This window comes from Pseudomonas sp. TE12508, from assembly GCF_056279485.1.
Window position 1 is genome coordinate 1 of record NZ_JBWCCN010000016.1, and the last position, 54,852, is coordinate 54,852.

Genomic DNA, 54,852 nt, shown 5'->3' on the forward strand with positions numbered 1-54,852 from the left:
ATGGTAGTGTGGGGTTTCCCCATGTGAGAGTAGGTCATCGTCAAGATTAAATTCCGAAACCCCTATCTGCGTATGCAGGTAGGGGTTTTGTTTTGTCCGCAGGAAAATCTCGCTTGTAGGGTTTCTATGCAACAGCCCGGGGCATGGATATCATGCGGGCCTCATTGTGAGGCGAGACTTGCATGCTGACGTTGTTAAAGCTTCTTAAGGATGGTCGATTCCATTCGGGCCAAGCCCTGGGTGCTGCCTTGGGCGTCAGTCGTAGCGCTGTATGGAAGCAGCTTCAGCACCTGGAAGCTGAACTCGGTTTATCCATTCACAAAGTGCGCGGTCGCGGCTATCAACTAGCTGCGCCATTGACACTGCTTGATCCTGCGGAAATAAGCGCGCAGGCGCCTTCTTGTGAGTGGCCCATTCTAGTCTTCGACTCAATTGACTCCACCAACGCTGAAGCCTTGCGCGCTATCGAACGTGGCCAGCCTGCGCCATTTCTGGTGCTCGCTGAGCGGCAAACGGCCGGTCGTGGACGGCGTGGGCGCAAATGGGTCAGCCCGTTCGCGGAAAACATCTATTACAGTCTGGTGCTGCGTATTGATGGTGGGATGCGGCAGCTGGAGGGCTTGAGTCTTGTTGTCGGGCTTGCCGTAATGCAGGCCTTGCGAGAGCTTGGTGTCTCGGGTGTGGGGTTGAAGTGGCCGAATGATGTTCTGGTGGGTCAGCAAAAGATTGCTGGAATACTGCTCGAGTTGGTGGGGGATCCTGCTGATGTGTGTCACGTGGTGATCGGTGTCGGAATAAATGTGAACATGCAGATGACCGATGAGGTTGATCAGCAATGGACGTCCATGCGCCTCGAGTCGGGTAAGGCAGTTGATCGCAATCACCTGGTTGCGGGGTTAGGGTTGATGCTCCAGGCCTATTTAAATCGCCACCAGGCCGGCGGGTTCTCGGCTATCCAGGCGGAGTGGGAGCAAAATCATCTATGGCAGGGGCGGGCGGTATCGTTGATTGCCGGTGTGAGTCAGATAGATGGGGAGGTGCTGGGTATCGATAGTCAGGGTGCCTTGCGCTTGAAGGTGAATGGTGTGGAGAAGGTCTTTAGTGGTGGCGAGCTCAGCCTGAGGTTGCGTGATGATTCTTGAGCTCGATTGTGGAAACAGTTTCATCAAATGGCGTGTGCTCGGCGAGGATGTCCGGCGGGTGATTGGTGAGGGGGTCGTTGATACAGATCTCGCATTGCTGGAGAGCTTGAGAGGGCTCAAGGGGCTCGCTCTCATGCATTGTCGTTTGGTTAGTGTCAGAACTGCCGAAGAAACCAGTGCACTGATTTCTCTGTTGACCGAGGCTTTTGGTGTTTCCGTCGTGTGCGCGGCACCGGCTCGGGAGATGTCCGGGGTTCGAAATGGCTATGAGGAGTTCGAGCGGCTAGGGCTTGATCGCTGGCTTGCAGTGCTCGGAGGATTTCATCTGGCTTCGGGTGCTTGTCTGGTGCTCGACTTTGGTACGGCTGTTACGGCTGACTTTATTGCAGGAGATGGTGAGCATCTCGGTGGATTCATCTGTCCGGGGATGCCTTTGATGCGCAACCAGCTGCGTACCCATACCCGTAGAATTCGCTATGGAGATCTTGCTGCCGAGCGCGCTTTGGAGAGTCTTGTTCCTGGGCGCACAACCGTCGAGGCGGTCGAGCGAGGTTGTTTGCTAATGTTGAGAGGGTTTGTCCTGACTCAGCTAGAGTTGGCGCGCAGCTATTGGGGAGAAGATTTCGCACTCTTCCTGACAGGAGGGGATGCTGATCTGGTCTCCGAGATTGTGCCCGAGGCCAGGGTGGTTCCAGACCTGGTATTTGTAGGTTTGGCGATGGCGTGTCCCTTGTCCTGAGGTTTTTATGCGTTGGTTGTTCCTGCTGTTGCTTGTTCTCAATGTGTTCTATTACGTCTGGCACCAACAGGAGGCTCCGCTTCGCGCGAAGGATGTAACCCCCTTGAGTTTGTATCGCGGCTCGCAGCAGGATATTCGTTTGTTGAGCGAGGCGACGGATACGGCTCGAGACAAAGGAAAATCCACGCTGGCGGATAGCAGTTGTCTCTATCTGGGAGGTTCTGCTCGACAGGACGTCGCCCAGGTAATCGAGCGTCGATTGAGTGACATGGATATCAAGTTTCAGTCCTTGCCGAAGGATCTCCCCGAATATGCTGGTTACTGGGTGCGCATAGCCCCGGAAAGCCGGCGTTTGCTGGGTGACTCGCAGTTGCAAAACCTTTCTAAAGAATTCAATGAGTTAAAACATAAAATAATGCCGTGCGAGGGGGTTGCACCCGTCGAATAGTTTGCATAGAATGGCGCCCGCTTCGCAGTGAAGACCTTTAGCGGTCAGCAGTGTGAAGCGAGGTCAACGCAGCTAACCTCAGGTTTTTAATGAGAAAATGCTTGACAGAAGGCTGGCATGATATAGAATGCCGGCTCGCTTAGGAGGGGTTCCCGAGCGGCCAAAGGGATCAGACTGTAAATCTGACGTCTACGACTTCGAAGGTTCGAATCCTTCCCCCTCCACCATTTTTAGCGAGAGCTGCAAGCTCCGCGGGTATAGTTTAGTGGTAGAACCTCAGCCTTCCAAGCTGATGATGCGGGTTCGATTCCCGCTACCCGCTCCAAGTTTGCAGGTCCTGCAAAGTGTTACGCTCTTGTAGCTCAGTTGGTAGAGCACACCCTTGGTAAGGGTGAGGTCAGCGGTTCAAATCCGCTCAAGAGCTCCATATAACAAGGCAGATATGAAAATATCTGCCTTTGTTTTAATGGCTGATAGTACTTGCTTAATTCTTCTGCTAGGGGTGATTTCGATGGCTAAGGAAAAGTTCGAACGTAACAAGCCGCACGTCAACGTTGGCACCATTGGTCACGTAGACCATGGCAAGACGACCTTGACCGCCGCTCTGACCCGTGTCTGCTCCGAAGTGTTCGGTTCGGCAAAGGTTGACTTCGACAAGATCGATAGCGCCCCAGAAGAAAAAGCTCGTGGTATCACCATTAATACTGCTCACGTTGAGTACGATTCGGCTGTGCGTCACTACGCGCATGTTGACTGTCCAGGTCACGCCGACTACGTAAAAAACATGATCACCGGTGCTGCGCAGATGGATGGTGCGATTCTGGTTTGCTCGGCCGCTGATGGTCCGATGCCGCAAACCCGTGAGCATATCCTGTTGTCCCGTCAGGTTGGCGTTCCGTACATCGTTGTCTTCCTGAACAAGGCTGACATGGTTGACGATGCTGAGTTGCTGGAACTGGTTGAGATGGAAGTGCGCGATCTGCTGAGCACTTACGATTTCCCAGGTGATGACACTCCGATCATCATTGGTTCGGCGCTGATGGCGCTGAATGGTCAAGACGACAACGAGATGGGTACTACTGCCGTCAAGAAGTTGGTCGAGACTCTGGATAGCTATATTCCGCAGCCTGAGCGTGCTATCGATAAGCCGTTCCTGATGCCGATCGAGGATGTGTTCTCGATCTCCGGTCGCGGTACTGTTGTGACTGGTCGTGTTGAGCGTGGCATTGTCCGCATTCAGGAAGAAGTTGAGATTGTTGGTCTTCGTGACACTGTCAAAACTACTTGCACTGGTGTTGAAATGTTCCGCAAGCTGCTCGACGAAGGTCGTGCAGGTGAGAACTGCGGCGTTTTGCTGCGTGGTACCAAGCGTGATGATGTTGAGCGTGGCCAGGTTCTGGTCAAGCCCGGCACTGTCAAGCCGCATACCAAGTTCACTGCTGAGGTTTACGTTCTGAGCAAGGAAGAAGGCGGTCGTCACACTCCGTTCTTCAAGGGCTACCGTCCACAGTTCTACTTCCGTACAACTGATGTGACTGGTAACTGTGAGCTGCCAGAAGGTGTTGAAATGGTGATGCCGGGTGATAACGTTCAAATGACCGTTACCCTGATCAAAACCATCGCGATGGAAGATGGTCTGCGTTTCGCTATCCGTGAGGGCGGTCGTACCGTCGGCGCTGGTGTCGTAGCAAAAGTCATCGAGTAAGTTGTTGTAATGTCTTTTTCGGGCCGGCATAATGGTCGGCCTGATTTTGTTTTAGGTCAGTAGCTCAATTGGCAGAGCGACGGTCTCCAAAACCGTAGGTTGGGGGTTCGATTCCCTCCTGACCTGCCAGATTCACTTGGTGTGTCTGGCTTTCTTTTCACAGGATCTTCATAGATGACTCCTAAAGCTGAAGCTCAAGGCTCTCGCTTCGATCTGCTCAAGTGGCTAGTAGTAGTCGCTTTGGTGGTTGTTGGCGTTGTTGGCAATCAGTATTACTCTGCTTCGCCGATCCTGTACCGCGTACTTGCTTTGCTTGTCATTGCTGTTGTAGCTGCCTTTGTAGGCCTGCAGACAGTCAAGGGCAAGTCTTTCTTTGTACTGGTTAAGGAAGCTCGCACCGAGATTCGTAAAGTCGTATGGCCAACTCGCCAAGAAACCACGCAGACCACACTGATTGTTGTGGCTGTTGTCCTGGTTATGGCGTTGCTGTTGTGGGGGCTTGATTCCCTGCTCGGCTGGCTTGTTTCCTTGATTGTCGGCTAAGGGTGTCCCGTGGCTAAGCGTTGGTACGTTGTGCATGCTTACTCCGGTTACGAGAAGCATGTCATGCGCTCGTTGGTAGAGCGCGTAAAGCTGGCTGGCATGGAAGATGGCTTTGGCGAAATTCTGGTTCCCACTGAAGAAGTGGTTGAAATGCGTAATGGCCAGAAACGCAAAAGCGAGCGCAAGTTCTTCCCAGGTTATGTGCTGGTCCAGATGGACATGAACGAGGGTACTTGGCACTTGGTCAAGGATACTCCTCGGGTGATGGGTTTCATTGGCGGTACTGCTGATAAGCCTGCGCCGATCACTGATAAAGAGGCAGAAGCGATTCTGCGTCGCGTTGCTGATGGTAGCGACAAGCCGAAGCCGAAGACGTTGTTCGAGCCGGGTGAGTCGGTACGCGTCAATGACGGGCCGTTTGCTGATTTTACTGGCACGGTTGAAGAAGTTAACTACGAGAAGAGCCGGATCCAAGTGGCAGTGCTCATTTTCGGTCGCTCTACTCCGGTAGAGCTAGAGTTCAGCCAGGTCGAAAAGGTCTAGCTGAGCAAGCATCCCAACCCCGCAGCCCTAGGCTGTGGGGTTTTGTCGTCACTGGGATAAACGCGCAAGTAACCGGGGAGCCTTACGAGGCGTTCGAACCCGTAATTGGAGTGCCTCATGGCCAAGAAGATTACCGCTTACATCAAGCTGCAAGTGAAGGCCGCTCAGGCTAACCCAAGTCCACCTGTTGGTCCTGCTCTGGGTCAGCACGGCGTGAACATCATGGAATTCTGCAAGGCTTTCAACGCCCGTACTCAGGGTATTGAGCCAGGTCTGCCGACTCCAGTGATCATCACTGTCTACAGCGACCGTAGCTTCACTTTCGAAACCAAATCCACACCTGCTTCGGTTCTGCTGAAGAAGGCTGCTGGTCTGACTAGCGGTTCCGCTCGTCCGAACACCGTTAAGGTTGGCACCGTGACCCGTGCTCAGCTGGAAGAAATCGCGAAAACCAAAAACGCGGATCTGACTGCAGCTGATATGGAAGCAGCCGTGCGTACTATCGCCGGTTCTGCTCGTAGCATGGGCCTTAACGTGGAGGGTGTGTAATGGCTAAGTTGACCAAGCGTCAAAAGGCTATCGCCGGCAAAATCGAAGCAGGCAAGTCCTACAACTTTGTAGACGCTGCTGCTTTGCTGGCTGAGCTGTCGACTGTCAAGTTCAGCGAGTCGTTCGACGTTGCTGTGAACCTGGGTGTTGACCCGCGTAAATCCGACCAGGTCGTTCGTAGCGCTACCGTGCTGCCACACGGCACTGGCAAGACTGTTCGCGTTGCTGTGTTCACCCAGGGTCCAGCTGCCGAGGCTGCTCTGGCTGCCGGCGCTGACCGTGTAGGTATGGACGACCTGGCTGCCGAAATGAAAGGCGGCGACCTGAACTATGACGTAGTTATCGCATCCCCGGATGCCATGCGCGTTGTTGGTCAGTTGGGTCAGATCCTGGGCCCACGCGGCCTGATGCCTAACCCTAAAGTCGGCACTGTAACTCCAGACGTAGCTACCGCGGTTAAAAACGCAAAAGCTGGTCAGGTTCGTTATCGCACCGACAAAAACGGCATCATCCACACCTCCGTTGGCAAAGTCGGCTTCGATGCTGTCAAGCTGAAGGAAAACGTTGAAGCCCTGATCGCTGATCTGAAGCGTATCAAGCCAGCTTCCTCGAAAGGTATTTACGTCAAGCGCGTTACCCTGAGCACCACCATGGGTCCAGGTCTGGTCATCGACCAAGGCTCGCTCGACGCGTAAGACACAGGTTGGCGCAAGCGATTGCGCCAATTGAAAGATTGGGGTCCCTGCCTGGCGGGGGCTATCCAAGACCGTAGGCGACGCAAGTCTTAAACCACAAGCCTACGCAGATGGTGCTCCCGGTTCCTTACCGAATCAGACACCAAAACGACATCCGGCTTCGGTTGGATGAAACGGTAACAAGCAGGAGTTAAACCCGTGGCAATTAAACTCGAAGACAAGAAGGCCATCGTCGCTGAAGTCAACGAGGCTGCCAATGTTGCCCTGTCTGCTGTTGTGGCTGATGCCCGCGGCGTGACAGTTGGCGCTATGACCGGACTCCGTAAAGAGGCTCGTGAAGCTGGCGTTTATGTACGTGTTGTACGTAACACCCTGCTCAAGCGCGCCGTTGCTGGCACTCAATATGACGTGCTCAACGACGTGTTCACCGGCCCGACCTTGATTGCATTTTCGAAAGAACATCCGGGCGCTGCTGCTCGTATCTTCAAAGAATTCGCAAAAGGTCAGGATAAGTTCGAGATCAAGGCAGCTGCGTTCGAGGGCAAGTTCCTCGCAGCTAATCAGATCGACGTACTGGCAAGTCTGCCGACCCGTGACGAAGCAATTTCTCAGCTGATGAGCGTGATTCAAGGCGCAACCAGCAAATTGGCTCGTACTCTGGCGGCCCTTCGCGACCAGAAAGAAGCTGCTGCAGCCTAAGGCTGAGCGACTCCTTTCAGCGTTTATTGTTTATTTCGATGGCCGCGTAGGCTGTCACCCCAATACAGGAATTTATAGTCATGTCTCTGACTAACGACCAAATCATCGAAGCAATCGGCGAAAAATCCGTTCTGGAAATCGTTGAGCTGATCAAGGCCATGGAAGAGAAGTTCGGCGTTTCCGCTGCCGCTGCTTCCGCTGGTCCAGCTGCTGTTGCTGCCGTTGTTGAAGAACAAACTGAATTCAACGTCATGCTGACCGAAGCTGGCGAGAAGAAAGTTAACGTGATCAAGGCAGTACGTGAACTGACCGGTCTGGGCCTGAAAGAAGCCAAGGCTGTAGTTGACGGCGCTCCTGCCATGGTTCTGGAAGCTGTTTCGAAAGACGCAGCTGACAAAGCCAAAGCAACTCTGGAAGAAGCAGGCGCTAAAGTCGAGCTGAAGTAAGCATCGACTTTGCACCTCCAGCCCGAGCGTTAAGCGAAAGGCTGATGGCTGGTGGCTCTTGCCACCGGCCTTTTTCCGTTATTGGCAGCCGACTGGGTCGGTGCTGATAACGAGCTGTAACCACCCGATGCGGTGGCGCAAACCATGGGGTTTGCACGATTTTCTGGCTGCTCCCGTCGGGAGGGGCCAAACAAGCAGGTGACCAAGCTGGGGAACGCTGATGGCTTACTCATATACTGAGAAAAAACGTATCCGCAAGGACTTTAGCAAGTTGCCGGACGTCATGGATGTGCCGTACCTCCTGGCCATCCAGCTGGATTCGTATCGTGAATTCTTGCAAGCGGGAGCGACTAAAGATCAGTTCCGCGACGTGGGCCTGCATGCGGCCTTCAAATCCGTTTTCCCGATCATCAGCTACTCCGGCAATGCTGCGCTGGAGTACGTCGGTTATCGCCTGGGCGAACCGGCATTTGATGTCAAAGAATGCGTATTGCGCGGTGTAACTTACGCCGTACCTTTGCGGGTAAAAGTGCGCCTGATCATTTTCGACAAAGAATCGTCGAACAAAGCGATCAAGGACATCAAAGAGCAAGAAGTCTACATGGGTGAAATCCCCCTGATGACTGAAAACGGTACCTTCGTAATCAACGGTACCGAGCGTGTAATCGTTTCCCAGCTGCACCGTTCCCCGGGCGTGTTCTTCGACCACGACCGTGGCAAGACGCACAGCTCCGGCAAACTGCTGTACTCCGCGCGCATCATTCCTTACCGCGGTTCGTGGCTGGACTTCGAGTTCGACCCGAAAGACTGCGTGTTCGTGCGTATCGACCGTCGTCGCAAGCTGCCTGCATCGGTACTGCTGCGCGCGCTGGGCTATACCACTGAAGAAGTGCTGGACGCGTTCTACACCACCAACGTCTTCCACGTGCAAGGTGAAAACCTCAGCCTGGAACTGGTGCCTCAGCGCCTGCGTGGTGAAATTGCTGTCCTGGATATCCTGGATGACAAAGGCAAGGTTATTGTCGAGCAAGGTCGTCGTATCACTGCTCGCCACATCAACCAGCTGGAAAAAGCAGGGATCAAAGAGCTGCAAGTGCCTCTGGACTACGTCCTGGGTCGCACTACCGCCAAGGTCATCGTGCATCCGGCAACCGGCGAAATCCTGGCAGAGTGCAACACCGAGCTGAACACCGAGATCCTGGCAAAAATCGCCAAGGCTCAGGTTGTTCGCATCGAAACTCTGTACACCAACGATATCGACTGCGGTCCGTTCGTCTCCGACACTCTGAAGATCGACTCCACCAGCAACCAATTGGAAGCGCTGGTCGAGATCTATCGCATGATGCGTCCTGGCGAGCCGCCAACCAAAGACGCTGCCGAAACCCTGTTCAACAACCTGTTCTTCAGCCCTGAGCGCTATGACCTGTCTGCGGTCGGCCGGATGAAGTTCAACCGTCGTATCGGTCGTACCGAGATCGAAGGTTCGGGCGTGTTGTGCAAAGAAGACATCGTCGCGGTACTGAAGACTCTGGTCGACATCCGTAACGGTAAAGGCATCGTCGATGACATCGACCACCTGGGTAACCGTCGTGTTCGCTGCGTAGGCGAAATGGCCGAGAACCAGTTCCGCGTTGGCCTGGTACGTGTTGAGCGTGCGGTCAAAGAGCGTCTGTCGATGGCTGAAAGCGAAGGCCTGATGCCGCAAGACCTGATCAACGCCAAGCCAGTGGCTGCGGCGGTGAAAGAGTTCTTCGGTTCCAGCCAGCTTTCCCAGTTCATGGACCAGAACAACCCGCTGTCCGAGATCACCCACAAGCGTCGTGTTTCTGCACTCGGCCCTGGCGGTTTGACTCGTGAGCGTGCTGGCTTTGAAGTGCGTGACGTACACCCGACTCACTACGGTCGTGTATGCCCGATTGAAACGCCGGAAGGTCCGAACATCGGTCTGATCAACTCCTTGGCTGCCTATGCGCGCACCAACCAGTACGGCTTCCTCGAGAGCCCGTACCGTGTGGTGAAAGACGCTCTGGTCACCGACGAGATCGTGTTCCTGTCCGCCATCGAAGAAGCTGATCACGTGATCGCTCAGGCTTCGGCCACGATGAACGACAAGAAAGTCCTGATCGACGAGCTGGTAGCTGTTCGTCACTTGAACGAGTTCACCGTCAAGGCGCCGGAAGACGTCACTTTGATGGACGTATCGCCGAAGCAGGTGGTTTCGGTTGCAGCGTCGCTGATCCCGTTCCTCGAGCACGACGACGCCAACCGTGCGTTGATGGGTTCGAACATGCAGCGTCAAGCTGTACCAACCCTGCGCGCTGACAAGCCGCTGGTCGGTACCGGCATGGAGCGTAACGTAGCCCGTGACTCCGGCGTTTGCGTCGTGGCTCGTCGTGGCGGCGTGATCGACTCCGTCGACGCCAGCCGTATTGTGGTTCGTGTTGCTGATGATGAAGTTGAAACCGGCGAAGCTGGTGTCGACATCTACAACCTGACCAAGTACACCCGCTCCAACCAGAACACCTGCATCAACCAGCGTCCGCTGGTGAGCAAGGGTGATCGGGTTCAGCGCAGCGACATCATGGCCGACGGTCCGTCCACCGACATGGGTGAACTGGCTCTGGGTCAGAACATGCGTATCGCGTTCATGGCATGGAACGGCTTCAACTTCGAAGACTCCATCTGCCTGTCCGAGCGTGTTGTTCAGGAAGACCGTTTCACCACGATCCACATTCAGGAACTGACCTGTGTGGCACGTGACACCAAGCTTGGGCCAGAGGAAATCACTGCAGACATCCCGAACGTGGGTGAAGCTGCACTGAACAAGCTGGACGAAGCCGGTATCGTTTACGTAGGTGCTGAAGTTGGCGCAGGCGACATCCTGGTTGGTAAGGTCACTCCGAAAGGCGAGACCCAACTGACTCCGGAAGAAAAACTGCTGCGTGCCATCTTCGGTGAAAAAGCCAGCGACGTTAAAGACACTTCCCTGCGTGTGCCTACCGGCACCAAAGGTACTGTCATCGACGTACAGGTCTTCACCCGTGACGGCGTTGAGCGTGATGCTCGTGCACTGTCGATCGAGAAGACTCAACTCGACGAGATCCGCAAGGATCTGAACGAAGAGTTCCGTATTGTTGAAGGCGCCACTTTCGAACGTCTGCGTTCCGCTCTGGTCGGCCACAAAGCCGAAGGCGGCGCCGGTCTGAAGAAAGGTCAGGAAATCACCGACGAAGTTCTCGACGGTCTTGAGCATGGTCAGTGGTTCAAACTGCGCATGGCTGAAGATGCTCTGAACGAGCAGCTCGAGAAGGCTCAGGCCTACATCGTTGATCGCCGCCGTCTGCTGGACGACAAGTTCGAAGACAAGAAGCGCAAACTGCAGCAGGGCGATGACCTGGCTCCAGGCGTGCTGAAAATCGTCAAGGTTTACCTGGCAATCCGTCGTCGCATCCAGCCGGGCGACAAGATGGCCGGTCGTCACGGTAACAAGGGTGTGGTCTCCGTGATCATGCCGGTTGAAGACATGCCGCACGATGCCAATGGCACCCCGGTCGACGTCGTCCTCAACCCGTTGGGCGTACCTTCGCGTATGAACGTTGGTCAGATCCTTGAAACCCACCTGGGCCTCGCGGCCAAAGGTCTGGGCGAGAAGATCAACCGGATGGTCGAAGAGCAGCGTAAAGTTGCTGAACTTCGCACCTTCCTGGACGAGATCTACAACCAGATCGGCGGTCGTAACGAAGATCTGGATAGCTTCTCCGACCAGGAAATCCTGGATCTGGCGAAGAACCTGCGTGGCGGCGTACCAATGGCCACTCCAGTGTTCGACGGTGCCAAGGAAAGCGAAATCAAGGCCATGCTGAAACTGGCAGACCTGCCAGAAAGCGGCCAGATGCAGCTGACCGACGGCCGTACCGGCAACAAGTTCGAGCGCCCGGTTACTGTTGGCTACATGTACATGCTGAAGCTGAACCACTTGGTAGACGACAAGATGCACGCTCGTTCTACCGGTTCGTACAGCCTGGTTACCCAGCAGCCGCTGGGTGGTAAGGCACAGTTCGGTGGTCAGCGTTTCGGGGAGATGGAGGTCTGGGCACTGGAAGCATACGGTGCTGCTTACACTCTGCAAGAAATGCTCACAGTGAAGTCGGACGATGTGAACGGTCGGACCAAGATGTACAAAAACATCGTGGACGGCGATCACCGTATGGAGCCGGGCATGCCCGAGTCCTTCAACGTGTTGATCAAAGAAATTCGTTCCCTCGGCATCGATATCGATCTGGAAACCGAATAACACGTGACGCGAATCGAGAGCGGGGCAGGATTGCCCGCTCTCTGCTCCGCCAGGAGGAAAGGCCTTGAAAGACCTACTGAATTTGCTGAAAAACCAGGGTCAAGTCGAAGAGTTCGACGCCATCCGTATTGGATTGGCATCGCCTGAGATGATCCGTTCGTGGTCGTTCGGTGAAGTTAAAAAGCCGGAAACCATCAACTACCGTACGTTCAAACCTGAACGTGACGGCCTGTTCTGCGCCAAGATCTTTGGCCCGGTAAAGGATTACGAGTGCCTGTGCGGTAAGTACAAGCGCTTGAAGCACCGTGGTGTGATCTGCGAGAAGTGCGGCGTTGAAGTCGCGCTGGCAAAAGTTCGTCGTGAGCGCATGGCGCACATCGAACTGGCCTCGCCAGTTGCCCACATCTGGTTCCTGAAATCGCTGCCGTCCCGTATCGGCTTGCTGATGGACATGACCCTGCGTGATATCGAACGTGTTCTCTACTTCGAGAGCTATGTCGTTATCGATCCAGGCATGACCACCCTTGAAAAGGGTCAGCTGCTCAACGACGAGCAGTACTTCGAAGCGCTGGAAGAGTTCGGCGACGATTTCGATGCCCGCATGGGTGCCGAAGCTGTCCGTGAACTGCTGCACGCTATCGATCTGGAGCACGAGATTGGCCGCCTGCGTGAAGAAATTCCGCAAACCAACTCCGAAACCAAAATCAAGAAGCTGTCCAAGCGTCTGAAGTTGATGGAAGCCTTCCAGGGTTCCGGCAACCTTCCTGAATGGATGGTGCTGACCGTTCTGCCGGTTCTGCCGCCAGATCTGCGTCCACTGGTCCCGCTGGATGGCGGTCGCTTCGCGACTTCCGACCTCAACGATCTGTATCGTCGAGTGATCAACCGTAACAACCGCTTGAAGCGCCTGCTTGATCTGTCCGCTCCGGACATCATCGTGCGCAACGAAAAGCGTATGTTGCAGGAAGCCGTCGATGCACTGCTCGACAACGGTCGTCGTGGCCGCGCTATCACTGGTTCCAACAAGCGTCCTCTGAAATCCCTGGCTGACATGATCAAGGGTAAGCAGGGTCGTTTCCGTCAGAACTTGCTCGGTAAGCGTGTTGACTACTCCGGTCGTTCGGTAATTACCGTAGGTCCGACCCTGCGTCTGCACCAGTGCGGTCTGCCGAAGAAGATGGCTCTCGAGCTGTTCAAGCCGTTCATTTTCGGCAAGCTGGAAATGCGTGGTCTTGCTACCACCATCAAAGCTGCCAAGAAGATGGTCGAGCGCGAGCTGCCAGAGGTTTGGGACGTTCTCGCTGAAGTGATTCGCGAACACCCGGTTCTCCTCAACCGTGCACCGACCCTTCACCGTCTGGGTATCCAGGCGTTTGAACCGGTACTGATCGAAGGTAAGGCTATCCAGCTGCACCCTCTGGTCTGTGCTGCGTACAACGCCGACTTCGACGGCGACCAAATGGCCGTGCACGTACCGCTGACGCTGGAAGCCCAGTTGGAAGCGCGTGCGTTGATGATGTCGACCAACAACATTCTGTCGCCAGCCAACGGTGAGCCAATCATCGTTCCGTCGCAGGACGTTGTATTGGGTCTGTACTACATGACTCGTGAAGCGATCAACGCCAAGGGCGAAGGTCGTGTGTTCGCGGATCTGCAAGAAGTAGACCGTGTGTTCCGTGCCGGCGAAGCCGCACTGCACGCTAAAGTCAAAGTGCGGATCAACGAAACCGTCAACGATCGTGATGGCGGCAGCGTCAAGAACACCCGTATCGTCGACACCACTGTCGGCCGTGCGCTGTTGTTCCAGGTTGTTCCACCTGGCCTGTCTTACGACGTCGTCAACCAGCCGATGAAGAAAAAGGCGATCTCCAAGCTGATCAACCAGTGCTACCGCGTGGTTGGTTTGAAAGAGACCGTGATCTTCGCTGACCAGTTGATGTACACCGGTTTTGCTTACTCGACCATCTCCGGCGTTTCCATCGGTGTTAACGACTTCGTTATCCCGGATGAAAAAGCCCGCATCATCGGTGCTGCTACCGACGAAGTGAAAGAGATCGAAAGTCAGTACGCCTCCGGCCTGGTAACCCAGGGCGAGAAGTACAACAAAGTGATCGACCTTTGGTCCAAGGCGAACGACGAAGTTTCCAAGGCGATGATGGCCAACCTCTCGAAAGAGAAAGTCATCGACCGTCATGGCGTCGAAGTCGACCAAGAGTCTTTCAACTCGATGTACATGATGGCCGACTCGGGCGCACGGGGTTCTGCTGCGCAGATCCGTCAGCTCGCCGGTATGCGTGGCCTGATGGCCAAGCCGGACGGTTCCATCATCGAAACGCCGATTACTGCGAACTTCCGTGAAGGTTTGAGCGTACTTCAGTACTTCATCTCCACTCACGGTGCTCGTAAAGGTTTGGCGGATACCGCATTGAAAACTGCGAACTCCGGTTACCTGACTCGTCGTCTGGTAGACGTGGCGCAGGATCTGGTTGTGACCGAGATCGATTGCGGCACCGAACATGGCCTGGTAATGACTCCGCACATTGAAGGCGGTGACGTTGTTGAGCCGTTGGGTGAGCGCGTATTGGGTCGTGTTATCGCCCGTGACGTATTCAAGCCAGGTACCGAGGAAATCATCGTTCCTGCCGGCACTCTGGTAGACGAGAAGTGGGTCGAGTTCATCGAGCTGAACAGCATCGACGAAGTGATCGTGCGTTCGCCGATCAGCTGCGAAACCCGCTACGGTATTTGCGCCAAGTGCTACGGCCGTGACTTGGCTCGTGGTCACCAGGTGAACATCGGTGAAGCGGTCGGCGTTATCGCTGCCCAGTCCATCGGTGAGCCGGGTACCCAGCTGACGATGCGTACGTTCCACATCGGTGGTGCGGCAAGCCGGACCTCCGCAGCCGACAGCGTTCAGGTGAAGAATGGCGGTACCGTCCGTCTGCATAACCTGAAGCATGTTGAGCGAGTGGATGGTTGCCTGGTTGCTGTGTCCCGTTCTGGTGAGCTGGCGATCGCTGATGACTTCGGTCGTGAGCGCGAGCGTTACAAGCTGCCGTACGGTGCTGTGATTTCGGTTAAAGAAGGTGACAAGGTCGACGCTGGCGCAATCGTGGCCAAGTGGGATCCGCACACTCACCCAATCGTTACCGAAATGAAAGGTACCGTGACCTACGTGGGCATGGAAGAAGGCATCACGATCAAGCGTCAGACTGACGAATTGACCGGTATGACCAACATTGAAGTACTCGACGCCAAAGACCGTCCAGCTGCCGGTAAAGATATCCGTCCTGCTGTGAAGATGGTTGATGACAACGGCAAGGATCTCTTGCTGCCGGGCACCGACGTAATCGCTCAGTACTTCCTGCCTGCTAACGCCCTGGTCGGTGTAGCGGACGGTGCGAAAATCGCGATCGGTGATGTTATCGCTCGTATTCCGCAAGAGACTTCGAAGACCCGTGACATCACCGGTGGTCTGCCGCGTGTTGCCGACTTGTTCGAAGCCCGTCGTCCGAAAGAAGCCTCGATTCTGGCTGAAGTCAGCGGCACCATCGCGTTCGGTAAAGAGACCAAAGGCAAGCGCCGTCTGGTTATCACCCCGAACGACGGCAGCGATCCGTACGAAGAGCTGATTCCGAAGTGGCGTCACCTGAACGTCTTCGAAGGCGAACAGGTAAACCGCGGCGAAGTTATCTCCGACGGCCCGAGCGATCCACACGACATCCTGCGTCTGCTGGGTGTGAGTGCGCTGGCCAAGTACATCGTGAACGAGATCCAGGACGTTTACCGTCTGCAAGGCGTGAAGATCAACGATAAGCACATCGAGACCATCCTGCGTCAGATGCTGCGTAAAGTTGAAATCGCTGAATCCGGCGACTCCAGTTTCATCAAGGGCGACCAGATGGAATTGACTCACGTTCTGGTAGAGAACGAGCGTCTGGCTGGCGATGAGAAGTTCGTTTCCAAATTCACTCGCGTACTGCTGGGTATCACCAAGGCGTCGTTGTCCACCGAATCGTTCATCTCGGCGGCTTCCTTCCAGGAAACCACTCGCGTACTGACCGAAGCGGCGGTAACCGGCAAGCGCGATTACCTGCGCGGCCTGAAAGAAAACGTGGTCGTGGGTCGTTTGATCCCGGCAGGTACCGGTCTGGCTTACCACAGCGAGCGTAAGCGCCGCCGTGATGCTGACAAACCGTTGCGCGTAAGCGCCAGTGAAGTGGAAGCTGCACTGACCGAAGCGCTGAACTCTAGCGGTAACTGAGTTCTGCGATAAATAAGCGTAAGGCCCTGGCCATTCCGTTCATCGAATCGAGACAATTTGTCGAGGTTGGATGAGCGGGGAGGTCGGGGCCTTGCCTTGACTGGGGGCAAGATCCTCTTTAGACTCTTGTACCCCTAAATTTGGCGGGAATTCGTTCCTGCCATTTTGCTTTTCTTGCAAGACAATAGCGTCGCAAGACAACAGTGGAGCTAGTAGATGGCAACTATCAACCAGCTGGTACGTCAGCCGCGTAAGCGTATCGTCGAGAAATCCGACGTGCCTGCGCTGCAGAACTGCCCGCAACGTCGTGGCGTATGCACCCGTGTGTATACCACCACGCCGAAAAAACCTAACTCGGCACTGCGTAAAGTATGCCGTGTGCGTCTGACCAACGGTTTCGAGGTTTCCTCGTACATCGGTGGTGAAGGCCACAACCTGCAAGAGCACAGCGTGGTACTGATTCGCGGCGGTCGTGTAAAAGACTTGCCAGGTGTTCGTTACCACACCGTACGCGGTTCTTTGGATACTTCCGGCGTTAAAGGTCGTAACCAGGGTCGTTCGAAGTACGGTACCAAGAAGCCTAAGTAGTAGTGGCTTTTTGTAAAAACTGATTTTCTATTTTTCTGAGTCGATAAGAGTAAGGTCGGAGGCGTCCCGAAAGGGCACCGATTCCGAGCGAACCTGAAGACCGTTTGAGGGCTTATCCATGCCAAGAAGACGCGTAGCAGCCAAGCGCGAAGTGCTTGACGATCCAAAGTACGGCAGCCAAATCCTGGCCAAGTTCATGAACCACGTTATGGAAAGCGGCAAGAAAGCCGTTGCCGAGCGTATCGTTTATGGCGCGCTGGAAAAGGTTAAAGAACGCAAGAACAGCGATCCCCTGGAAATCTTCGAGAAAGCTCTCGACGCCATCGCTCCGCTGGTCGAAGTAAAGTCGCGCCGTGTAGGCGGTGCTACTTACCAGGTTCCGGTCGAAGTTCGTCCGTCCCGTCGTAACGCTCTGGCAATGCGCTGGTTGGTAGACTTCGCCCGTAAGCGCGGCGAGAAGTCTATGGCTCTGCGTTTGGCTGGCGAACTGTTGGACGCTGCCGAAGGCAAAGGTGCTGCAGTTAAGAAGCGTGAAGACGTGCACCGTATGGCTGAAGCCAACAAGGCTTTCTCGCACTACCGCTTCTAATTTTAGCGTCACTAATTTTGCGAGGGCTTTATGGCTCGTACTACACCGATTAACCGCTACCGTAACATTGGTATCGTTGCTCACGTGGATGCTGGTAAAACCACCACCACCGAGCGCGTCCTTTTTTACACTGGCAAAAGTCACAAAATGGGCGAGGTGCATGACGGCGCCGCGACCACAGACTGGATGGTGCAGGAGCAGGAGCGTGGTATTACCATTACTTCTGCTGCAATCACCGCCTTCTGGCAGGGTTCCGAGAAGCAGCACAAGGACCAATACCGCTTCAACGTCATCGACACCCCGGGCCACGTTGACTTCACTATTGAAGTTGAGCGTTCCCTGCGTGTTCTCGATGGCGCGGTCGTTGTGTTCTGCGGCACCTCGGGTGTTGAGCCTCAGTCGGAAACCGTATGGCGTCAAGCCAACAAATACGGCGTTCCACGTCTTGTTTACGTAAACAAGATGGACCGTGCTGGTGCGAACTTCCTGCGCGTGATCGGTCAGATCAAGCAGCGTCTGGGTCACACTCCGGTGCCAATCCAGTTGGCCATCGGTTCCGAAGACAACTTCCAGGGTCAGATCGATCTGATGTCCATGGAAGCTGTTTACTGGAATGACGCTGACAAAGGCATGGTTCCAGTTCGCAAGCCTATCCCTGCTGAGCTGCAGGAACTGGCTGACGAGTGGCGCGGCAACATGGTTGAGGCTGCGGCCGAAGCCAGTGAAGAGCTGATGAACAAGTACCTCGAAGGTGAAGAACTCACCAACGCGGAAATCAAGGCCGCTCTGCGTCAGCGTACTATCGCTGGTGAGATCGTTCTGGCTGTTTGCGGTTCTTCCTTCAAGAACAAGGGTGTTCCCCTGGTTCTCGACGCCGTGATCGACTACCTGCCTGCTCCTACCGACATTCCTGCCATCAAGGGTACTGACCCGGATGACGAGACCAAGGAAATGGAGCGTCACGCAGACGACAGCGAGCCGTTCTCGGCTCTGGCGTTCAAGATCGCTACCGACCCATTCGTGGGTACCTTGACCTTTGTTCGAGTTTACTCGGGCGTGTTGGCCTCCGGCGACGGCGTGATCAACTCGGTTAAAGGCAAGAAAGAGCGCGTGGGTCGTATGGTGCAAATGCACGCAAACGCCCGTGAAGAAATCAAGGAAGTACGCGCTGGTGACATCGCGGCCTTGATCGGCATGAAGGACGTCACCACTGGTGAAACTTTGTGCAACGCTGACAAGCCAATCATCCTGGTTCGCATGGACTTCCCGGAGCCGGTTATTTCGGTTGCCGTAGAGCCTAAGACCAAGGACGACCAGGAAAAAATGGGTATCGCTCTGGGCAAGCTCGCTCAGGAAGATCCATCTTTCCGCGTCAAGACTGATGAAGAGACTGGTCAAACGATCATCTCCGGCATGGGCGAGTTGCACCTGGACATCCTGGTTGACCGGATGCGCCGTGAGTTCAACGTCGAAGCCAACATCGGTAAGCCTCAAGTTTCGTACCGTGAGCGCATCACGAAGAGCTGCGAGATTGAAGGCAAGTTCGTTCGCCAGTCCGGCGGTCGTGGCCAGTTCGGTCACTGCTGGATTCGTTTTGCTCCTGCTGACGAAGGTCAGGAAGGTCTGCAATTCCTGAACGAAGTAGTGGGTGGTGTGGTTCCTAAGGAATACATCCCGGCTATCCAGAAGGGTATCGAAGAGCAGATGAAGAACGGCGTTGTTGCCGGCTATCCGCTGATCGGCCTGAAGGCTACCGTGTTTGATGGTTCCTACCACGACGTCGACTCCAACGAGATGGCGTTTAAAGTGGCTGCTTCCATGGCAACCAAGCAACTGGCCCAGAAGGGCGGTGGTGAGTTGCTTGAGCCGATCATGGCGGTAGAGGTTGTTACGCCTGAAGACTATATGGGTGACGTGATGGGCGACCTTAACCGTCGTCGCGGCATGATCCTGGGTATGGAAGACACGGTCTCCGGCAAAGTGATTCGCGCCGAAGTACCGTTGGGTGAGATGTTCGGTTATGCGACCGACGTCCGTTCCATGTCCCAAGGTCGCGCAAGCTACTCTATGGAATTCAAAAAATACAATACAGCTCCGTCGCATATCGTCGAAACTGTTACCAAAAAACAAGGCTGATTCAGCCCCTTTAGGCTAGGAGTTAATTGTCGTGGCTAAAGAAAAATTTGACCGTACCCTCCCGCACGTCAACGTTGGCACCATCGGTCACGTCGACCACGGTAAAACCACGCTGACCGCTGCTCTGACTCGCGTCTGCTCCGAAGTTTTCGGTTCGGCCGTTGTTGCTTTCGACAAAATCGACAGCGCTCCGGAAGAAAAGGCTCGTGGTATCACCATCAACACCGCGCACGTTGAATACAACTCGCTGATCCGTCACTACGCTCACGTTGACTGCCCAGGTCACGCTGACTATGTGAAGAACATGATCACCGGTGCTGCTCAGATGGACGGCGCTATCCTGGTTTGCTCGGCCGCTGATGGTCCGATGCCACAAACTCGTGAGCACATCCTGCTGTCCCGTCAGGTTGGCGTTCCGTACATCGTTGTCTTCCTGAACAAGGCTGACATGGTTGACGACGCTGAGCTGCTGGAACTGGTTGAGATGGAAGTGCGCGATCTGCTGAGCACTTACGACTTCCCAGGTGACGACACTCCGATCATCATCGGTTCGGCTCTGATGGCTCTGAACGGCCAAGACGACAACGAAATGGGCACCACTGCCGTTCGTAAACTGGTTGAGACTCTGGACAGCTACATCCCGGATCCAGTCCGTGTTATCGACAAGCCGTTCCTGATGCCAATCGAAGACGTATTCTCGATCTCCGGTCGCGGTACTGTTGTAACTGGTCGTATCGAGCGCGGTATCGTCAAGGTTCAGGATCCACTGGAAATCGTTGGTCTGCGTGACACTACCGTCACCACCTGCACCGGTGTTGAAATGTTCCGTAAGCTGCTCGACGAAGGTCGTGCTGGCGAGAACTGCGGCGTTCTGCTGCGTGGTACCAAGCGTGACGACGTTGAGCGTGGCCAGGTTCTGGTTAAGCCAGGTTCGGTTAAGCCGCACACCAAGTTCGAAGCTGAAGTCTACGTTCTGAGCAAGGAAGAAGGCGGTCGTCACACTCCGTTCTTCAAAGGCTACCGTCCACAGTTCTACTTCCGTACTACTGACGTGACTGGTAACTGCGAGCTGCCGGAAGGCGTTGAAATGGTAATGCCGGGCGACAACATCAAAATGGTTGTCACCCTGATCAAGACCATCGCAATGGAAGACGGTCTGCGTTTCGCTATCCGTGAAGGCGGTCGTACCGTCGGCGCTGGCGTCGTAGCCAAAATCATCGAATAAGCTCTTTTTTGAGTAAGCTTCGATGAGTTGAAAAAGCCCCCGCTTAGCGGGGGCTTTTTTATTGGGTTGACACCTATATGGGGCGTCTATAGAATTGCGCCTCCTTTTAACGGGCGTATTGCGCTCGGTGGGAATAGCAGCCGGAGTCTGAAATCCAATGCAAAATCAGCAAATCCGTATCAGGTTGAAGGCTTTTGACCATCGCCTGATCGACCAATCCACCCAGGAAATCGTGGAAACCGCGAAACGTACTGGTGCTCAAGTGCGTGGTCCAATTCCACTGCCTACCCGTAAAGAGCGGTTCACCGTTCTGGTCTCTCCGCACGTCAACAAAGACGCGCGTGACCAGTACGAGATCCGTACTCATAAGCGCGTTCTGGACATCGTCCAGCCAACGGATAAAACCGTTGATGCACTTATGAAGCTTGATCTTGCGGCCGGTGTGGAAGTGCAGATCAGCCTCGGCTAAGACTCGGTCTTAGTCGTGTAACGCTCTGAAATGGGCGGCCATAGCGGGTGAAAGCCCCGTACACTCATGAGGTTTACAACATGACTATTGGTGTAGTCGGTCGTAAATGCGGTATGACCCGTATTTTCACCGAAGAAGGTGTCTCCATTCCGGTCACGGTCATTGAGATCGAGCCGAATCGCGTCACCCAGTTCAAAACTGAAGAGACCGATGGCTATCGTGCAGTGCAAGTCACTGTAGGCGAGCGTCGTGCTTCGCGTGTTACAGCTGCTCAGGCTGGCCACTTCGCTAAAGCGAACGTTGCCGCTGGTCGTACCGTAATGGAATTCCGCCTTGAAGAAGGCGAGTACCAGGCCGGCGATCTGATCAACGCTGAAATCTTCGCTGCTGGTCAACTGGTTGATGTAACCGGTCAGTCCAAAGGTAAAGGCTTCCAGGGTACGATCAAGCGTTGGAACTTCCGCGGGCAAGATAATACCCACGGTAACTCCGTGTCCCACCGCGTTCCAGGCTCTATCGGCCAGTGCCAGACTCCTGGTCGTGTATTCAAGGGCAAAAAAATGTCCGGTCATATGGGCGCTGAGCGCGTGACCGTGCAGTCCCTCGAAGTAGTGCGCGTGGACGCTGAACGCAATCTGTTGTTGGTCAAGGGCGCTGTTCCTGGCGCTACTGGCGGCAACTTGGTTGTACGTCCAGCAGCCAAGGCTCGCGGTTAAGGGGAAGCTGACATGCAATTAAATGTAAATGACGCTCAAGCGATCGAAGTTTCCGAACTGACATTTGGCGGCGAATTCAACGAGACGCTGGTTCACCAAGCAGTCGTGGCCTACATGGCCGGCGGCCGTCAAGGTAGCAAGCAGCAAAAGACCCGTTCCGACGTTCGTGGTGGCGGTAAGCGCCCATGGCGTCAGAAAGGTACTGGCCGTGCTCGTGCCGGTACTATCCGTAGCCCAATCTGGCGTGGCGGCGGTACCACTTTCGCAGCTCGTCCTCAGGATCACACCCAGAAGCTGAACAAGAAGATGTATCGCGCAGCAATGCGTTCCATCCTTGCTGAGCTGGTGCGTACTGATCGTCTGGTTGTGGTTCAGGACTTCGCTGTTGATGCACCGAAGACCAAAGATCTGCTGAACAAACTGACCGGCATGGGCCTGACTGACGTCTTGATCGTGTCTGAAGTGGTTGATCAGAACCTGTACCTGGCTGCTCGCAACCTGCCACACGTTGATGTACGTGACGTGCAAGGTTCCGATCCAGTTAGTCTGATCGCATACGACAAGGTGTTGATCACCGTGTCGGCCGTGAAGAAATTCGAGGAGCTGCTGGGATGAACCAGGAACGCGTATTTAAAGTTCTGCTTGGCCCGCACGTTTCCGAGAAGGCTACGGTTCTGGCTGACAAGAAAGGCCAGTTCGTTTTCAAGGTTGCAACTGACGCAACCAAGCTGGAAATCAAGAAGGCCGTCGAAAGCCTGTTCAGCGTGAAAGTAGAGCGTGTTACTACCCTGAATGTTCTGGGTAAGAGCAAGCGCACTGCTCGCGGTCTGGGCAAGCGTAATGACTGGAAGAAGGCAGTTATCTCCCTTCAGCCAGGCCAAGATCTCGATTTCAGCAGCAGTGCTGAGTAAGGAAGGGGTGCATCATGGCAATCGTTAAATGCAAACCGACTTCCCCTGGCCGCCGTTTTGTGGTCAAGGTGGTCAACCAGGAGCTGCATAAAGGCGCTCCTCACGCACCGCTGCTCGAGAAAAAATCGAAGACTGGTGGTCGTAACAACAATGGTCGTATTACCACTCGTCACATCGGTGGTGGCCATAAGCAGCATTATCGTCTGGTCGATTTCCGTCGCAACGACAAAGATGGCATCTCTGCCACTGTCGAGCGTATTGAATACGATCCAAACCGTACTGCTCACATCGCTCTGCTGCTGTACGCAGATGGCGAGCGTCGCTACATCATCGCCCCTAAAGGCGTGAGTGCTGGTGACCAGCTGATCGCAGGTGCTTTGGCACCGATCAAGCCGGGCAACGCTCTGCAACTGCGTAACATTCCAGTTGGTAGCACCGTACACGGCATCGAATTGAAGCCAGGTAAAGGCGCGCAAATCGCTCGTTCCGCTGGTGCTTCGGCTCAGCTGATTGCTCGTGAAGGTGTCTACGTGACCCTGCGTCTGCGTTCTGGTGAGATGCGTAAAGTGCTGGCTGAATGCCGCGCGACCCTGGGTGAAGTCTCGAACTCCGAGCACAGCCTGCGTTCGCTGGGTAAAGCTGGTGCCAAACGCTGGCGTGGCGTTCGCCCAACCGTTCGTGGTGTTGCCATGAACCCGGTTGACCACCCACATGGTGGTGGTGAAGGTCGTACCTCTGGTGGTCGTCATCCGGTATCGCCATGGGGCTTCCCGACTAAGGGCGCGAAGACTCGTGGTAATAAGCGTACCGACAAAATGATCGTCCGTCGTCGCAAGTAAATAGAGGGATACGACAGTGCCACGTTCTCTGAAAAAAGGTCCTTTTATTGATCTTCACCTACTGAAGAAGATCGAAGTGGCGGCGGAAAAGAACGATCGCAAACCAGTTAAGACCTGGTCGCGCCGTTCCATGATCCTGCCACAAATGGTCGGTTTGACCATTGCTGTGCATAACGGTCGTCAACATGTTCCAGTTCTCGTGAACGAAGACATGGTCGGCCACAAACTGGGCGAGTTTGCCGGTACCCGCACATATCGTGGGCACGTGGCAGACAAGAAAGCCAAGCGTTAAGGGGTAAGGAACGATGGAAGTAGCCGCTAAGTTGTCGGGCGCTCGAATCTCCGCCCAGAAAGCCCGCTTGGTCGCCGACCAGATCCGCGGGAAGAAGGTGGGCGAAGCGCTCAACCTGTTGGCTTTCAGCAGTAAGAAAGCCGCCGAGATCATGAAGAAAGTGCTGGAGTCGGCCGTAGCCAACGCCGAGCATAACGAAGGCGCAGACGTTGATGACCTGAAGGTCAGCACCGTTTTCGTCAACGAAGGGCGTTCGCTGAAGCGAATCATGCCACGTGCCAAAGGCCGTGCTGATCGCATCGTCAAGCGGTCTTGCCATATCACTGTCAAGGTTGCTGACAAGTAACGGAGTCGAAGAGATGGGTCAGAAAGTACATCCCATTGGCATTCGCCTGGGAATCGTCAAGGAGCACACCTCCGTCTGGTACGCAGACGGTCGGACTTATGCGGACTATTTGTTCGCTGATCTGAAGGTGCGTGAGTATCTCCAAGACAAACTAAAAAGCGCGTCCGTAAGCCGTATCGATATCCATCGTCCGGCTCAGACTGCACGTATCACCATCCACACCGCTCGTCCAGGTATCGTTATCGGGAAGAAAGGTGAAGATGTTGAGAAACTGCGTCAGGACCTGACCAAGCAAATGGGTGTGCCTGTGCACATCAATATCGAAGAGATCCGTAAGCCGGAGCTCGACGGTATGCTGGTTGCGCAGAGCGTAGCTCAGCAGCTGGAGCGTCGCGTAATGTTCCGTCGCGCTATGAAGCGCGCTGTTCAGAACGCCATGCGCATTGGTGCCAAAGGCATCAAAATCCAAGTGAGCGGTCGTCTCGGCGGTGCTGAAATCGCACGTACTGAATGGTATCGCGAAGGTCGTGTGCCACTGCACACCCTGCGTGCCGACATCGACTATGCCAACTACGAAGCTCACACCACTTACGGTGTGATCGGTGTAAAGGTTTGGATCTTCAAAGGCGAAGTAATTGGTGGTCGCCAAGAAGAACTGAAACCACAAGCACCAGCGCCTCGTAAAAAAGCTGCTAAGTAAGGGGTACGCCAAATGTTGCAACCAAAGCGTACGAAGTTCCGCAAGCAGATGACAGGCCACAACCGTGGTCTGGCTCAGCGCGGTAGCAAAGTCAGCTTCGGCGAGTTCGCGCTGAAGTCTGTAGCTCGTGGTCGTCTCACCGCTCGTCAGATTGAGTCAGCGCGTCGTGCACTGACCCGTCACGTTAAACGTGGCGGCAAGATCTGGATCCGTGTATTCCCGGACAAGCCTATTTCCAAAAAGCCACTCGAAGTTCGGATGGGTAAAGGTAAGGGTAGTGTGGAGTACTGGGTTGCCCAGATTCAGCCAGGCAAAGTCCTGTATGAAATCGAGGGCGTTTCTGAAGAGCTGGCGCGTGAGGCTTTTGCCCTGGCTGCTGCAAAGCTGCCGCTCGCCACCGCTTTTGTTAAACGGACGGTGATGTGATGAAAGCGAATGAACTTCGTGAAAAAGACGCGCCGCAGCTTAACGAGCAACTGCTCGGCCTGCTGCGCGACCAGTTCAATCTGCGGATGCAGAAAGCAACTGGCCAGTTGGGGCAGTCTCACCTGCTCCGGCAAGTTAAGCGTGACATCGCTCGCGTGAAGACTGTGCTCAAACAGCAGGCAGGTAAGTAATCATGGCTGAAGCCGAAAAAACCGTCCGTACGCTGACTGGCCGTGTTGTCAGCGACAAAATGGACAAGACCATCACCGTTCTGATCGAGCGTCGCGTTAAGCACCCGATCTACGGTAAATACGTTAAGCGTTCGACTAAGCTGCACGCGCACGACGAAACCAATCAGTGCCACATCGGCGACAAAGTCACTATTCGTGAAACTCGTCCTTTGGCCAAGACCAAGTCTTGGGCGCTGGTTGATGTTCTCGAACGCGCTGTGGAAGTCTAAGGACTAGGGGTCGGAGAAATTATATGATTCAGACTCAATCCATGCTCGATGTGGCCGATAACTCTGGCGCTCGCCGTGTTATGTGCATCAAGGTGCTGGGTGGCTCCCATCGTCGTTACGCTGGTATCGGTGACATCATCAAAGTTACCGTGAAGGAAGCAATTCCTCGCGGTAAAGTGAAAAAAGGCCAAGTGATGACTGCTGTTGTAGTCCGCACTCGTCACGGCGTACGTCGTGCTGATGGCTCCATTATCCGCTTTGATGGCAACGCTGCTGTTCTTCTGAACAACAAGCAAGAGCCGATCGGCACCCGTATCTTTGGGCCAGTGACCCGTGAACTTCGTACTGAGAAGTTCATGAAGATCGTCTCGCTCGCCCCAGAAGTGCTGTAAGGAGATCCGACATGCAAAAGATTCGTCGTGACGACGAGATCATCGTGATCGCCGGCAAAGACAAAGGTAAGCGCGGTAAGGTGCTTAAGGTTCTCGCTAATAACCGTCTGGTTATTGGTGGTCTGAACCTGGTTAAGCGTCATACCAAGCCTAACCCGATGTCGGGCGTACAAGGCGGTATCGTCGAAAAAGAAGCTCCACTGGACGCTTCTAACGTCGCCATTTTCAACGGCGAAACCAACAAAGCTGATCGCGTTGGTTTCAAAGTAGAAGACGGCAAGAAAATTCGTGTCTTCAAGTCGACCCAAAAAGCGGTTGATGCTTGAACACTGCTAGGTAGAAGACCATGGCACGACTAAAAGAGATTTACTGGAAGGAAATCGCACCGAAGCTTAAGGAAGAACTTAAGCTTTCGAACGTGATGGAAGTTCCACGCGTTACCAAAATCACCCTGAACATGGGTCTGGGCGAAGCAGTCGGTGACAAGAAAGTCATCGAGCACGCTGTTGCTGACCTGGAAAAGATCACCGGTCAGAAAGTCGTTGTGACTTACGCTCGGAAATCCATCGCTGGCTTTAAAGTCCGTGAAGGTTGGCCGATCGGCGTCAAAGTGACTCTGCGCCGTGAGCGTATGTATGAATTCCTGGATCGTCTGCTGTCGATCTCCCTGCCTCGGGTTCGCGACTTCCGCGGCCTGAATGCCAAGTCCTTCGATGGTCGTGGTAACTACAGCATGGGCGTTAAAGAGCAGATCATCTTCCCGGAAATCGACTACGACAAGATCGATGCTCTCCGCGGTCTGGACATTACCCTGACCACCACTGCCAAGAACGATGATGAAGGTCGCGCTCTGCTGCGCGCTTTCAAATTCCCGTTCCGCAACTGATTGGAGTAGGAAAATGGCCAAGATGAGCATGAAAAACCGCGAGCTGAAGCGTCAGCTCACGGTTGCCAAGTACGCCAAAAAGCGTGCAGCACTGAAAGCTATCATCGTTGATCTGAACGCAAGTCCAGAAGCGCGTTGGGAAGCTACAGTAGCTCTGCAGAAGCAGCCACGTGACGCAAGCGCTTCGCGCATGCGTAACCGCTGCCGCCTGACCGGTCGTCCACACGGCGTTTACCGCAAGTTCGGCCTCGGCCGTAACAAACTGCGTGAAGCTGCTATGCGTGGTGACGTACCTGGTCTGGTTAAAGCCAGCTGGTAAGCACTGTCAAAGTCTCGGTGCTCGGGATCGCAAGATCCTGACCATCGGTGACCTTGAACTTGAATCAAGCCCCTATTGGGGCTTGATTCATTTGTGGGGTGTGTCTAGAATACCCGGCTCGCCTGAGCCCGTGTTTTTTTTGCGCGGATGTACTCGGCGACACGTAGTAGCCGCAAGGCTAATTTTTTGTGTATTAGGAGCGTCTAGCCCATGAGTATGCAGGACCCGTTAGCGGACATGCTAACTCGAATCCGTAATGCCCAGATGGCTGAAAAGTCCGTCGTAAGCATGCCATCTTCTACTTTGAAGGTAGCTGTTGCCAAAGTCCTGAAGGACGAAGGTTACATTGCGGGTTATCAGATCAGCAGCGAAATCAAACCACTGCTGTCCATCGAGCTGAAGTACTTCGAAGGCCGTCCGGTCATCGAAGAAGTGAAGCGCGTTAGCCGTCCAGGCCTGCGTCAGTACAAGTCCGTCGATGATCTGCCAAAAGTTCGTGGCGGTCTCGGTGTGTCTATCGTCTCCACCAACAAAGGTGTGATGACGGATCGTGCTGCGCGCGCTGCCGGTGTCGGCGGCGAAGTTCTTTGCACTGTGTTCTAAGGGGGGATAAGCATGTCACGCGTCGCTAAGAACCCCGTTAAGCTGCCAGCCGGTGTCGAAGTCAAATTCGCAGGCCAACAGCTTTCGGTGAAGGGTGCCAAGGGTACTCTCGAACTGAACATCCATTCGTCCGTTGAGATTGTTGAAGAAGCTGGTGAGCTGCGTTTTGCTGCTCGCAATGGCGATCAACAGACTCGCGCAATGGCTGGTACCACTCGTGCGTTGGTTAACAACATGGTCCAAGGCGTAAGCCAAGGCTTCGAGCGCAAGCTCCAGCTGGTCGGTGTTGGTTATAAAGCGCAAGCAAAAGGCACAGTGCTGAACCTGGCTCTTGGCTTCTCGCACCCAGTGGATTATGAACTGCCGGAAGGCATCACCGCTGAGACTCCTAGCCAGACCGATATCCTGATCAAGGGCATCGATAAGCAGCTGGTAGGTCAAGTGGCCGCCGAGATCCGCGACTTCCGTCCACCAGAGCCGTACAAAGGCAAAGGTGTGCGCTACGCGGACGAAGTCGTCCGTCGTAAAGAAGCCAAGAAGAAGTAGGGCATAGCAAATGACCGACAAAAAAGTTACTCGACTGCGTCGCGCTCGCAAAGCACGCCTGAAAATGCACGAACTCGAAGTCGTGCGTCTCTGCGTGTTCCGCTCGTCGCAGCACATCTACGCCCAGGTCATTTCGGCCGACGGCAACAAAGTCCTGGCAAGTGCCTCGACTTTGGATAAAGAACTGCGTGATGGCGCCACTGGCAACATCGACGCGGCCACTAAGGTTGGCCAGCTGGTCGCTACGCGTGCTAAAGCCGCTGGCGTCTCGCAGGTGGCTTTCGACCGCTCTGGCTTCAAGTACCACGGTCGCGTCAAGGCGCTGGCTGATGCTGCTCGTGAAGCTGGGCTGGAGTTCTAAGTTATGTCAAATAACGACCAAAAGCGCGACGAAGGCTACATCGAGAAGCTGGTTCAAGTTAACCGCGTAGCCAAAACCGTTAAAGGCGGCCGTATCTTCACTTTCACCGCGTTGACCGTGGTTGGTGATGGTAAAGGGCGTGTTGGCTTCGGCCGTGGCAAGTCGCGTGAAGTGCCTGCTGCGATCCAGAAGGCAATGGAAGCTGCTCGCCGCAACATGATCCAAGTTGATCTGAACGGCACCACTCTGCAGTACGCAATGAAGTCCGCCCATGGCGCTTCGAAGGTGTACATGCAGCCTGCTTCTGAAGGTACCGGTATCATCGCTGGCGGCGCTATGCGTGCTGTTCTCGAAGTTGCTGGCGTTCAGAACGTTCTGGCCAAGTGCTACGGCTCGACTAACCCGGTAAACGTGGTTCACGCCACTTTCAAAGGTTTGAAAGCTATGCAGTCTCCTGAATCCATTGCCGCCAAGCGTGGCAAAAGCGTCAAGGAGATCTTCTGATCATGGCTACCGTTAAAGTTACGCTGATCAAAAGCATGACCGGCCGCATCCCTAACCACAAACTGTGCGTTAAGGGTCTGGGTCTGCGTCGCATCGGTCACACTGTAGAAGTGCTTGATACTCCCGAGAATCGCGGGATGATCAACAAGGCTTACTACATGCTGCGTGTCGAGGGTTAATCGATGAAACTCAATGATCTGAGTCCAGCGCCGGGTTCCCGTCGCGAAAAGCATCGTCCGGGCCGTGGTATCGGTAGTGGTTTGGGTAAGACCGGTGGCCGTGGCCACAAAGGTCAGTCCTCCCGCTCCGGTGGCACCATTGCTCCAGGCTTTGAAGGCGGTCAACAGCCGCTGCATCGTCGCCTGCCGAAGTTCGGTTTCGTTTCCCTGAAAGCCATGGATCGCGCAGAAGTGCGTTTGTCCGAGCTGGCTAAAGTGGAAGGCGACATCGTCACCGTGCAGTCCCTGAAAGATGCCAACGTGATCAACGTCAACGTTCAGCGTGTGAAAATCATGCTGTCCGGCGAAGTTACTCGCGCTGTCACCATCGGAAAGGGAATCGGCGCCACCAAAGGTGCGCGTGCGGCTATCGAAGCAGCTGGCGGCAAGTTCGAGGAATAAATGGCTAAGCAAGGTGCTCTCTCTGCGCTCGGCAAAGGCGGTATGTCTGAACTCTGGGCTCGTCTGCGTTTTCTATTCTTGGCGATTATCGTCTACCGAATAGGCGCACACATCCCGGTTCCAGGTATCAACCCGGACCGACTCGCGGACCTGTTTCGACAGAATGAGGGGACCATTCTTAGCTTGTTCAACATGTTTTCCGGCGGCGCGCTGGAGCGGATGAGCATCTTTGCACTGGGGATCATGCCGTACATTTCGGCATCGATCATCATGCAGCTGATGACCGCCGTCAGCCCGCAGCTGGAGCAGTTGAAGAAGGAAGGTGAAGCTGGGCGTCGCAAGATCGCTCAGTACACCCGCTACGGCACTGTCGTTCTCGCTCTCGTTCAGGCAATTGGCATGTCCATTGGTCTGGCGGGGCAGGGCGTTTCGTTCACTGGTGACTTTGGCTTCCATTTCGTCGCGGTATCCACTTTTGTGGCTGGTGCGATGTTCATGATGTGGCTGGGTGAGCAGATTACTGAGCGTGGTGTTGGCAACGGTATCTCGATGTTGATTTTCGCAGGTATCGTCGCCGGTCTTCCGAGAGCGATCGGGCAGTCTTTCGAGTCTGCGCGTCAGGGTGATATCAACATTTTTGCCCTGGTTGCCATCGGTTTGCTGGCAGTAGCGATTATCGGTTTCGTGGTGTTCATTGAGCGTGGTCAGCGTCGTATTGCTGTTCATTACGCCAAGCGCCAGCAGGGCCGCAAGGTCTTTGCTGCGCAAACTAGCCACTTGCCGTTGAAGGTGAACATGGCCGGTGTTATTCCGGCCATTTTCGCGAGCAGCATTTTGCTGTTCCCGGCTTCGTTGGGTACCTGGTTTGGTCAGTCTGAAGGTATGGGCTGGCTGCAGGACATCTCGCAGTCGATCGCTCCTGGTCAGCCGTTGAATATTCTGCTGTTTAGTGCAGGGATTATTTTCTTCTGCTTCTTCTATACGGCGTTGATGTTCAATCCGAAAGACGTAGCGGAAAACCTGAAGAAGTCCGGTGCCTTTATTCCGGGCATCCGTCCAGGAGAGCAGTCTGCGCGCTACATTGATGGCGTTCTGACTCGTTTGACCCTGTTCGGTGCTCTATATATGACGGCCGTGTGTCTGTTGCCCCAGTTCCTGGTGGTTGCGGCAAACGTTCCGTTCTACCTTGGCGGGACCTCGTTGCTGATCGTCGTCGTGGTTGTGATGGACTTCATGTCCCAAGTACAATCGCACCTCGTTTCGCACCAGTACGAATCCCTGATGAAGAAAGCCAACCTGAAGGGTTACGGCAGCGGCATGTTGCGCTGAGTACCCATAAGGTTCGAGGAGTTGGTGATGAAAGTTCGTGCATCGGTGAAAAAGCTGTGCCGTAACTGCAAGATTATTCGCCGCGAAGGTGTTGTTCGAGTAATTTGCAGCGCGGAACCGCGTCACAAACAGCGCCAAGGCTGAGTGTGATTGTGCTTCAAGCCCGGCAGCTAGTGCGCTGCCGGGTTGATTATTTGTTATTACAGCGATATTATCTCGCGCCCTATTTCTTGGCTTCCGGGGCGTAGGTAGCTGTCAATTGGAGTCCCACTGAATGGCCCGTATTGCAGGCGTTAACATTCCAGATAACAAGCATACTGTTATCTCGCTGACCTACATCTATGGTGTTGGTCGCACTACTGCACAGAAAATTTGTGCAGTGACTGGGGTAAACCCAGCCGCAAAGATCAAAGATCTGAGCGACGAGCAGATTGAACAGCTGCGTGGCGAAGTGGCGAAGTTCACCACTGAAGGTGACCTGCGTCGCGAAATCAACATGAAAATCAAGCGTTTGATGGACCTCGGTTGCTATCGCGGTCTGCGTCATCGTCGTGGTCTTCCAGTGCGCGGTCAGCGTACGAAGACTAACGCGCGTACCCGTAAAGGTCCGCGTAAGCCGATCCGCAAGTAATCGCCCCAGCGAATCGACAGGAAATTAATCATGGCTAAACCTGCTGCTCGTCCTCGTAAAAAAGTTAAAAAGACAGTGGTTGATGGCATCGCCCACATCCATGCTTCTTTTAACAACACAATCGTGACCATCACCGACCGTCAAGGCAACGCTCTTTCCTGGGCTACCTCCGGTGGTTCGGGTTTCCGCGGTTCCCGCAAGTCCACCCCGTTCGCTGCTCAAGTAGCTGCTGAACGTGCTGGTCAAGCTGCGCTGGAATACGGCCTGAAAAACCTCGACGTTAACGTCAAAGGTCCAGGCCCAGGTCGTGAATCCGCAGTCCGCGCTTTGAACGGCTGTGGCTACAAGATCGCCAGCATCACCGACGTGACGCCAATCCCGCACAACGGGTGCCGTCCGCCGAAGAAGCGCCGCGTGTAATCCAGGAGATTGTAAAGAATGGCTCGTTACATTGGTCCAAAATGCAAACTCGCTCGTCGCGAAGGCACCGATCTCTTTCTGAAGAGCGGCGTGCGCGCGATCGAATCGAAGTGCAACATCGAAGCAGCACCTGGTATCCACGGCCAACGCCGCGGTCGCCAGTCCGATTACGGCACCCAACTGCGTGAAAAGCAGAAGGTCCGTCGTATCTACGGCGTTCTCGAGCGTCAATTCAGCGGCTACTACAAAGAAGCTGCTGGCAAGAAAGGCGCAACTGGCGAAAACCTGTTGCAGCTGCTCGAATGCCGTCTGGACAACGTTGTATACCGTATGGGTTTTGGCTCTACTCGTGCCGAATCCCGTCAGCTGGTATCGCACAAGTCGATCAGCGTTAACGGTCAGACCGTAAACGTTCCGTCTTACCAGGTTCGTGCTGGTGACGTGGTCGCAGTTCGCGAGAAAGCAAAGAACCAACTTCGCATTGTCCAAGCTCTCGATCTGTGTGCCCAACGTGGCCGCGTAGAATGGGTAGAAGTAGACACTGAGAAGAAGTCGGGCGTTTTCAAGAACGTTCCTGCTCGCAGTGATCTGTCCGCCGACATCAACGAAAGCCTGATTGTCGAGCTCTACTCCAAGTAAGGGCTAGAAAATAGGTGCATCCATGCAGATTTCGGTAAATGAGTTCCTGACACCCCGCCATATTGATGTGCAGGTTGTCAGTCCAACCCGCGCCAAGATCACTCTCGAGCCTCTCGAGCGTGGTTTTGGCCACACCCTGGGCAACGCGCTGCGCCGCATCCTGTTGTCCTCAATGCCCGGCTGTGCAGTAGTCGAGGCCGAGATTGACGGTGTGCTCCATGAGTACAGCGCCATCGAAGGTGTACAGGAAGACGTAATTGAAATCCTGTTGAACCTTAAAGGTCTGGCTATCAAGCTGCACGGTCGAGACGAAGTTACGCTGACCTTGTCGAAGAAGGGTTCGGGGGTGGTTACCGCTGCCGATATTCAGCTGGATCATGATGTCGAGATCGTTAACCCCGATCACGTAATCGCTAACCTGGCGTCTAACGGCGCCCTGAACATGAAGCTCACCGTAGCTCGTGGTCGTGGTTATGAACCGGCAGACTCGCGTCAGAGCGATGAAGACGAAAGCCGCAGCATTGGTCGCTTGCAGCTTGACTCTTCGTTCAGCCCGGTTCGCCGTATCGCTTACGTGGTGGAAAACGCCCGTGTCGAACAGCGTACTAACCTGGACAAGCTGGTTATTGATCTGGAAACCAACGGTACCCTGGATCCTGAAGAGGCTATCCGCCGTGCTGCAACCATCCTGCAACAGCAGTTGGCTGCGTTCGTCGATCTCAAAGGTGATAGTGAGCCAGTGGTTGTCGAGCAGGAAGACGAGATCGATCCGATCCTGCTTCGCCCGGTTGACGATCTGGAACTGACTGTACGTTCGGCTAACTGCCTTAAGGCGGAAAACATCTACTACATCGGTGACCTGATTCAGCGCACCGAAGTAGAGCTGTTGAAGACTCCGAACCTTGGCAAGAAATCCTTGACTGAAATCAAGGACGTTCTGGCCTCCCGCGGTCTGTCCCTCGGCATGCGCCTCGACAACTGGCCGCCTGCAAGTCTTAAGAAGGACGACAAGGCGACTGCCTGATCGTCGTAATCACCGAACGTTGTGTTTGGTAAGGAATGAACCATGCGTCATCGTAAAAGTGGTCGTCACCTGAGCCGCACCAGCTCGCACCGCAAGGCCATGTTTCAAAACATGGCGGTGTCGCTGTTCGAGCACGAGCTGATCAAAACTACACTGCCAAAAGCCAAAGAACTGCGTCGCGTTGCTGAGCCGCTGATCACTTTGGCCAAGACAGACAGTCTGGCTAACCGCCGTCTGGCTTTCGACCGTACTCGTTCGAAAGCTATCGTTGGTAAGCTCTTCAACGACCTGGGCAAGCGTTACGCTACCCGTGAGGGTGGCTACCTGCGCATCCTCAAGTGCGGCTTCCGCACTGGCGACAACGCGCCTATGGCGTACGTCGAGTTGGTTGATCGTCCTGTCGGCGGTGAAGCTGTATCCGCTGAGTAAGACGTCAGTCTGAAACAAAGAACCGGGCCTAGTGCCCGGTTTTTTGTGCGTGTAAGAAACGCGCTGTTTGTACAAGCTTCTTTGCGGTTCATGCCTTCAGTATATGAACGGGATTGTTGGTAGTATTTTTCTATTGATGTCTGCAAATTAATGAATTTGTAGGTGTCATGATTGATGGTCAATACTCCCTCCCACGCCGATTAGCCGGCAGTTCCAAAACTGACAGAGGATGAGATCGCATGAGCCAAAACAAAACGCTTACGACCGCCAGTGGCGCTCCTGTCGCCGACAACCAGAATTCCCGCTCCGCCGGCCCTCGTGGCCCTTTGCTGCTCGACGATTTCCACCTGATCGAGAAGCTTGCTCATTTCAACCGTGAAAACATCCCTGAGCGTCGTGTACACGCCAAAGGTTCGGGTGCTTACGGTACGTTCACCGTGACTCGCGACATCACCGAGTACACCAGTGCCAAGCTGTTTGAGTCCGTCGGCAAACAAACCCCGACATTCTTGCGATTCTCCACTGTGGGCGGCGAACGCGGTTCGGCTGATACCGAGCGTGATCCACGCGGTTTTGCCCTGAAGTTCTACACAGAAGAAGGCAACTGGGACATCGTCGGTAACAACACACCGGTGTTCTTCATTCGCGACCCGCTGAAATTCCCTGACTTTATTCACACCCAAAAGCGCCTGCCGCAAAGCAACCTGAAAAGTGCGCAGGCGATGTGGGATTTCTGGTCGCACTCGCCTGAGGCGTTGCACCAGATCACCATTTTGTTCTCGGACCGCGGCATCCCTGATGGCTATCGCCACATGCATGGCTTCGGCAGTCACACCTACAGCCTGATCAACGCCAATGGCGAACGTCACTGGGTGAAGTGGCACTACAAAACCAGGCAGGGGATCAAGAACCTCGCTCCGGCAGAAGCAGCACGCCTGGCGGGTACTGATCCGGATTACGCGCAACGTGATCTGTTCGGCGCCATTGAGCGCGGTGATTTCCCGAAATGGAGTGTCAATATCCAGATCATGACCGAGGCCCAAGCCGAGGCTCATTACGAGAACCCGTTCGACGTGACCAAGACCTGGTCGCAGAAAGAGTTCCCATTGATCGAGGTGGGTGAGCTTGAACTCAACCGCAATCCGCTGAACTACTTCGCTGAAGTCGAGCAGGCGGCGTTCGGCCCGAGCAACATGGTTCCGGGTGTCGGTCTGTCGCCTGACCGCATGCTGCAAGGTCGCGTGTTCGCTTACGCTGACGCTCACCGCTACCGTGTGGGGACCAATCACCAGCAACTGCCGGTGAATGCGCCTCGCAGTCCGGTCAACACTTACCAGCGCGACGGCTCCATGGCGTTTGGCGCCAATGGCGGCGCAGCGCCGAACTACGAGCCGAACAGTTACGTAGAATCACCGAAACAGGCACCGCGCTACGCGGAACCCGCTTTGGCCTTGAGTGGCGCGGCTGATCGTTACGATCATCGGGAAGATACCGACTACTACAGCCACGCTGGTGCGCTGTTCCGCCTGATGAGCGATGAGCAGAAAACGCTGCTGATCAGCAACATTGCCGGCGCAATGGCTGGTGTTTCCAGCGATGTGGTTGATCGCCAATTGCAGCATTTCTTCAAGGCCGACCCGGCGTATGGAGAAGCAATCGCAAAGGCACTCAACGTACAGCTTAACTAAGTCTAAACGATAAGCAGAACCGCCCTCATTTGGGCGGTTTTTGCGTTATTTAAACTGCTTTTCTCAGAATATCTTCGCTTTTATAGCGTCGGGCGAGTGACCTTCCGGTCAGGTTGGTTCAAACTACAGACTTTCAAGCAGGGAGATGTAGGGCGATGCAGGGTCACCCAGACGTAATCGATTACCTCAACACGTTGCTGACAGGCGAACTGGCAGCCCGTGATCAATATTTCGTCCATTCGCGGATGTATGAGGACTGGGGTTTCACCAAGCTCTACGAACGTATCAACCACGAGATGGAAGAAGAAGCCGGGCACGCTGATGCCCTGATGCGTCGAATTCTGATGCTCGAAGGCACGCCTCGCATGCGTCCGGACGACCTTGATGTTGGCACCACTGTGCCGGACATGCTCGCCGCTGACCTGCGCCTGGAATACAAAGTCCGCGCCGCGCTCTGCAAGGGCATTGAACTCTGCGAGCAGCACAAGGACTATGTCAGCCGCGAGATGCTGCGGGTTCAATTGCATGACACTGAAGAAGACCACACCTACTGGCTTGAAAAGCAGATGGGTCTGATCAAGTTGATCGGTCTCGAGAACTACCTGCAATCTCACGCCTGATTGCACCAATAAAAAAGCCCCTGTCACTGAGAAAGTGACAGGGGCTTTTTTTGGAGTCGGATTCAGGCCCGATCACGCTCCAGCAGTGGCTTGAGGTAGAAGCCGGTATGCGACTGCTTCATCTCGGACACTTCTTCAGGCGTTCCGACGGCAATGATCTGCCCACCCTTGGAACCGCCCTCCGGCCCCAGGTCCACTAACCAGTCGGCGGTCTTGATCACGTCCAGGTTGTGCTCGATCACTACCACGGTATTGCCGTGGTCGCGCAGACGATGCAACACGTCGAGCAGTTGCTGGATATCCGCAAAGTGCAGGCCGGTGGTCGGCTCATCGAGGATGTACAGGGTCTTGCCAGTATCACGCTTGGATAGCTCACGAGACAGTTTCACCCGCTGGGCTTCACCGCCGGACAGCGTCGTCGCCGATTGCCCCAGCTTGATGTAGGAAAGGCCTACGTCCATCAACGTCTGAAGCTTGCGCGCCAAGGCTGGAACCGCGTCGAAGAACACCCGGGCTTCCTCGATGGTCATCTCGAGGGTTTCGTGGATGCTCTTGCCCTTGTACTTGATCTCCAGCGTCTCGCGGTTGTAGCGCTTGCTCTTGCAGACGTCGCACGGGACATAGATGTCCGGCAGGAAGTGCATTTCCACCTTGATCAGGCCATCGCCCTGACAGGCTTCGCAGCGTCCGCCCTTCACGTTGAAGGAGAAACGCCCCGGCCCGTAACCGCGGGAGCGCGATTCCGGCACGCCGGCGAACAACTCGCGAATCGGCGTGAACAGCCCGGTATAGGTTGCGGGGTTGGAGCGTGGCGTGCGACCGATCGGGCTCTGGTCGATGTCCACAACCTTGTCCAGATGTTCCAGGCCTTTAATGCTGTCGTGAGCAGCCGCTTCCAGGGTCGTTGCCCCATTGAGTGCGGTAGCGCTCAAAGGAAACAGTGTGTTGTTGATCAGCGTTGACTTGCCCGAACCGGAAACACCCGTCACGCAGGTCAACAGGCCGATCGGAATCTCCAGATCGACATTGCGCAAATTGTTGCCGCGAGCGCCCTTGAGGGCCAGCGACAACTTCTTGTTACGCGGCGTGCGTTTGGCTGGCACTGCGATCTTTACTCGCCCCGACAAGTACTTGCCGGTCAGCGAATCAGGGTGAGCCATGACCTCGGCCGGCGTACCTTCGGCGACGATATGCCCACCGTGTACACCCGCGCCCGGGCCGATATCCACCACATAGTCGGCCAGGCGAATCGCGTCCTCGTCGTGCTCGACCACGATCACCGTGTTGCCGATGTCTCGAAGATGTTTGAGGGTGCCCAGCAATCGGTCATTGTCCCGTTGATGCAGACCGATCGATGGTTCATCGAGAATGTACAGAACCCCCACCAAACCGGCGCCAATCTGACTGGCCAGACGGATCCGCTGGGCTTCGCCGCCGGACAGAGTGTCGGCACTGCGATCCAGTGACAGATAGTCCAGGCCAACGTTGACCAGGAACTGCAGGCGTTCGCGGATTTCCTTGAGAATCTTGTCGGCAATCTCGCCACGGCGACCTGTCAGTTTCAGTACGCCGAAATATTCACACGCGTCGCCAATCGGCAGATTGGTTACAGCCGGCAAGGTCTTCTCGCCAACCCACACGTGCCGCGCCTCGCGACGCAGACGGGTGCCACGGCAATCGGGACAGGGCTGGGTGCTGAGGAATTTGGCCAGTTCTTCACGGACCGAAGCCGATTCGGTTTCGCGGTAGCGGCGTTCCAGGTTTGGCACGATGCCTTCGAACGGGTGCGAACGTTTGACGATGTCGCCACGGTCGTTCAGGTATTTGAAGTCGACGTTCTGCGAGCCACTGCCATGCAGGATGAATTTCTGCTGATCGGCCGGCAGGTCGTTGAACGGTACTTCAAGGCTGAACTTGTAGTGGGCGGCCAGCGAACCAAGCATCTGGAAGTAATAGACGTTGCGCCGGTCCCAGCCGCGAATCGCACCTTCGGCCAGGGTCAGTTCACCGTTCACCAGTCGTTTGGTGTCGAAGAACTGTTTAACCCCCAGGCCATCGCAGGTCGGGCAGGCGCCGGCCGGGTTGTTGAAGGAAAACAGCTTGGGTTCCAGCTCGCTGATGGCGTGGCCGCAAATCGGGCAGGCAAAGCGCGCGGAGAAGATGATTTCTTCGCCGGGCTCGTCATCCATTGGCGCCACAAGAGCGATACCGTCCGCCAGTTTCAGCGCGGTCTCAAACGATTCGGCCAGGCGTTGTTGCAGATCAGCGCGGACCTTGAAGCGGTCGACCACGACGTCGATCGAATGCTTCTTCTGTTTATCCAGCTTCGGCAGCTCGTCCAGCTCGCACAATCTGCCGTTGACCCGGGCTCGTACAAAACCCTGGGCGCGCAGTTCTTCGAAGACCGAAAGATGTTCGCCTTTGCGCTCACGGATCACCGGGGCCAGCAGCATCAGTTTGCTGCCCTCCGGTTGTGCCAGCACCAGGTCGACCATCTGGCTGACGGTCTGGGCTTCCAGCGGAATGTCGTGATCCGGGCAGCGCGGAATACCGACGCGAGCGTAGAGCAGGCGCAGGTAATCGTAGATTTCGGTGATGGTGCCAACCGTCGAGCGCGGGTTGTGCGAGGTCGACTTCTGTTCGATGGAGATCGCTGGCGACAGACCTTCAATGGTGTCGACGTCAGGTTTTTCCATCATCGACAGGAATTGCCGGGCGTAAGCCGACAGCGATTCGACATAACGGCGCTGACCTTCGGCGTACAGCGTGTCGAAGGCCAGGGACGACTTGCCGGATCCGGACAGGCCGGTGATAACGATCAGTTTGTCCCGTGGCAGGGTCAGGTCGATGTTCTTCAGGTTGTGGGTTCGGGCCCCACGAATCAGGATCTTGTCCAAAGTGGCCTCGCTCGGCGGGCGTCGAAAACGTAGGAGTATACGGCCAAATACTGGATGGATGCACACTATCGAATGCGGGGCGCGCAGCCTTGCATGAAGACTGTGTCATCTATACGCGTCATAGCGTCGCGATATACCCCGTCAATCGATGGGACTGGTAGAATCGCCGCCGGTTCACATGAGGTTTTTCCATGCACGATCCCCACAGCGAACGCATGAGTGGCAGTGAGACCCGCGCAGCAAGCGGGCTGGCCCTGGTGTTCGCCTTCCGTATGCTTGGCATGTTCATGGTGTTGCCGGTACTGGCGACCTATGGGATGGACCTGGCAGGAGCGACCCCGGCCCTCATCGGGTTGGCGATTGGCGCTTACGGCCTGACCCAGGCGATCTTTCAGATTCCTTTTGGCTTCATTTCCGACCGCATCGGTCGTCGTCCGGTGATTTATCTGGGGCTGATCATCTTCGCCCTGGGGAGTGTGCTGGCGGCCAATGCCGATTCGATCTGGGGCGTCATCGCTGGACGCATCCTGCAAGGCGCCGGGGCGATTTCCGCGGCGGTGATGGCGTTGCTGTCAGACCTGACCCGGGAACAGCATCGGACCAAAGCCATGGCCATGATCGGCATGACGATCGGTCTGTCGTTCGCTGTCGCCATGGTTGTAGGACCATTGCTGACCCGCGTCTTCGGCCTGTCCGGGTTGTTCTTCGCCACCGGTGGCATGGCGCTGGTCGGCATCGTCATCGTGATGTTCATGGTGCCGCGTGCAACCGGGCCGTTGCAGCACCGTGAATCCGGCGTCGCGCGCCAGGCGCTGATACCGACACTCAAGCATCCGGACCTGCTGCGCCTGGACCTGGGTATTTTTGTGTTGCATGCGATGTTGATGTCGAGCTTCGTGGCATTGCCCCTGGCCCTGGTCGAAAAAGCCGGGCTGCCCAAAGAGCAGCACTGGTGGGTGTACTTGACCGCGCTGCTGATTTCCTTCTTCGCCATGATTCCATTCATTATCTATGGCGAGAAGCGACGCAAAATGAAACGAGTTTTGCTCGGTGCCGTCGTGACGCTGATGCTCACTGAGCTATTCTTCTGGCAGTTCGGCGACAGCTTGCGGGCTCTGGTGATTGGTACGGTGGTGTTCTTCACCGCGTTCAATCTGCTGGAAGCCTCCTTGCCATCGTTGATCAGCAAGGTTTCACCGGCAGGCGGCAAGGGCACAGCGATGGGGGTATATTCCACCAGTCAGTTCCTCGGTTCGGCACTGGGCGGGATCCTCGGCGGCTGGATGTTCCAGCACGGCGGTTTGTCGGTTGTATTCCTCGGATGCGCCGGCCTGGCTGCCCTCTGGCTGGCCTTTGCTGTTACCATGCGCGAACCACCTTACGTCACGAGCCTGCGCTTGCCGTTGTCGCCCGAGGCGATCCGCGAAGCGGGTCTGGTCGAGCGCCTGAAGGCCGTCGTAGGGGTAACAGATGCAGTGATCGTCGCAGATGAAGCGGCGATTTACATCAAATTGGACACAGAACTATTGGATCGCACCACCCTTGAGCGCCTGGTGAACAACCCGGCCGGGGCAGCGTGCGTAGCCTAGGAGAACGTTATGGCCCGTGGGGTTAACAAAGTCATATTGGTCGGCACTTGCGGCCAGGATCCCGAAGTTCGCTACTTGCCTAACGGTAACGCCGTGACCAACCTGAGTCTGGCGACCAGCGAACAATGGACCGACAAGCAAACCGGTCAGAAGGTCGAGAAGACCGAATGGCACCGTGTTTCGATGTTCGGCAAGGTTGCCGAAATTGCCGGCGAATACCTGCGCAAAGGTTCGCAGGTATACATCGAAGGCAAGCTGCAGACCCGCGAGTGGGAAAAAGACGGTATCAAGCGTTACACCACTGAAATCGTGGTCGACATGCAAGGCACCATGCAACTGCTGGGCGGCCGTCCACAGCAGGGCGACCAACAAGGCGGGGGCAATAACTACCAGCAGTCCGCCCCGGCTCCACGCCAACAGGCTCCGCGTCCGCAGCAGTCGGCACCGCAACAGTCGCGTCCGGCTCCACAGCAGCAGGCCGCTCCTCAGCCGGCTCCGGATTTCGACAGCTTTGATGACGATATCCCGTTCTAAAAAAGCAGCTATCCAGTCAGTAATAAAAAAAAGCGAAGCCATTAATCTGGCTTCGCTTTTTTGTGGGCGCTGTTATCTGAACAAAGTGGTCACATTGGCCCGTGCCGAGTGCAGTTTCTTGTAGCTGTCGATCAACCGCAGGTGCCTGTCGAGCCCCTCCAGTTTCATGCTGGTCGGCGTCAAGCCATGGAAACGCACGCTGCCGTCTACCGATCCGATTGCTGCATCCGTCCGCTCGTTGCCAAACATCCGGCGGAAATTGGCCTCGTAGTCTTCCAGTTCCAGGTCTTCGTCCAGCTTCATCTCCAGCACCACATTGACGGCCTGGTAGAACAAGCCACGCTCAACCGTGTTGTCGTTGTACTGCAGGAACATTTCCACCGCCTCTTTCGCCTCTTCGAATTGCTGCAAGGCGAGATAAATCAGCAGCTTCAACTCCAGGATCGTCAGCTGACCCCAAGCCGTATTGTCGTCGAATTCGATGCCGATCAAGGAGGTGATGTCGGTGTAGTCATCCAGCTCACTTTCCACCAGACGCTCAATCAGCGCTTTCAGTTCGTCTTCGTCCAGGCGATGCAGGTTCAGGATGTCGGTGCGGAAGAACAGCGCTTTGTTGGTGTTATCCCAGATCAGATCGTCCGCGGGATAGATTTCCGAATAGTTCGGCACCAGGATGCGGCACGCCTTCGCGCCGATATGCTCGTAGACCGCCATGTACACTTCCTTGCCCATGCCTTCGAGAATGCCGAACAAGGTCGCGGCTTCCTCTGCGTTCGAGTTTTCACCCTGGCCGGAGAAGTCCCACTCCACGAATTCGTAATCCGATTTGGCACTGAAGAAGCGCCACGACACCACGCCGCTGGAGTCGATGAAGTGCTCGACGAAGTTGTTCGGCTCGGTCACCGCATGCCCTTCAAACGTCGGCTGAGGCAAGTCGTTGAGGCCTTCGAAGCTGCGGCCCTGCAGCAATTCGGTCAGGCTGCGTTCCAGCGCCACTTCCAGGCTCGGATGCGCGCCGAACGAGGCGAACACACCGCCGGTACGCGGGTTCATCAACGTGACGCACATCACCGGGAATTCACCTCCCAGGGACGCATCCTTCACCAACACGGGAAACCCTTGCGCTTCCAGCGCCTGAATACCGGCCAGTATCCCGGGGTACTTCGCCAGCACATCGGCCGGCACATCCGGCAGGGCAAATTCGCCTTCGATGATTTCGCGTTTTACCGCACGTTCGAAGATCTCCGACAGGCACTGCACCTGGGCTTCGGCCAGCGTGTTACCGGCACTCATGCCGTTGCTCAGGAACAGGTTTTCAATCAGGTTGGACGGGAAATACACCACCTCGCCGTCCGACTGGCGCACGTACGGCAGCGAGCAGATGCCGCGCTCTTCATTGCCCGAGTTGGTATCGATCAGATGGGAACCACGCAGTTCGCCGTCGCGGTTGTAAATCTTCAGGCAGTACTCGTCGAGAATTTCAGTTGGCAGCTCATCTTTACGGCCAGGCTTGAACCAGCGTTCGTCCGGGTAGTGCACAAACGCTGCGTTGGCGATGTCTTCGCCCCAGAACTGGTCGTTGTAGAAGAAGTTACAGTTGAGTCGCTCGATAAACTCGCCCAACGCCGACGCCAACGCGCCTTCCTTGGTTGCACCCTTACCGTTGGTAAAGCACATCGGCGAGTGCGCATCGCGGATGTGCAGCGACCACACATTGGGCACGATATTGCGCCACGAGGCGATTTCAATCTTCATGCCCAGGTCCGCCAGAATGGCCGACATATTGGCGATGGTTTGCTCCAGCGGCAGATCCTTGCCCGCGATATAAGTGCTCGCCTCTGAACTGGACGCAGGCATTAGCAACGCCTGGGCATCGGCGTCGAGGTTTTCGACTTCCTCGATCACAAACTCAGGCCCGGCTTGCACCACTTTTTTCACGGTGCAACGGTCGATGGAACGCAGGATGCCCTGACGGTCCTTGTCGGAGATGTCCGCCGGCAACTCGACCTGGATTTTGAAAATCTGGTTGTAGCGGTTTTCCGGATCAACAATGTTGTTCTGCGACAGGCGGATGTTATCCGTGGGAATACTGCGAGTGTCGCAGTACAACTTCACGAAATAAGCCGCACACAACGCCGACGAAGCCAGGAAGTAATCGAACGGACCCGGTGCCGAGCCATCGCCCTTGTAGCGGATAGGTTGATCGGCCACCACCGTGAAGTCATCGAACTTGGCTTCAAGTCGAAGGTTGTCGAGAAAGTTGACCTTGATTTCCATGGGGGATTACCAGAATAACGGCTAAACGAATGGCCGCCATTATCCGGTATTTCAGCCGTAAGTCTTGCGGACATCGTACTTATGTCCACACCGGCGATGGATGGGTCAGTCGAGTATCAGGTGCGGCAAGAAGCGGCTCGAATCCTTGGTGATCAAACTGTTGTCTTCCCGCACACCAATACCGGCTGCCTGATCGCCAATGACCCAGGAACCCACCAGCGTAAAGCTGTCGCCAAACTTCGGCAGTGGGGCGAACTCCTGAAGGATAAATGGCGCGTCGGTGTAGGGCCCGTCCTCTTTCACGATCAGACCGTCAGCCGTTTGCAACTCGATGTTGGCGCCTTCCCGGGAGAAGAACGGTTTGCGCACCCAACCTTTGGGCACCGCTTTGCTCGGGTCGGCATCCAGGTGTGCCGCGAGCAGGTTAGGGTGACCTTTGTTGAACTCCCACAGCAGCGGCAGGATGCCCTTGTTGGAGATGATGGATTTCCAGGCCGGCTCGAAAAACTGGGTGTCGCTCTGGGCAATCGCTGCACCGAAGGGCTCGTGGAAGATGAACTCCCAGGCATGCAGCTTGAACAGGTGAGGAATCCAGCGATCTTCTAAATCGACGAAACGTCCTTCAGCGGTGAGGCCGATGTCTTCGATATCGATGTGTCGCGATTCGATGCCGACCTTTTCCGCGATCAGGCGCAAGTAGTCGGTGGTGCCTTTGTCTTCGACCGAGTCTTTCATCGAGGCGAAATAGAAGGGCTGTTTGAGCTGCAGCTGGGCAAAGGCCTGATGCAGCTTGGTGTCAATGCTGTTGAACTGGTCGGCATGCTTGGGCAGCAAGCCGCGTTCGATGCATTGCTCCAGCCAGCCCCATTGAAACGCCGCGGCCTCATACAGGCTGGTCGGCGTGTCGTAGTTGAGTTCCAGCAGCTTGGCGGGCCCACTGCCGTTGTAGGAGAAATCCATACGCCCATACAGGTGCGGGTGACCTTCGAGCCATGAAGTGCGAACCATGTCGAAGAATGGCGCGGGAATGCTCAGGCGCTCCAGCAGCTCCTCGCTCTGAACCACGCGGGCCACCAGGTCCATGCACATCTCATGGATCTCGGTGGTCGGGTCTTCGAGATCGTTCTCGATCTGTTTGAGCGTGAATTGGTAATACGCGCTCTCGTCCCAATAGGGTTCGTCGTCGATGGTATGGAACAGAAAACCAAGAGATTCGGCGGTCTGTTTCCAGTCATGACGCTCTGCGCAGAGGATCTTCTTCATGGTGCTCGTTCCTTAACTGCTAGATCGGCCAGCACTACTCGAACCGCCCCAGCCGCTGCGGGCGCTGGCTTTGCTGCCGAAGCCGCCACGGGAGGTGGATGAGGCAACGGACATCGGCTTGCTGCCGGAACGGATTGAGTCGGCGTAGCTGCTGCTGCCATACCTCGCCTGATTGGACTTGGTAAAGGTTGAGCCTTTGGAAATCCGCTGGTTGAGCGTCGAGGAGCCATAGTTGCCGCGATCATCGCGGTAGCGGTAGACCGGCTCGGAGAAGTAGCTGTTGCGGTTGCTGCTCAGCATGTTGCCGATCAGCAGGCCGGTCAGCAGGCTGGTGCCGGAGAACCCGGAGCCTCCACTGTTCGCTTCCGAGGCTGGTAATTGAGCCTTGGCTGCGTCCACTTGGGATTGTGTTACCTCGCCATCGGCAGTCAGTTCGAAACCACCCAGCTTGGGGATGAACTTGCCGGCGGAATCCTGTTGGCACCAGTCGGCGACAAAGTCGGCATCGCAATCGGCCTGGTTGTCGTAGACCGGCGCGATGCGGCGGTGCTCGGCCATGGCGCTCATGTAGGCGTCAGAGCAGACGTCCACCGGGAGCTTTTCATCGGCGCACTGCTGAACGGACTGGAAGTTGTATTTCTTCTGCACCGGGTAGGTTTTTTCCGCTTGCCCGCAGCCTGATATGGCCATGGCGACCGACGCGGCCAGCGAGAGCTGAACGTACTTGCTTCGTTTCATCGGGATCTCCGTGGCGCAATCAGTTCTGGGAAGGGGTCATGCAGGCGGCGTTCAACATGCCGACGCTGATGGCCACTGCCGCGACATAGATGCCCGCAGCGATTTCGCCTTTCTTAATCCGTTCAGAGGCGCCTTTAAGCACCAGGCTGGTCACAAGAAAAGCCAGCAGTTGTACGAAAGCGGCGATCACTGCCCAGACGACGAAGTCCAGAATGCTGATCGAGTAGGCGATCACATTGCTGGCCGGAATGGCGAAACCGATGATGGCGCCACCCAGTGCGATCGAGGCCGCAACGTTGCCAGAACGGATCAGTTCGAACTCTTTGTGCGGGGTGATTCGGGTGTAGATGAACTGGAACAGCGCGAACAATACGGCGGCACCGAGGATGTACAAAACAAACCCGAGCACGGCGGCTTTGTTCAGGGAGATGGAGAGCGCTTCAAGCATGGACTTCTTCCTTATTTAAAAAGTGTTCAGGTCAGTGGTGTACAACGAAATGCCCAGCGAAGTGCTCAAGCTGATGGTGCCTTCGGCGTCTTCTTCGACGGAAAACAGCAGGAATTCCCGGCGATCGGTCAGGCCGGTTTCGCGGGCGTACAGCATCGAACGGTGCTCGATGCTGTAGGACTCATCCGGGTTTTTCAGGTGTTCGCTCAGCGCCACCAGTTCCGTCTGGCCGTTCTCGGTGCCCCATTCGCGGGTGTATTCGACACCGTTGTGGGTGTAGGTCGGCAGGCCGATCAGGCTTTGAGGGCCGGCCAGTCGACGCAGCTCCGCTTCACTGTTGATGGTGACGTAACTGAGGTAGTTGAACAGGATCACCGACTCGACCTGTCCGGCAATGTCGCCGGTGGTGTGCACTTGCAGCCAGTAGTCTTCGTCGTTCATGTAATAGCGTGACAGCCAGGTCGACTGCCCGAGATCAACAGTGCCAGCACTCCAGATCTGTTGGGAGCCAGGGATGACCACATCGGTGTTGCCATCGAGCAACAATTTCAGGGTGGTGTCGAACATCACGCCCTTGCCCAATGCCAGGCCCAGCGGACCGATGGCGGGCAGGGTTTCGTTGGCTGTCCATTTCGATTCCGTATTCGCTTTCGGGGCCTCAAGCCCCATCAACTGTTTAAACCATCCCATTGGTGATTTCCTTGAGGCGAGAGGAGGCGATGTAGAAGAGTTCGCCGCCCTCAACGCGAGTGGTGCCGGGCGGGTTGATCCAAGGCTGCCGGGCGCCTTTGGCGCGGTAGCCGATGAGGGTCGCGTTGTGGTGTTCTTTCATCTGTGCATACAGATCGCCGAACGTGGCTTCAAAGGTCTCGGGCAGTTTCATCAGGTACTGGGTGGCGCCTTGACCCACGCATAGCAATTCATTGATGACCGCGGATGAGCCAGGATCCTGGGAGGCGCGTACCAACATCTCGATGGCCATGCTTGAGGTGCATTCCAGGCTGGGCGCGTAGGCGCTGGCAAGGGCGGCGATTTCGCTTTCATTGAAGTGGGCGACCACATGGCCGACAGGGCCCAGTTGATTGACTGCCAGCACGGTGGCCAGGGTCAGGTCGTCTGAATGGGTTCGCACCAGCACGCGTTCGGCACCGGGAACACCGGCCCGCAGCAACAGCGCGGCAGAGGACAGGCTTTCGCCTTTGATAAAGTCCGCTTTGCCCGGCATGGGATTTTCTTCGAGGTCGCAATCGCAAATGACGATCAGGTTGTCATTGGAGGTTTCGTCCTGCAGCAATAATTCAATGACCCGCTCGCTGGACGCGCCTTCCCAGCCGATGAGTACGGTATGGCCGACCTTGCCGGTGAAATCGCCTTTGCCTTTCATGCCTTTTCTCCATACATCGATGACACTGCTGGTGGTTTTGCCGATGGCTGCCGTCAGCAGCGCAATGCCACCGAGCATGACCCAGGTGGCCACGAAAATTCGTCCCGCGGCTGTCTGTGGCGCAAGATCGCCATAGCCGACGGTGAGCGTGGTGGTGAGATAGAAATAGGTAAACGTGGCGGGAGCGGTGAGGTGTTGTTCGCCCAGAAGCACCAGGCCGATATAGGCCGTGCTTATGTGTATACCCAGCGCAATGGCCAGGCCTGCCCAGCCGAACCGATGGAAGAAGGACGAGGCGTACGTGCGCAATAAAAGGAAAATCGACATTACATCCCTGACTCCGTGGGGGCTCATTCCTGGCGACGTAATCGCTCTGGCGTCTGAGTGCTCAAATGCGGTTACCGGGTGGCATTAAACCTGCTGCGCGGCGTAGATAACAGTACCTTGGCTGCAATAAATCCGGCGATCGCACCAAAGATATGTCCTTCAAAAGACATGCCCTGGCGAGGAAGGAAGCCAAAAATCAGGCCGCCATAGAGCAGGACCACGACACTGGCTGTTATCAGGTTGCTCCAGCTTCTTTGGAACCAGGCGCGCGACAGGAGGTACGCCCACAGCCCGAATACCCATCCGCTGGCACCGATGTGAACGCCTGCAAAACCGAACAGCCAGACCAGTGAGCCGCCCAGCAAAATAATGATAGCGCTGACGGCCATGAAGCGGCTGAGCCCTTCGACAATGACCAAAGTACCGAGGATCAAAAAGGCAATCAGGTTGGTGCTCAGGTGCGCAAAGGACCCATGCAAGAAAGGCGAGGTGATGATGCCGACCAGTCCCTGCCATGTTCTCGGGACCAGGCCGAAGGCAATAAGGCTGTAGCCGGTCGCCACATTGAGCAGTTGCAGCGCGACCATGAAGAGGGCCACGCCCGCGATTGTCTTGAAACCCTTCAGGGCATCCATCCTTGACCTCGAGTCGACAAAAAAGAAGGGCATTGAATTAATGCCTGTCAGTTAAGAGATAGAACAAGCACTGAGTAAAATTGTGGCGAGGGAGCTTGTTCCCGCTGGACTGCGCAGCAGTCCTGTTTTTTTGGACCGCTTCGCGGCCCAGCGGGAGCAAGCTCCCTCGCCACAGGTTCAGTGCGCTTGACTGACATCAAGGCAATGAATGTCCTTCCTTGCGCGCAGTAACCGGTTTACTCAGCCGATTTTTTCTTCAGGCGTTCCAGAATCGCATTGGCGCTGCCTTCGTTCGGCGTGATGCCGGCATCGCGCAGCTTGCGCTCCAGGTCGGTACCGGTCGACGCATCGGCCAGTTGGTCCTGGGCTTCCAGTTCCGCGGCGCGTTGCTGCTGCTTGGCTTGCAGGCGGTTCAGCGTACCGACGGCGGTTTCCAGCTTGCCGTTGGCGCCGCCACTGGCGATCGAAGCACTGACCTGGGCTTTCTGTACGCTTTCACGCGCCTTGGCCATGTCCACTTGCTGACGCAGGCTTTTGATGCGGTTTTCGGCCTTGGTGATGTCTTTGCGCATGTTGTCCGCGTAACCGCCGAATTCGGTGGCCTGCTTTTGCTCGACATCCAGTTCGTTGGTCAGGGTCGAAATGGCTTCGGCCACTTCCAGTGCCAGGTCTTCGCGGTTGGCCTGGATCGCGGCCAGGGCCTTGGATTCCAGATCCTTGATCTTGGCGTTGTACTCGCTGACGCGATCAGCCGACAGTTTGTGCTTGGCCATGATGGTGACCAGCTCACGCTTGGCGTTGGCCAGCGCACTGTCAGCATCGCGAATTTCCTGGTCGAGGATGCGCAGGGCCTGTTGGTCGACGATCGATTCGCCGACTTCGTTGGCACCGCCACGCAGCGCGGTGAACAATTTGCTCCAGATGGACTGAGTCATTGGATATTTCCTGTTCCCGAAAAATTAGATGAAGAAACGTTCAAAGGCTTCGCTGGCGCGCTGGACGTTGTCGACGAGGGTTTTGACCTCGGTCACGACGTTGGTCAGGCTGGAGTCGGAGCTGAGTGCGCCGAACATGTTGTAAACGATCTGCCCGTTGGGCATGGACTCGATACCGATCGAGGACAGCGGGAACATTTCCCGGCTGCGCAGAACGGCATCGTTGAATGCCGGTACGTCGTTGATGGACTCGACATCGACCAGAACGGTATCCACGATGACCTGATCGCCAACCACCGCGATGTAAATCGGCAAGCCACCGAAATCGTTCATTTCCAGCTTGATGCTGGACTCGGAACCTTGAACGAGGGAGAGGGTGATGTCGTTCGAAACCACTTCGTCGAGGGCCTGAAGGGCGCTGTAGAGGCGATCGATGTTCCAGTTATTACCTGCGCTCATGTAATTCTCCGACATGAATGAGCCAGCCAGAATCGGTTGGCGTAGCTGTTTCTCCATCTGCTTGAGCAGGCTTCGGTTTTCGGGAAGCACCCAAGTCTCGTGTTTCACATACCCGGCGGCACCCAAGCCCGCGCGCATCTGCTTCATGTAGAAGCTGGATGGTTTTTTCGCGGCCGGTTTCGAGCGCTCTCCCTTTTGGCTCGCTGAATCGGTAACAGATCCGGTAGGCGGATCTGATGGAGAGCTGCTTTTCATGATGCTGACCTCGTTGTGAAAAATCTCACGCGTGAGAAACACTACAGGCAATTTTTGCGGACCTCAATAGCTCACGCGTGAGATTTTTCGACTGTTGCACAGGCGTATGACAAAAGAAGGTTATGTGGGAGCGGGCTTGCTCGCGAAGGCGGCGAGACAGTCAACATTGATGTTGTCTGATACACCGCTTTCGCGAGCAAGCCCGCTCCCACAGGTTTCTCACTTAACCAACCAGGAAGTCGTCAGTGGACACCACGCTCGCATAAGCAAAACCCAGGGACGACATGAAGGCGGCGTGAACGTGGGCGGCCGGGACGGTGACGCCGTTGAATTCCAGGTCTCGGGTGGCACAGGCGTCGTGAATCACCGTGACGGTATAGCCCTGGTCGGCCGCGGCGCGGGTGATGCCGTCGATGCACATGTGGCTCATGCTGCCGACGATTACCAAGTGTTCGATGTCTTGCTGGTCGAGGATGGCTTCCAGTTCGGTTTCGCGGAACGAGTTGACGAAATGTTTAAGCACGACCGTCTCGTCTGTGCGGTTGAGAACTTTAGGGTGCAACTTCGCGCCGTCGGAACCCGGGGTGAAGAATGGGGCGGCGTCGGAGGTAAATTCGTGGCGGATATGCACCACCGGATCACCGGCCTCGCGAAACGCCTGAATCATCCGTGCGGCGTTGTCTGCTGCGGCGTCGGCGCCCACCAGCGGCCACTTGCCCTGGGGGAAGTAGTCGTTCTGGATATCGACTACGATGAGTGCTTGCTTGGCCATGAGTGTTTCCTCGAAGTGTTTGTTGGGTGTGAATCAAGTATTAGGTTTTGCTGGCCGTCCGAGGATTGGCCGCACCGACAATAGAAGGGGGAAAACTGACAATGGGTGTAGAAAGGGCAGTCGCCGAACTGGGAGTGCTGATCTATCCCGGTGCGCAGATGGCTGCGGTGCATGGGCTGACGGACCTGTTCGGCGTGGCCAACCGGATCGCCGCCGAGCATCAGGCGGCGCAGCTACCGTTGCTGCGGGTCAGTCACTGGCAGGTCGAGGGCGATCAAGTGCCCGAGCGGGTCTATGACACTCATTCAGGCCCGGCCGGCGCATTGGTTGCCGTGTTGATCCCGCCCTCGATCGGAGGTTTTTCCGAGGGGCAGGCGCCCCAAGGGCTGATTCGCTGGCTTCGTCAGCAACATGCCAACGGTGCGACCCTTGGCGGGGTCTGTGTGGGTTCTATTCTGTTGGCTGAAAGCGGCTTGCTCGATGGCCGTAGCGCGACTACCCACTGGACCTCGGCCAAGGCTTTCGCCGAGCGTTACCCGGCGATCAAGCTCAAGGCTGACACGCCGATTGTCGACGATGGTGACCTGATCACCACCGCCGGCTTGATGGCCTGGTCAGAGCTGGGATTACGATTGGTGAACCGCTTGCTCGGGCCGAGCATCGCCACCGGCACGGCGCGTTTTCTGGTGGTGGAACACAGCGACAGCGCGAGCGAATGCGGCAGTAACTTTGCACCCATTCTCAACCATGGCGATGCCTCGATTCTCAAGGTCCAGCATTGGCTGCAAAGCACCGGCGCAACCGATGTCTCGTTGGCAGCGATGGCCGAACGGGCGGGGCTGGAAGAGCGCACCTTCCTGCGGCGTTTTCGTGCGGCAACCGGGTTGAAACCCACCGAGTACTGCCAGCACCTGCGAGTTGGCAAGGCGCGGGAAATGCTCGAATTCACCAACGGCACCATTGATCACATTGCCTGGACCGTGGGTTACCAGGACCCGAGTGCGTTTCGGGCTACGTTCAAAAAAATTACCGGGCTGGCGCCGAGTGATTACCGGGCGCGGTTTGGGGTGATGCCGACTGCCGCCATGGCTCGGTAATCAGAGCACACCAGATCAAAAAATGTGGGAGCGAGCCTGCTCGCGATAGCGGTGTGTCATTCAACATAAACTTGGAATGTCAGGCCGCTATCGCGAGCAGGCTCGCTCCCACATGGGTTAGGTGGCAAGTTTTGAGTCGTGCAAAATGCCGGGAGTATTGAAAGGTGTCGTGCAGAATAAAACAGGCCTTGTGCTATCGCGTATTTCACAAACGGCTGATTTGAAACCCGTTTCTCTCCAATCGCCGTTGGCCTGATCTCTGCACCTCCTTCAGCTACATTCATCAAGCGCAAATTGAAGGGGAACGCATGACCCCAACAAACCGCAAGAAACTGGTGCTCGCCCATTCGGTACGCCCTGATGCCCCGCTGCACGAAGTCGAAACCAATCACGCACTCGCTCGTTGGCTGGCGCAAGTCGTCGGGCTCGAATACGGCGGCAGTTACGACCCACAGCTGCATAGCGGCCGGGACATTTATCTGTTGCCGACCCAGACGTTGGTGGGTGTTGCTGCCGCCCGGCAGCTGGGTGTCAAAGGGCCGGAGGATTTGTGGGGCGGTTACGTCGACCACGATTTCATCTGCACCAAAGCCATCAGCCATGGGTTGTTGAATCGCTATGCGTTCGCGCCCGAAGGCTGGTCGTCGTTGTTTTCCGAACGGGTACGCAGCGTCGTGCTCGATGGCCTCAGCGTGTTCTCCCTGGAGGATGCCCGCCCGGCAGCGGAGCACCTGCTCTACAGCGGTCCGATCCGCATGAAGCCTATTCATGCCTGCGCCGGACGTGGTCAGGAAGTGATCAAAAGCCTCGACCAGTTCGACGCCATCCTCGCTCGCCCCGATGCCAAAACATTGTTCACCGACGGCGTGGTGCTGGAACAAGACTTGACCGAGGTGGTCACCCATAGCGTCGGTCAGAGTTTTATCGGCGACAAAGTGCTGAGTTATTGCGGTGATCAATACTTGACCGAAGACGGTCAGGGCGAGCAGGTTTATGGAGGGTCCAATCTGTTGGTGGTGCAGGGTTATTACGAGGACCTGCTGGCGCTGGAACTCCCGGACGACACGAGGCTGGCGATCCAGCAAGCGCAGGTATTCGACAGCGCGGCCGATGAAGCCTACCCCGGTTTCTATGCCTCACGGCGCAACTACGACATCGCCCAGGGGCTGGATTGCGATGGCAAACAACGCAGCGGAGTGCTCGAACAGTCCTGGCGCCTGGGCGGTGCCAGCAGTGCTGAAGTCGCGGCGCTGCAGAGCTTCGTCAACAACCCCGGCTTGCGCGCGATTCGCGTGTCGTCGGTCGAAACCTACACCGATCGACCGCTGCCGGCCAACGCCATCGAGGTCTACCGGGGGCCTGCGGAACACAGTGACTTTCTTCTCAAGTACGTAACGGTCAAATCCTATGACGGCTAGAAGCGAAACCATTGCGATCGACATCGACGATGAACAGATGAGCGGAACCTTCCTCAGCCCCAAATCGAAAGTCCCGGGTGTGCTTTTCGTACACGGCTGGGGCGGTAGTCAGGAGCGCGACCTGGAACGCGCCAAAGGCATCGCCGGGTTGGGTTGCGTGTGCCTGACATTCGACTTGCGTGGCCACACCGGCGGGACCGGTATTCCATTATCCCGGGTCACCCGCGAAGACAATCTGCGTGACCTGCTGGCGGCCTACGATCGACTGCTCGCCCATCCGGCGCTCGACACGTCTGCGATCGCCGTGGTCGGCACCAGTTATGGTGGTTATCTGGCGGCAATCCTGACGTCCTTGCGCCCGGTGCGCTGGCTGGCGCTGCGGGTGCCGGCGTTGTATCGCGACGACTTTTGGCACACACCCAAGCGTGAACTGGACAAGCTCGATCTGCGCGATTACCGCAGCACGCGGGTCAGCGCCGACAGCAATCGCGCACTGCATGCCTGCTCGCAATTTACCGGGGATGTATTGCTGGTGGAGTCCGAGACCGACGCCTATGTGCCCCACGCGACCATCATGAGTTACCGCGCGGCGTGTCAGCAGACCCACTCGCTGACTCACCGGATTATCGACGGCGCCGATCACGCCTTGAGCGAGCCGGTCTCACAACAGGCGTATACCTCAATCCTGGTGGGCTGGATCACGGAAATGGTGGTGGGTGAGCGGTTGAGCATTATTCAGTCGAGTTGAGATTTGTGGTGTTCTCGCGAAAGCGGCATCCGTTTCAACCAATCTCTCAAGAAGGTTTCTTCTGGATCCGCAACGACTTCGCCTTGGCTTCCACCACCAGGTACATCACCACGGTAATCAGCAGCGGCAGCAGGAAATAGATCGCCCGATAAGCAAGCAACCCTGCCACCAGACTTCCCCGCGAGACCTCGTGCTGCAACAGCGCCACGAACACCGCCTCCAGCACGCCAAGCCCGGCCGGAATGTGGGTGATGACCCCGGCAATGGCGCTGATCAGCAACACGCCAAGCACCGGCGGATA

The 54,852-nt window shown here is 55.9% G+C and carries 63 protein-coding genes and 4 tRNA genes (1 of these 67 only partly in view); 55 read left to right on the top strand and 12 right to left on the bottom strand.

Features of this window, described 5'->3' with window-relative positions:
• Window positions 1-182: 182 nt before the first annotated feature.
• The 50 genes from birA (at window position 183) to bfr (ending at window position 36,775) form a co-directional block, all read left to right on the top strand.
• Entirely contained in the window at window positions 183-1,142 is a 960-nt protein-coding gene (gene birA / locus ACZ9IM_RS21290; protein ID WP_427628261.1) for a bifunctional biotin--[acetyl-CoA-carboxylase] ligase/biotin operon repressor BirA, read from the top strand.
• Complete coding sequence (locus ACZ9IM_RS21295; RefSeq protein WP_427628259.1) at window positions 1,132-1,881, top strand: pantothenate kinase; 750 nt, start codon at window positions 1,132-1,134, stop codon at window positions 1,879-1,881. The genes birA and ACZ9IM_RS21295 overlap by 11 nt, the downstream gene beginning before the upstream one ends.
• 7 nt (window positions 1,882-1,888) lie before the next feature.
• Window positions 1,889-2,329 carry a hypothetical protein gene (locus tag ACZ9IM_RS21300; RefSeq protein WP_427628257.1) on the top strand — a complete coding sequence of 147 codons (441 nt, stop codon included), beginning with the start codon at window positions 1,889-1,891 and terminating at the stop codon, window positions 2,327-2,329.
• 142 nt (window positions 2,330-2,471) lie between these two features.
• Window positions 2,472-2,556, top strand: a tRNA-Tyr gene (locus tag ACZ9IM_RS21305).
• A 24-nt stretch (window positions 2,557-2,580) separates the two neighbouring features.
• Window positions 2,581-2,654 (top strand) — tRNA-Gly (locus ACZ9IM_RS21310).
• Between the two features lie 26 nt (window positions 2,655-2,680).
• Window positions 2,681-2,756, top strand: a tRNA-Thr gene (locus tag ACZ9IM_RS21315).
• Between the two features lie 84 nt (window positions 2,757-2,840).
• Entirely contained in the window at window positions 2,841-4,034 is a 1,194-nt protein-coding gene (gene tuf / locus ACZ9IM_RS21320; RefSeq protein ID WP_007896619.1) for an elongation factor Tu, read from the top strand.
• Window positions 4,035-4,087: 53 nt separating this feature from the next.
• Window positions 4,088-4,163 (top strand) — tRNA-Trp (locus ACZ9IM_RS21325).
• Window positions 4,164-4,208: 45 nt separating this feature from the next.
• On the top strand, window positions 4,209-4,577 hold the full coding sequence (gene secE / locus ACZ9IM_RS21330) for a preprotein translocase subunit SecE (RefSeq protein ID WP_192345266.1): 369 nt from the start codon (window positions 4,209-4,211) through the stop codon (window positions 4,575-4,577).
• A gap of 9 nt (window positions 4,578-4,586) precedes the next feature.
• Window positions 4,587-5,120: a transcription termination/antitermination protein NusG gene (nusG, locus tag ACZ9IM_RS21335; RefSeq protein WP_007896622.1), complete on the top strand. Its 534-nt coding sequence runs from the start codon at window positions 4,587-4,589 to the stop codon at window positions 5,118-5,120.
• Between the two features lie 117 nt (window positions 5,121-5,237).
• Entirely contained in the window at window positions 5,238-5,669 is a 432-nt protein-coding gene (gene rplK / locus ACZ9IM_RS21340) for a 50S ribosomal protein L11 (protein WP_008008888.1), read from the top strand.
• Window positions 5,669-6,364, top strand: coding sequence for a 50S ribosomal protein L1 (rplA, locus tag ACZ9IM_RS21345; protein ID WP_007896626.1), 696 nt, complete (start codon window positions 5,669-5,671; stop codon window positions 6,362-6,364). Before rplK ends, rplA begins: the two co-directional genes overlap by 1 nt.
• Window positions 6,365-6,562: 198 nt before the next feature.
• A complete protein-coding gene (gene rplJ, locus ACZ9IM_RS21350) occupies window positions 6,563-7,063 on the top strand; it encodes a 50S ribosomal protein L10 (RefSeq protein WP_007896629.1) in 501 nt (166 codons plus the stop codon).
• 80 nt (window positions 7,064-7,143) lie between these two features.
• Window positions 7,144-7,509 carry a 50S ribosomal protein L7/L12 gene (rplL, locus tag ACZ9IM_RS21355; protein ID WP_008073881.1) on the top strand — a complete coding sequence of 122 codons (366 nt, stop codon included), beginning with the start codon at window positions 7,144-7,146 and terminating at the stop codon, window positions 7,507-7,509.
• Window positions 7,510-7,729: 220 nt separating this feature from the next.
• A complete protein-coding gene (gene rpoB / locus ACZ9IM_RS21360; RefSeq protein WP_007896631.1) occupies window positions 7,730-11,803 on the top strand; it encodes a DNA-directed RNA polymerase subunit beta in 4,074 nt (1,357 codons plus the stop codon).
• Between the two features lie 64 nt (window positions 11,804-11,867).
• Window positions 11,868-16,067: a DNA-directed RNA polymerase subunit beta' gene (rpoC, locus tag ACZ9IM_RS21365; protein ID WP_007896632.1), complete on the top strand. Its 4,200-nt coding sequence runs from the start codon at window positions 11,868-11,870 to the stop codon at window positions 16,065-16,067.
• A gap of 216 nt (window positions 16,068-16,283) precedes the next feature.
• Entirely contained in the window at window positions 16,284-16,655 is a 372-nt protein-coding gene (gene rpsL / locus ACZ9IM_RS21370) for a 30S ribosomal protein S12 (RefSeq protein WP_002555494.1), read from the top strand.
• Between the two features lie 118 nt (window positions 16,656-16,773).
• Complete coding sequence (gene rpsG / locus ACZ9IM_RS21375; RefSeq protein ID WP_002555493.1) at window positions 16,774-17,244, top strand: 30S ribosomal protein S7; 471 nt, start codon at window positions 16,774-16,776, stop codon at window positions 17,242-17,244.
• A 30-nt stretch (window positions 17,245-17,274) separates the two neighbouring features.
• Window positions 17,275-19,380, top strand: a complete 2,106-nt coding sequence (fusA, locus tag ACZ9IM_RS21380) for an elongation factor G (RefSeq protein ID WP_007896659.1) — start codon at window positions 17,275-17,277, stop codon at window positions 19,378-19,380.
• A gap of 31 nt (window positions 19,381-19,411) precedes the next feature.
• Window positions 19,412-20,605: an elongation factor Tu gene (gene tuf / locus ACZ9IM_RS21385; RefSeq protein ID WP_007896660.1), complete on the top strand. Its 1,194-nt coding sequence runs from the start codon at window positions 19,412-19,414 to the stop codon at window positions 20,603-20,605.
• A 157-nt stretch (window positions 20,606-20,762) separates the two neighbouring features.
• Window positions 20,763-21,074: a 30S ribosomal protein S10 gene (rpsJ, locus tag ACZ9IM_RS21390; protein ID WP_003186070.1), complete on the top strand. Its 312-nt coding sequence runs from the start codon at window positions 20,763-20,765 to the stop codon at window positions 21,072-21,074.
• Window positions 21,075-21,154: 80 nt separating this feature from the next.
• On the top strand, window positions 21,155-21,790 hold the full coding sequence (gene rplC, locus ACZ9IM_RS21395) for a 50S ribosomal protein L3 (protein ID WP_003186059.1): 636 nt from the start codon (window positions 21,155-21,157) through the stop codon (window positions 21,788-21,790).
• Window positions 21,791-21,802: 12 nt separating this feature from the next.
• Window positions 21,803-22,405, top strand: a complete 603-nt coding sequence (gene rplD / locus ACZ9IM_RS21400) for a 50S ribosomal protein L4 (protein WP_007896707.1) — start codon at window positions 21,803-21,805, stop codon at window positions 22,403-22,405.
• Window positions 22,402-22,701: a 50S ribosomal protein L23 gene (gene rplW / locus ACZ9IM_RS21405; protein WP_002555488.1), complete on the top strand. Its 300-nt coding sequence runs from the start codon at window positions 22,402-22,404 to the stop codon at window positions 22,699-22,701. The genes rplD and rplW overlap by 4 nt, the downstream gene beginning before the upstream one ends.
• Before the next feature lie 14 nt (window positions 22,702-22,715).
• The gene (gene rplB / locus ACZ9IM_RS21410; RefSeq protein ID WP_003176423.1) at window positions 22,716-23,540 is read left to right on the top strand and encodes a 50S ribosomal protein L2; all 825 of its coding nucleotides are present in this window, start codon (window positions 22,716-22,718) and stop codon (window positions 23,538-23,540) included.
• A gap of 16 nt (window positions 23,541-23,556) precedes the next feature.
• Window positions 23,557-23,832, top strand: coding sequence for a 30S ribosomal protein S19 (gene rpsS / locus ACZ9IM_RS21415; protein WP_002555486.1), 276 nt, complete (start codon window positions 23,557-23,559; stop codon window positions 23,830-23,832).
• Between the two features lie 13 nt (window positions 23,833-23,845).
• Window positions 23,846-24,178: a 50S ribosomal protein L22 gene (gene rplV, locus ACZ9IM_RS21420; protein ID WP_003103908.1), complete on the top strand. Its 333-nt coding sequence runs from the start codon at window positions 23,846-23,848 to the stop codon at window positions 24,176-24,178.
• Between the two features lie 13 nt (window positions 24,179-24,191).
• Window positions 24,192-24,878 carry a 30S ribosomal protein S3 gene (gene rpsC / locus ACZ9IM_RS21425; protein WP_003176422.1) on the top strand — a complete coding sequence of 229 codons (687 nt, stop codon included), beginning with the start codon at window positions 24,192-24,194 and terminating at the stop codon, window positions 24,876-24,878.
• Window positions 24,879-24,890: 12 nt separating this feature from the next.
• Window positions 24,891-25,304, top strand: a complete 414-nt coding sequence (gene rplP, locus ACZ9IM_RS21430; protein WP_007896757.1) for a 50S ribosomal protein L16 — start codon at window positions 24,891-24,893, stop codon at window positions 25,302-25,304.
• The gene (gene rpmC / locus ACZ9IM_RS21435; RefSeq protein WP_008030901.1) at window positions 25,304-25,495 is read left to right on the top strand and encodes a 50S ribosomal protein L29; all 192 of its coding nucleotides are present in this window, start codon (window positions 25,304-25,306) and stop codon (window positions 25,493-25,495) included. The genes rplP and rpmC overlap by 1 nt, the downstream gene beginning before the upstream one ends.
• Window positions 25,496-25,497: 2 nt before the next feature.
• Window positions 25,498-25,764: a 30S ribosomal protein S17 gene (rpsQ, locus tag ACZ9IM_RS21440; RefSeq protein WP_003176419.1), complete on the top strand. Its 267-nt coding sequence runs from the start codon at window positions 25,498-25,500 to the stop codon at window positions 25,762-25,764.
• A gap of 23 nt (window positions 25,765-25,787) precedes the next feature.
• A complete protein-coding gene (gene rplN, locus ACZ9IM_RS21445; protein WP_002555479.1) occupies window positions 25,788-26,156 on the top strand; it encodes a 50S ribosomal protein L14 in 369 nt (122 codons plus the stop codon).
• An 11-nt stretch (window positions 26,157-26,167) separates the two neighbouring features.
• Window positions 26,168-26,482, top strand: a complete 315-nt coding sequence (gene rplX, locus ACZ9IM_RS21450) for a 50S ribosomal protein L24 (RefSeq protein ID WP_003176416.1) — start codon at window positions 26,168-26,170, stop codon at window positions 26,480-26,482.
• 20 nt (window positions 26,483-26,502) lie between these two features.
• The gene (rplE, locus tag ACZ9IM_RS21455; protein ID WP_003176415.1) at window positions 26,503-27,042 is read left to right on the top strand and encodes a 50S ribosomal protein L5; all 540 of its coding nucleotides are present in this window, start codon (window positions 26,503-26,505) and stop codon (window positions 27,040-27,042) included.
• Between the two features lie 13 nt (window positions 27,043-27,055).
• Entirely contained in the window at window positions 27,056-27,361 is a 306-nt protein-coding gene (rpsN, locus tag ACZ9IM_RS21460) for a 30S ribosomal protein S14 (protein ID WP_003176414.1), read from the top strand.
• 210 nt (window positions 27,362-27,571) lie between these two features.
• Complete coding sequence (gene rpsH / locus ACZ9IM_RS21465) at window positions 27,572-27,964, top strand: 30S ribosomal protein S8 (RefSeq protein ID WP_003186040.1); 393 nt, start codon at window positions 27,572-27,574, stop codon at window positions 27,962-27,964.
• A gap of 12 nt (window positions 27,965-27,976) precedes the next feature.
• Complete coding sequence (rplF, locus tag ACZ9IM_RS21470) at window positions 27,977-28,510, top strand: 50S ribosomal protein L6 (RefSeq protein ID WP_003176412.1); 534 nt, start codon at window positions 27,977-27,979, stop codon at window positions 28,508-28,510.
• Window positions 28,511-28,520: 10 nt separating this feature from the next.
• The gene (rplR, locus tag ACZ9IM_RS21475; RefSeq protein ID WP_003186037.1) at window positions 28,521-28,871 is read left to right on the top strand and encodes a 50S ribosomal protein L18; all 351 of its coding nucleotides are present in this window, start codon (window positions 28,521-28,523) and stop codon (window positions 28,869-28,871) included.
• Between the two features lie 3 nt (window positions 28,872-28,874).
• Window positions 28,875-29,375: a 30S ribosomal protein S5 gene (rpsE, locus tag ACZ9IM_RS21480; protein WP_003186035.1), complete on the top strand. Its 501-nt coding sequence runs from the start codon at window positions 28,875-28,877 to the stop codon at window positions 29,373-29,375.
• A gap of 2 nt (window positions 29,376-29,377) precedes the next feature.
• Window positions 29,378-29,554 carry a 50S ribosomal protein L30 gene (gene rpmD, locus ACZ9IM_RS21485; protein ID WP_003186033.1) on the top strand — a complete coding sequence of 59 codons (177 nt, stop codon included), beginning with the start codon at window positions 29,378-29,380 and terminating at the stop codon, window positions 29,552-29,554.
• Between the two features lie 3 nt (window positions 29,555-29,557).
• Window positions 29,558-29,995, top strand: coding sequence for a 50S ribosomal protein L15 (gene rplO / locus ACZ9IM_RS21490; protein ID WP_007896782.1), 438 nt, complete (start codon window positions 29,558-29,560; stop codon window positions 29,993-29,995).
• Window positions 29,996-31,324, top strand: coding sequence for a preprotein translocase subunit SecY (gene secY, locus ACZ9IM_RS21495; RefSeq protein ID WP_008073883.1), 1,329 nt, complete (start codon window positions 29,996-29,998; stop codon window positions 31,322-31,324). It abuts the gene before it with no gap.
• Window positions 31,325-31,351: 27 nt separating this feature from the next.
• Window positions 31,352-31,468, top strand: coding sequence for a 50S ribosomal protein L36 (gene rpmJ / locus ACZ9IM_RS21500; RefSeq protein ID WP_002555468.1), 117 nt, complete (start codon window positions 31,352-31,354; stop codon window positions 31,466-31,468).
• Window positions 31,469-31,598: 130 nt separating this feature from the next.
• A complete protein-coding gene (gene rpsM, locus ACZ9IM_RS21505) occupies window positions 31,599-31,955 on the top strand; it encodes a 30S ribosomal protein S13 (protein ID WP_003186020.1) in 357 nt (118 codons plus the stop codon).
• Window positions 31,956-31,985: 30 nt separating this feature from the next.
• The gene (gene rpsK / locus ACZ9IM_RS21510; protein WP_002555466.1) at window positions 31,986-32,375 is read left to right on the top strand and encodes a 30S ribosomal protein S11; all 390 of its coding nucleotides are present in this window, start codon (window positions 31,986-31,988) and stop codon (window positions 32,373-32,375) included.
• Between the two features lie 18 nt (window positions 32,376-32,393).
• Window positions 32,394-33,014 carry a 30S ribosomal protein S4 gene (rpsD, locus tag ACZ9IM_RS21515; protein WP_003176404.1) on the top strand — a complete coding sequence of 207 codons (621 nt, stop codon included), beginning with the start codon at window positions 32,394-32,396 and terminating at the stop codon, window positions 33,012-33,014.
• A gap of 22 nt (window positions 33,015-33,036) precedes the next feature.
• Entirely contained in the window at window positions 33,037-34,038 is a 1,002-nt protein-coding gene (locus ACZ9IM_RS21520; RefSeq protein WP_003186012.1) for a DNA-directed RNA polymerase subunit alpha, read from the top strand.
• Between the two features lie 42 nt (window positions 34,039-34,080).
• On the top strand, window positions 34,081-34,467 hold the full coding sequence (rplQ, locus tag ACZ9IM_RS21525) for a 50S ribosomal protein L17 (RefSeq protein ID WP_007896790.1): 387 nt from the start codon (window positions 34,081-34,083) through the stop codon (window positions 34,465-34,467).
• 239 nt (window positions 34,468-34,706) lie between these two features.
• Window positions 34,707-36,155: a catalase gene (locus tag ACZ9IM_RS21530; protein WP_476224903.1), complete on the top strand. Its 1,449-nt coding sequence runs from the start codon at window positions 34,707-34,709 to the stop codon at window positions 36,153-36,155.
• A 155-nt stretch (window positions 36,156-36,310) separates the two neighbouring features.
• Complete coding sequence (bfr, locus tag ACZ9IM_RS21535) at window positions 36,311-36,775, top strand: bacterioferritin (protein WP_007896795.1); 465 nt, start codon at window positions 36,311-36,313, stop codon at window positions 36,773-36,775.
• A gap of 62 nt (window positions 36,776-36,837) precedes the next feature.
• Here bfr and uvrA read toward each other — a convergent pair whose 3' ends face one another.
• Window positions 36,838-39,672 carry an excinuclease ABC subunit UvrA gene (gene uvrA, locus ACZ9IM_RS21540; protein WP_008073888.1) on the bottom strand — a complete coding sequence of 945 codons (2,835 nt, stop codon included), beginning with the start codon at window positions 39,670-39,672 and terminating at the stop codon, window positions 36,838-36,840.
• A 191-nt stretch (window positions 39,673-39,863) separates the two neighbouring features.
• On the opposite strand from uvrA, the gene ACZ9IM_RS21545 reads away from it, so the two are divergent.
• Both ACZ9IM_RS21545 and ACZ9IM_RS21550 read left to right on the top strand, forming a co-directional pair.
• On the top strand, window positions 39,864-41,261 hold the full coding sequence (locus tag ACZ9IM_RS21545; RefSeq protein WP_476224904.1) for an MFS transporter: 1,398 nt from the start codon (window positions 39,864-39,866) through the stop codon (window positions 41,259-41,261).
• Between the two features lie 9 nt (window positions 41,262-41,270).
• On the top strand, window positions 41,271-41,795 hold the full coding sequence (locus ACZ9IM_RS21550) for a single-stranded DNA-binding protein (protein ID WP_007896798.1): 525 nt from the start codon (window positions 41,271-41,273) through the stop codon (window positions 41,793-41,795).
• Window positions 41,796-41,867: 72 nt separating this feature from the next.
• On the opposite strand, the gene ACZ9IM_RS21555 is transcribed toward ACZ9IM_RS21550, so the two are convergent.
• The 10 genes from ACZ9IM_RS21555 to ACZ9IM_RS21600 all read right to left on the bottom strand — a co-directional run bounded on the left by ACZ9IM_RS21555 (window position 41,868) and on the right by ACZ9IM_RS21600 (window position 51,288).
• Complete coding sequence (locus ACZ9IM_RS21555) at window positions 41,868-44,072, bottom strand: OsmC domain/YcaO domain-containing protein (RefSeq protein ID WP_476224906.1); 2,205 nt, start codon at window positions 44,070-44,072, stop codon at window positions 41,868-41,870.
• A gap of 105 nt (window positions 44,073-44,177) precedes the next feature.
• The gene (locus ACZ9IM_RS21560; RefSeq protein ID WP_218398902.1) at window positions 44,178-45,335 is read right to left on the bottom strand and encodes a glutathionylspermidine synthase family protein; all 1,158 of its coding nucleotides are present in this window, start codon (window positions 45,333-45,335) and stop codon (window positions 44,178-44,180) included.
• A 12-nt stretch (window positions 45,336-45,347) separates the two neighbouring features.
• Complete coding sequence (locus tag ACZ9IM_RS21565) at window positions 45,348-46,073, bottom strand: DUF1190 domain-containing protein (RefSeq protein ID WP_007896804.1); 726 nt, start codon at window positions 46,071-46,073, stop codon at window positions 45,348-45,350.
• A gap of 19 nt (window positions 46,074-46,092) precedes the next feature.
• Complete coding sequence (locus ACZ9IM_RS21570) at window positions 46,093-46,521, bottom strand: DUF350 domain-containing protein (protein WP_192345271.1); 429 nt, start codon at window positions 46,519-46,521, stop codon at window positions 46,093-46,095.
• Between the two features lie 15 nt (window positions 46,522-46,536).
• A complete protein-coding gene (locus tag ACZ9IM_RS21575) occupies window positions 46,537-47,211 on the bottom strand; it encodes a DUF2491 family protein (RefSeq protein WP_427625851.1) in 675 nt (224 codons plus the stop codon).
• Window positions 47,198-48,232 (bottom strand): ion channel, encoded by a 1,035-nt coding sequence (locus ACZ9IM_RS21580; protein ID WP_427625852.1) that lies wholly within the window; start codon window positions 48,230-48,232, stop codon window positions 47,198-47,200. Before ACZ9IM_RS21580 ends, ACZ9IM_RS21575 begins: the two co-directional genes overlap by 14 nt.
• Before the next feature lie 71 nt (window positions 48,233-48,303).
• Window positions 48,304-48,867, bottom strand: coding sequence for a rhomboid family intramembrane serine protease (locus ACZ9IM_RS21585; protein WP_063342386.1), 564 nt, complete (start codon window positions 48,865-48,867; stop codon window positions 48,304-48,306).
• Between the two features lie 236 nt (window positions 48,868-49,103).
• Window positions 49,104-49,802 carry a PspA/IM30 family protein gene (locus ACZ9IM_RS21590; protein WP_427625853.1) on the bottom strand — a complete coding sequence of 233 codons (699 nt, stop codon included), beginning with the start codon at window positions 49,800-49,802 and terminating at the stop codon, window positions 49,104-49,106.
• 24 nt (window positions 49,803-49,826) lie between these two features.
• The gene (locus ACZ9IM_RS21595) at window positions 49,827-50,408 is read right to left on the bottom strand and encodes a YjfI family protein (protein ID WP_088500343.1); all 582 of its coding nucleotides are present in this window, start codon (window positions 50,406-50,408) and stop codon (window positions 49,827-49,829) included.
• Window positions 50,409-50,739: 331 nt separating this feature from the next.
• Window positions 50,740-51,288 carry a cysteine hydrolase family protein gene (locus ACZ9IM_RS21600; RefSeq protein WP_427625854.1) on the bottom strand — a complete coding sequence of 183 codons (549 nt, stop codon included), beginning with the start codon at window positions 51,286-51,288 and terminating at the stop codon, window positions 50,740-50,742.
• A gap of 101 nt (window positions 51,289-51,389) precedes the next feature.
• Between ACZ9IM_RS21600 and ACZ9IM_RS21605 the strand changes: the two genes are divergently transcribed.
• From ACZ9IM_RS21605 to ACZ9IM_RS21615, 3 genes are all read left to right on the top strand, one after another.
• The gene (locus ACZ9IM_RS21605) at window positions 51,390-52,385 is read left to right on the top strand and encodes a GlxA family transcriptional regulator (protein ID WP_476224907.1); all 996 of its coding nucleotides are present in this window, start codon (window positions 51,390-51,392) and stop codon (window positions 52,383-52,385) included.
• Between the two features lie 308 nt (window positions 52,386-52,693).
• On the top strand, window positions 52,694-53,803 hold the full coding sequence (locus ACZ9IM_RS21610) for a DUF3182 family protein (RefSeq protein WP_427625856.1): 1,110 nt from the start codon (window positions 52,694-52,696) through the stop codon (window positions 53,801-53,803).
• Window positions 53,793-54,551: an alpha/beta hydrolase family protein gene (locus ACZ9IM_RS21615; protein ID WP_192345280.1), complete on the top strand. Its 759-nt coding sequence runs from the start codon at window positions 53,793-53,795 to the stop codon at window positions 54,549-54,551. The genes ACZ9IM_RS21610 and ACZ9IM_RS21615 overlap by 11 nt, the downstream gene beginning before the upstream one ends.
• Window positions 54,552-54,597: 46 nt before the next feature.
• Here the strand turns inward: ACZ9IM_RS21615 and ACZ9IM_RS21620 are convergent, their stop codons facing one another.
• Window positions 54,598-54,852 carry the 3' portion of a lysylphosphatidylglycerol synthase domain-containing protein gene (locus tag ACZ9IM_RS21620; protein ID WP_427625857.1) on the bottom strand. 732 nt of this gene lie beyond the right edge of the window, so only the last 255 of its 987 coding nucleotides appear in the window; its start codon lies beyond the right edge, outside the window; the stop codon is at window positions 54,598-54,600.

Coding starts and splice junctions, on each gene's coding strand:
- fusA (WP_007896659.1), top strand. CDS start 17,275: ATGGCTCGTACTACACCGATTAACCGCTACCGTAACATTGGTATCGTT.
- ACZ9IM_RS21580 (WP_427625852.1), bottom strand. CDS start 48,232: ATGTCGATTTTCCTTTTATTGCGCACGTACGCCTCGTCCTTCTTCCAT.
- rpsM (WP_003186020.1), top strand. CDS start 31,599: ATGGCCCGTATTGCAGGCGTTAACATTCCAGATAACAAGCATACTGTT.
- ACZ9IM_RS21610 (WP_427625856.1), top strand. CDS start 52,694: ATGACCCCAACAAACCGCAAGAAACTGGTGCTCGCCCATTCGGTACGC.
- rpsJ (WP_003186070.1), top strand. CDS start 20,763: ATGCAAAATCAGCAAATCCGTATCAGGTTGAAGGCTTTTGACCATCGC.
- secE (WP_192345266.1), top strand. CDS start 4,209: ATGACTCCTAAAGCTGAAGCTCAAGGCTCTCGCTTCGATCTGCTCAAG.
- rplA (WP_007896626.1), top strand. CDS start 5,669: ATGGCTAAGTTGACCAAGCGTCAAAAGGCTATCGCCGGCAAAATCGAA.
- rpmJ (WP_002555468.1), top strand. CDS start 31,352: ATGAAAGTTCGTGCATCGGTGAAAAAGCTGTGCCGTAACTGCAAGATT.
- rpmD (WP_003186033.1), top strand. CDS start 29,378: ATGGCTACCGTTAAAGTTACGCTGATCAAAAGCATGACCGGCCGCATC.
- ACZ9IM_RS21550 (WP_007896798.1), top strand. CDS start 41,271: ATGGCCCGTGGGGTTAACAAAGTCATATTGGTCGGCACTTGCGGCCAG.
- rpsG (WP_002555493.1), top strand. CDS start 16,774: ATGCCAAGAAGACGCGTAGCAGCCAAGCGCGAAGTGCTTGACGATCCA.
- ACZ9IM_RS21595 (WP_088500343.1), bottom strand. CDS start 50,408: ATGAAGCAGATGCGCGCGGGCTTGGGTGCCGCCGGGTATGTGAAACAC.
- rplX (WP_003176416.1), top strand. CDS start 26,168: ATGCAAAAGATTCGTCGTGACGACGAGATCATCGTGATCGCCGGCAAA.
- ACZ9IM_RS21555 (WP_476224906.1), bottom strand. CDS start 44,072: ATGGAAATCAAGGTCAACTTTCTCGACAACCTTCGACTTGAAGCCAAG.
- rplL (WP_008073881.1), top strand. CDS start 7,144: ATGTCTCTGACTAACGACCAAATCATCGAAGCAATCGGCGAAAAATCC.
- rplP (WP_007896757.1), top strand. CDS start 24,891: ATGTTGCAACCAAAGCGTACGAAGTTCCGCAAGCAGATGACAGGCCAC.
- ACZ9IM_RS21530 (WP_476224903.1), top strand. CDS start 34,707: ATGAGCCAAAACAAAACGCTTACGACCGCCAGTGGCGCTCCTGTCGCC.
- rplE (WP_003176415.1), top strand. CDS start 26,503: ATGGCACGACTAAAAGAGATTTACTGGAAGGAAATCGCACCGAAGCTT.
- rpsN (WP_003176414.1), top strand. CDS start 27,056: ATGGCCAAGATGAGCATGAAAAACCGCGAGCTGAAGCGTCAGCTCACG.
- rplK (WP_008008888.1), top strand. CDS start 5,238: ATGGCCAAGAAGATTACCGCTTACATCAAGCTGCAAGTGAAGGCCGCT.
- rplV (WP_003103908.1), top strand. CDS start 23,846: ATGGAAGTAGCCGCTAAGTTGTCGGGCGCTCGAATCTCCGCCCAGAAA.
- rplF (WP_003176412.1), top strand. CDS start 27,977: ATGTCACGCGTCGCTAAGAACCCCGTTAAGCTGCCAGCCGGTGTCGAA.
- bfr (WP_007896795.1), top strand. CDS start 36,311: ATGCAGGGTCACCCAGACGTAATCGATTACCTCAACACGTTGCTGACA.
- ACZ9IM_RS21545 (WP_476224904.1), top strand. CDS start 39,864: ATGCACGATCCCCACAGCGAACGCATGAGTGGCAGTGAGACCCGCGCA.
- rpsK (WP_002555466.1), top strand. CDS start 31,986: ATGGCTAAACCTGCTGCTCGTCCTCGTAAAAAAGTTAAAAAGACAGTG.
- ACZ9IM_RS21565 (WP_007896804.1), bottom strand. CDS start 46,073: ATGAAACGAAGCAAGTACGTTCAGCTCTCGCTGGCCGCGTCGGTCGCC.
- ACZ9IM_RS21585 (WP_063342386.1), bottom strand. CDS start 48,867: ATGGATGCCCTGAAGGGTTTCAAGACAATCGCGGGCGTGGCCCTCTTC.
- ACZ9IM_RS21520 (WP_003186012.1), top strand. CDS start 33,037: ATGCAGATTTCGGTAAATGAGTTCCTGACACCCCGCCATATTGATGTG.
- rpsQ (WP_003176419.1), top strand. CDS start 25,498: ATGGCTGAAGCCGAAAAAACCGTCCGTACGCTGACTGGCCGTGTTGTC.
- ACZ9IM_RS21590 (WP_427625853.1), bottom strand. CDS start 49,802: ATGACTCAGTCCATCTGGAGCAAATTGTTCACCGCGCTGCGTGGCGGT.
- birA (WP_427628261.1), top strand. CDS start 183: ATGCTGACGTTGTTAAAGCTTCTTAAGGATGGTCGATTCCATTCGGGC.
- ACZ9IM_RS21600 (WP_427625854.1), bottom strand. CDS start 51,288: ATGGCCAAGCAAGCACTCATCGTAGTCGATATCCAGAACGACTACTTC.
- ACZ9IM_RS21615 (WP_192345280.1), top strand. CDS start 53,793: ATGACGGCTAGAAGCGAAACCATTGCGATCGACATCGACGATGAACAG.
- ACZ9IM_RS21575 (WP_427625851.1), bottom strand. CDS start 47,211: ATGGGATGGTTTAAACAGTTGATGGGGCTTGAGGCCCCGAAAGCGAAT.
- rplB (WP_003176423.1), top strand. CDS start 22,716: ATGGCAATCGTTAAATGCAAACCGACTTCCCCTGGCCGCCGTTTTGTG.
- ACZ9IM_RS21605 (WP_476224907.1), top strand. CDS start 51,390: ATGGGTGTAGAAAGGGCAGTCGCCGAACTGGGAGTGCTGATCTATCCC.
- rpsH (WP_003186040.1), top strand. CDS start 27,572: ATGAGTATGCAGGACCCGTTAGCGGACATGCTAACTCGAATCCGTAAT.
- rplD (WP_007896707.1), top strand. CDS start 21,803: ATGCAATTAAATGTAAATGACGCTCAAGCGATCGAAGTTTCCGAACTG.
- rpoB (WP_007896631.1), top strand. CDS start 7,730: ATGGCTTACTCATATACTGAGAAAAAACGTATCCGCAAGGACTTTAGC.
- ACZ9IM_RS21295 (WP_427628259.1), top strand. CDS start 1,132: ATGATTCTTGAGCTCGATTGTGGAAACAGTTTCATCAAATGGCGTGTG.
- rpmC (WP_008030901.1), top strand. CDS start 25,304: ATGAAAGCGAATGAACTTCGTGAAAAAGACGCGCCGCAGCTTAACGAG.
- ACZ9IM_RS21560 (WP_218398902.1), bottom strand. CDS start 45,335: ATGAAGAAGATCCTCTGCGCAGAGCGTCATGACTGGAAACAGACCGCC.
- tuf (WP_007896619.1), top strand. CDS start 2,841: ATGGCTAAGGAAAAGTTCGAACGTAACAAGCCGCACGTCAACGTTGGC.
- rpsL (WP_002555494.1), top strand. CDS start 16,284: ATGGCAACTATCAACCAGCTGGTACGTCAGCCGCGTAAGCGTATCGTC.
- secY (WP_008073883.1), top strand. CDS start 29,996: ATGGCTAAGCAAGGTGCTCTCTCTGCGCTCGGCAAAGGCGGTATGTCT.
- ACZ9IM_RS21570 (WP_192345271.1), bottom strand. CDS start 46,521: ATGCTTGAAGCGCTCTCCATCTCCCTGAACAAAGCCGCCGTGCTCGGG.
- rplW (WP_002555488.1), top strand. CDS start 22,402: ATGAACCAGGAACGCGTATTTAAAGTTCTGCTTGGCCCGCACGTTTCC.
- rplR (WP_003186037.1), top strand. CDS start 28,521: ATGACCGACAAAAAAGTTACTCGACTGCGTCGCGCTCGCAAAGCACGC.
- rpsD (WP_003176404.1), top strand. CDS start 32,394: ATGGCTCGTTACATTGGTCCAAAATGCAAACTCGCTCGTCGCGAAGGC.
- ACZ9IM_RS21300 (WP_427628257.1), top strand. CDS start 1,889: ATGCGTTGGTTGTTCCTGCTGTTGCTTGTTCTCAATGTGTTCTATTAC.
- rpsC (WP_003176422.1), top strand. CDS start 24,192: ATGGGTCAGAAAGTACATCCCATTGGCATTCGCCTGGGAATCGTCAAG.
- rplQ (WP_007896790.1), top strand. CDS start 34,081: ATGCGTCATCGTAAAAGTGGTCGTCACCTGAGCCGCACCAGCTCGCAC.
- rplC (WP_003186059.1), top strand. CDS start 21,155: ATGACTATTGGTGTAGTCGGTCGTAAATGCGGTATGACCCGTATTTTC.
- rplO (WP_007896782.1), top strand. CDS start 29,558: ATGAAACTCAATGATCTGAGTCCAGCGCCGGGTTCCCGTCGCGAAAAG.
- rpsE (WP_003186035.1), top strand. CDS start 28,875: ATGTCAAATAACGACCAAAAGCGCGACGAAGGCTACATCGAGAAGCTG.
- rplN (WP_002555479.1), top strand. CDS start 25,788: ATGATTCAGACTCAATCCATGCTCGATGTGGCCGATAACTCTGGCGCT.